This is a genomic window from Acinetobacter sp. (assembly GCF_050285345.1).
Classification (GTDB): Bacteria; Pseudomonadota; Gammaproteobacteria; order Pseudomonadales; family Moraxellaceae; genus Acinetobacter.
In genome coordinates, this window is record NZ_JBLZXR010000085.1 from 1 (window position 1) to 48,455 (window position 48,455).

Annotated in this window: 45 protein-coding genes and 4 tRNA genes; 21 read left to right on the forward strand and 28 right to left on the reverse strand. The window is 42.5% G+C overall.

What is annotated here, in order from left to right; translation table 11 throughout:
- Positions 1-118 precede the first annotated feature (118 nt).
- From ACN6OV_RS07495 to hcaE, 7 genes are all read right to left on the reverse strand, one after another.
- Complete coding sequence (locus ACN6OV_RS07495; protein ID WP_427951468.1) at positions 119-1,027, reverse strand: DMT family transporter; 909 nt, start codon at positions 1,025-1,027, stop codon at positions 119-121.
- 284 nt (positions 1,028-1,311) lie between these two features.
- Positions 1,312-2,547: a 3-phenylpropionate/cinnamic acid dioxygenase ferredoxin--NAD(+) reductase subunit gene (gene hcaD, locus ACN6OV_RS07500; RefSeq protein WP_427951471.1), complete on the reverse strand. Its 1,236-nt coding sequence runs from the start codon at positions 2,545-2,547 to the stop codon at positions 1,312-1,314.
- A gap of 11 nt (positions 2,548-2,558) precedes the next feature.
- Positions 2,559-3,521 carry a 3-carboxyethylcatechol 2,3-dioxygenase gene (locus ACN6OV_RS07505; RefSeq protein ID WP_427951474.1) on the reverse strand — a complete coding sequence of 321 codons (963 nt, stop codon included), beginning with the start codon at positions 3,519-3,521 and terminating at the stop codon, positions 2,559-2,561.
- A 65-nt stretch (positions 3,522-3,586) separates the two neighbouring features.
- Positions 3,587-4,405 carry a 3-phenylpropionate-dihydrodiol/cinnamic acid-dihydrodiol dehydrogenase gene (gene hcaB, locus ACN6OV_RS07510; protein WP_427951477.1) on the reverse strand — a complete coding sequence of 273 codons (819 nt, stop codon included), beginning with the start codon at positions 4,403-4,405 and terminating at the stop codon, positions 3,587-3,589.
- A 2-nt stretch (positions 4,406-4,407) separates the two neighbouring features.
- Positions 4,408-4,734, reverse strand: a complete 327-nt coding sequence (hcaC, locus tag ACN6OV_RS07515) for a 3-phenylpropionate/cinnamic acid dioxygenase ferredoxin subunit (RefSeq protein ID WP_078189742.1) — start codon at positions 4,732-4,734, stop codon at positions 4,408-4,410.
- Positions 4,734-5,252, reverse strand: a complete 519-nt coding sequence (gene hcaF, locus ACN6OV_RS07520) for a 3-phenylpropionate/cinnamic acid dioxygenase subunit beta (protein WP_427951482.1) — start codon at positions 5,250-5,252, stop codon at positions 4,734-4,736. Before hcaF ends, hcaC begins: the two co-directional genes overlap by 1 nt.
- Positions 5,249-6,616 (reverse strand): 3-phenylpropionate/cinnamic acid dioxygenase subunit alpha, encoded by a 1,368-nt coding sequence (hcaE, locus tag ACN6OV_RS07525; RefSeq protein WP_427951485.1) that lies wholly within the window; start codon positions 6,614-6,616, stop codon positions 5,249-5,251. The genes hcaF and hcaE overlap by 4 nt, the downstream gene beginning before the upstream one ends.
- 278 nt (positions 6,617-6,894) lie before the next feature.
- Between hcaE and hcaR the strand changes: the two genes are divergently transcribed.
- Both hcaR and ACN6OV_RS07535 read left to right on the forward strand, forming a co-directional pair.
- Positions 6,895-7,800 carry a DNA-binding transcriptional regulator HcaR gene (hcaR, locus tag ACN6OV_RS07530; protein WP_427951488.1) on the forward strand — a complete coding sequence of 302 codons (906 nt, stop codon included), beginning with the start codon at positions 6,895-6,897 and terminating at the stop codon, positions 7,798-7,800.
- A 304-nt stretch (positions 7,801-8,104) separates the two neighbouring features.
- Positions 8,105-8,782 carry a DUF1345 domain-containing protein gene (locus ACN6OV_RS07535; protein WP_427951491.1) on the forward strand — a complete coding sequence of 226 codons (678 nt, stop codon included), beginning with the start codon at positions 8,105-8,107 and terminating at the stop codon, positions 8,780-8,782.
- Positions 8,783-8,839: 57 nt separating this feature from the next.
- Here the strand turns inward: ACN6OV_RS07535 and ACN6OV_RS07540 are convergent, their stop codons facing one another.
- The 7 genes from ACN6OV_RS07540 to ACN6OV_RS07570 all read right to left on the reverse strand — a co-directional run bounded on the left by ACN6OV_RS07540 (position 8,840) and on the right by ACN6OV_RS07570 (position 16,753).
- Positions 8,840-9,697, reverse strand: coding sequence for an alpha/beta fold hydrolase (locus ACN6OV_RS07540; RefSeq protein WP_427951494.1), 858 nt, complete (start codon positions 9,695-9,697; stop codon positions 8,840-8,842).
- A gap of 294 nt (positions 9,698-9,991) precedes the next feature.
- Complete coding sequence (locus tag ACN6OV_RS07545; RefSeq protein WP_427951496.1) at positions 9,992-11,245, reverse strand: OprD family outer membrane porin; 1,254 nt, start codon at positions 11,243-11,245, stop codon at positions 9,992-9,994.
- A gap of 416 nt (positions 11,246-11,661) precedes the next feature.
- Positions 11,662-12,681 carry a 4-hydroxy-2-oxovalerate aldolase gene (gene dmpG, locus ACN6OV_RS07550; RefSeq protein WP_427951499.1) on the reverse strand — a complete coding sequence of 340 codons (1,020 nt, stop codon included), beginning with the start codon at positions 12,679-12,681 and terminating at the stop codon, positions 11,662-11,664.
- A gap of 11 nt (positions 12,682-12,692) precedes the next feature.
- Entirely contained in the window at positions 12,693-13,589 is an 897-nt protein-coding gene (locus tag ACN6OV_RS07555) for an acetaldehyde dehydrogenase (acetylating) (RefSeq protein ID WP_427951502.1), read from the reverse strand.
- Positions 13,590-13,625: 36 nt separating this feature from the next.
- A complete protein-coding gene (gene mhpD, locus ACN6OV_RS07560) occupies positions 13,626-14,423 on the reverse strand; it encodes a 2-keto-4-pentenoate hydratase (protein WP_427951505.1) in 798 nt (265 codons plus the stop codon).
- Between the two features lie 413 nt (positions 14,424-14,836).
- Positions 14,837-15,505: an HAD-IA family hydrolase gene (locus ACN6OV_RS07565; RefSeq protein WP_427951508.1), complete on the reverse strand. Its 669-nt coding sequence runs from the start codon at positions 15,503-15,505 to the stop codon at positions 14,837-14,839.
- Between the two features lie 294 nt (positions 15,506-15,799).
- Positions 15,800-16,753, reverse strand: a complete 954-nt coding sequence (locus ACN6OV_RS07570; RefSeq protein WP_427951511.1) for an RluA family pseudouridine synthase — start codon at positions 16,751-16,753, stop codon at positions 15,800-15,802.
- 756 nt (positions 16,754-17,509) lie between these two features.
- On the opposite strand from ACN6OV_RS07570, the gene ACN6OV_RS07575 reads away from it, so the two are divergent.
- From ACN6OV_RS07575 to ACN6OV_RS07600, 6 genes are all read left to right on the forward strand, one after another.
- A complete protein-coding gene (locus tag ACN6OV_RS07575; protein ID WP_427951513.1) occupies positions 17,510-20,935 on the forward strand; it encodes an Rne/Rng family ribonuclease in 3,426 nt (1,141 codons plus the stop codon).
- A gap of 186 nt (positions 20,936-21,121) precedes the next feature.
- Entirely contained in the window at positions 21,122-22,963 is a 1,842-nt protein-coding gene (locus ACN6OV_RS07580; protein ID WP_427951515.1) for a long-chain-acyl-CoA synthetase, read from the forward strand.
- A 149-nt stretch (positions 22,964-23,112) separates the two neighbouring features.
- A tRNA-Lys gene (locus ACN6OV_RS07585) sits at positions 23,113-23,188 on the forward strand.
- A 21-nt stretch (positions 23,189-23,209) separates the two neighbouring features.
- Positions 23,210-23,285, forward strand: a tRNA-Lys gene (locus tag ACN6OV_RS07590).
- A 48-nt stretch (positions 23,286-23,333) separates the two neighbouring features.
- Positions 23,334-23,409, forward strand: a tRNA-Lys gene (locus ACN6OV_RS07595).
- Between the two features lie 223 nt (positions 23,410-23,632).
- Positions 23,633-23,708, forward strand: a tRNA-Lys gene (locus ACN6OV_RS07600).
- Between the two features lie 85 nt (positions 23,709-23,793).
- Here the strand turns inward: ACN6OV_RS07600 and ACN6OV_RS07605 are convergent.
- Complete coding sequence (locus ACN6OV_RS07605) at positions 23,794-24,465, reverse strand: hypothetical protein (protein ID WP_427951518.1); 672 nt, start codon at positions 24,463-24,465, stop codon at positions 23,794-23,796.
- Between the two features lie 285 nt (positions 24,466-24,750).
- Between ACN6OV_RS07605 and ACN6OV_RS07610 the strand changes: the two genes are divergently transcribed.
- The gene (locus ACN6OV_RS07610) at positions 24,751-25,008 is read left to right on the forward strand and encodes a PspC domain-containing protein (RefSeq protein ID WP_427951520.1); all 258 of its coding nucleotides are present in this window, start codon (positions 24,751-24,753) and stop codon (positions 25,006-25,008) included.
- 95 nt (positions 25,009-25,103) lie between these two features.
- Here ACN6OV_RS07610 and ACN6OV_RS07615 read toward each other — a convergent pair whose 3' ends face one another.
- Positions 25,104-26,222 carry an HPP family protein gene (locus ACN6OV_RS07615; RefSeq protein ID WP_427951522.1) on the reverse strand — a complete coding sequence of 373 codons (1,119 nt, stop codon included), beginning with the start codon at positions 26,220-26,222 and terminating at the stop codon, positions 25,104-25,106.
- Between the two features lie 273 nt (positions 26,223-26,495).
- On the opposite strand from ACN6OV_RS07615, the gene ACN6OV_RS07620 reads away from it, so the two are divergent.
- Together ACN6OV_RS07620 and ACN6OV_RS07625 are read left to right on the forward strand one after the other, a co-directional pair.
- Entirely contained in the window at positions 26,496-27,077 is a 582-nt protein-coding gene (locus tag ACN6OV_RS07620; RefSeq protein ID WP_427951525.1) for a hypothetical protein, read from the forward strand.
- Complete coding sequence (locus ACN6OV_RS07625; RefSeq protein WP_427951528.1) at positions 27,077-27,685, forward strand: OmpA family protein; 609 nt, start codon at positions 27,077-27,079, stop codon at positions 27,683-27,685. Before ACN6OV_RS07620 ends, ACN6OV_RS07625 begins: the two co-directional genes overlap by 1 nt.
- A gap of 287 nt (positions 27,686-27,972) precedes the next feature.
- Here the strand turns inward: ACN6OV_RS07625 and ACN6OV_RS07630 are convergent, their stop codons facing one another.
- Positions 27,973-28,266 (reverse strand): 2OG-Fe(II) oxygenase, encoded by a 294-nt coding sequence (locus ACN6OV_RS07630; protein WP_427951531.1) that lies wholly within the window; start codon positions 28,264-28,266, stop codon positions 27,973-27,975.
- Positions 28,267-28,577: 311 nt separating this feature from the next.
- Here ACN6OV_RS07630 and glyQ point away from each other — a divergent pair, with 311 nt between their 5' ends.
- The 6 genes from glyQ to ACN6OV_RS07660 all read left to right on the forward strand — a co-directional run bounded on the left by glyQ (position 28,578) and on the right by ACN6OV_RS07660 (position 34,753).
- On the forward strand, positions 28,578-29,561 hold the full coding sequence (glyQ, locus tag ACN6OV_RS07635) for a glycine--tRNA ligase subunit alpha (protein ID WP_427951534.1): 984 nt from the start codon (positions 28,578-28,580) through the stop codon (positions 29,559-29,561).
- Positions 29,561-31,630 (forward strand): glycine--tRNA ligase subunit beta, encoded by a 2,070-nt coding sequence (gene glyS / locus ACN6OV_RS07640; RefSeq protein WP_427951536.1) that lies wholly within the window; start codon positions 29,561-29,563, stop codon positions 31,628-31,630. Before glyQ ends, glyS begins: the two co-directional genes overlap by 1 nt.
- 77 nt (positions 31,631-31,707) lie before the next feature.
- Positions 31,708-32,814, forward strand: coding sequence for an HNH endonuclease (locus tag ACN6OV_RS07645; protein ID WP_427951539.1), 1,107 nt, complete (start codon positions 31,708-31,710; stop codon positions 32,812-32,814).
- Between the two features lie 120 nt (positions 32,815-32,934).
- Positions 32,935-33,324 carry a hypothetical protein gene (locus ACN6OV_RS07650; protein WP_427951540.1) on the forward strand — a complete coding sequence of 130 codons (390 nt, stop codon included), beginning with the start codon at positions 32,935-32,937 and terminating at the stop codon, positions 33,322-33,324.
- A gap of 653 nt (positions 33,325-33,977) precedes the next feature.
- Positions 33,978-34,517 carry a hypothetical protein gene (locus ACN6OV_RS07655; RefSeq protein ID WP_427951543.1) on the forward strand — a complete coding sequence of 180 codons (540 nt, stop codon included), beginning with the start codon at positions 33,978-33,980 and terminating at the stop codon, positions 34,515-34,517.
- A 113-nt stretch (positions 34,518-34,630) separates the two neighbouring features.
- Positions 34,631-34,753 carry a hypothetical protein gene (locus tag ACN6OV_RS07660; protein WP_427951546.1) on the forward strand — a complete coding sequence of 41 codons (123 nt, stop codon included), beginning with the start codon at positions 34,631-34,633 and terminating at the stop codon, positions 34,751-34,753.
- 224 nt (positions 34,754-34,977) lie between these two features.
- Here the strand turns inward: ACN6OV_RS07660 and ACN6OV_RS07665 are convergent, their stop codons facing one another.
- The 3 genes from ACN6OV_RS07665 to ACN6OV_RS07675 form a co-directional block, all read right to left on the reverse strand.
- Positions 34,978-35,931: a 2-hydroxyacid dehydrogenase gene (locus ACN6OV_RS07665; RefSeq protein WP_427951549.1), complete on the reverse strand. Its 954-nt coding sequence runs from the start codon at positions 35,929-35,931 to the stop codon at positions 34,978-34,980.
- A 94-nt stretch (positions 35,932-36,025) separates the two neighbouring features.
- Positions 36,026-36,217: a hypothetical protein gene (locus ACN6OV_RS07670; protein WP_427951552.1), complete on the reverse strand. Its 192-nt coding sequence runs from the start codon at positions 36,215-36,217 to the stop codon at positions 36,026-36,028.
- 122 nt (positions 36,218-36,339) lie between these two features.
- Positions 36,340-37,611 (reverse strand): alpha/beta fold hydrolase, encoded by a 1,272-nt coding sequence (locus tag ACN6OV_RS07675; RefSeq protein ID WP_427951573.1) that lies wholly within the window; start codon positions 37,609-37,611, stop codon positions 36,340-36,342.
- Between the two features lie 112 nt (positions 37,612-37,723).
- Between ACN6OV_RS07675 and ACN6OV_RS07680 the strand changes: the two genes are divergently transcribed.
- Both ACN6OV_RS07680 and ACN6OV_RS07685 read left to right on the forward strand, forming a co-directional pair.
- Positions 37,724-38,500 carry a class I SAM-dependent methyltransferase gene (locus ACN6OV_RS07680; protein WP_427951554.1) on the forward strand — a complete coding sequence of 259 codons (777 nt, stop codon included), beginning with the start codon at positions 37,724-37,726 and terminating at the stop codon, positions 38,498-38,500.
- 13 nt (positions 38,501-38,513) lie between these two features.
- On the forward strand, positions 38,514-39,083 hold the full coding sequence (locus ACN6OV_RS07685) for a hypothetical protein (RefSeq protein ID WP_427951575.1): 570 nt from the start codon (positions 38,514-38,516) through the stop codon (positions 39,081-39,083).
- 101 nt (positions 39,084-39,184) lie between these two features.
- Here ACN6OV_RS07685 and ACN6OV_RS07690 read toward each other — a convergent pair whose 3' ends face one another.
- From ACN6OV_RS07690 to ACN6OV_RS07700, 3 genes are all read right to left on the reverse strand, one after another.
- Entirely contained in the window at positions 39,185-39,595 is a 411-nt protein-coding gene (locus ACN6OV_RS07690; RefSeq protein WP_427951578.1) for a GFA family protein, read from the reverse strand.
- 77 nt (positions 39,596-39,672) lie between these two features.
- The gene (locus tag ACN6OV_RS07695) at positions 39,673-40,881 is read right to left on the reverse strand and encodes a TIGR03862 family flavoprotein (protein WP_427951557.1); all 1,209 of its coding nucleotides are present in this window, start codon (positions 40,879-40,881) and stop codon (positions 39,673-39,675) included.
- A gap of 6 nt (positions 40,882-40,887) precedes the next feature.
- Positions 40,888-41,538 (reverse strand): SAM-dependent methyltransferase, encoded by a 651-nt coding sequence (locus ACN6OV_RS07700; protein ID WP_427951581.1) that lies wholly within the window; start codon positions 41,536-41,538, stop codon positions 40,888-40,890.
- An 83-nt stretch (positions 41,539-41,621) separates the two neighbouring features.
- Between ACN6OV_RS07700 and ACN6OV_RS07705 the strand changes: the two genes are divergently transcribed.
- On the forward strand, positions 41,622-41,807 hold the full coding sequence (locus tag ACN6OV_RS07705; RefSeq protein WP_427951560.1) for a DNA gyrase inhibitor YacG: 186 nt from the start codon (positions 41,622-41,624) through the stop codon (positions 41,805-41,807).
- Between the two features lie 77 nt (positions 41,808-41,884).
- On the opposite strand, the gene ACN6OV_RS07710 is transcribed toward ACN6OV_RS07705, so the two are convergent.
- The 5 genes from ACN6OV_RS07710 to ACN6OV_RS07730 form a co-directional block, all read right to left on the reverse strand.
- Complete coding sequence (locus tag ACN6OV_RS07710) at positions 41,885-42,529, reverse strand: MBL fold metallo-hydrolase (protein ID WP_427951562.1); 645 nt, start codon at positions 42,527-42,529, stop codon at positions 41,885-41,887.
- A 22-nt stretch (positions 42,530-42,551) separates the two neighbouring features.
- A complete protein-coding gene (gene hemH / locus ACN6OV_RS07715; RefSeq protein ID WP_427951565.1) occupies positions 42,552-43,565 on the reverse strand; it encodes a ferrochelatase in 1,014 nt (337 codons plus the stop codon).
- 65 nt (positions 43,566-43,630) lie between these two features.
- Entirely contained in the window at positions 43,631-44,659 is a 1,029-nt protein-coding gene (locus tag ACN6OV_RS07720) for a DUF4062 domain-containing protein (RefSeq protein WP_427951567.1), read from the reverse strand.
- 126 nt (positions 44,660-44,785) lie between these two features.
- Positions 44,786-45,664, reverse strand: a complete 879-nt coding sequence (murI, locus tag ACN6OV_RS07725) for a glutamate racemase (protein ID WP_427951570.1) — start codon at positions 45,662-45,664, stop codon at positions 44,786-44,788.
- Between the two features lie 48 nt (positions 45,665-45,712).
- On the reverse strand, positions 45,713-46,321 hold the full coding sequence (locus tag ACN6OV_RS07730; RefSeq protein WP_067764044.1) for a DUF1285 domain-containing protein: 609 nt from the start codon (positions 46,319-46,321) through the stop codon (positions 45,713-45,715).
- A 194-nt stretch (positions 46,322-46,515) separates the two neighbouring features.
- Between ACN6OV_RS07730 and ACN6OV_RS07735 the strand changes: the two genes are divergently transcribed.
- Complete coding sequence (locus ACN6OV_RS07735) at positions 46,516-48,228, forward strand: electron transfer flavoprotein-ubiquinone oxidoreductase (RefSeq protein WP_180026642.1); 1,713 nt, start codon at positions 46,516-46,518, stop codon at positions 48,226-48,228.
- The last annotated feature ends 227 nt before the right edge of the window (positions 48,229-48,455 follow it).

Sequence of the window (48,455 nt, forward strand, 5' to 3'; positions counted from 1 at the left end):
AGTGTTGGTTCGCACTTATATTTTAACGATTTGGGCTCAGGTTTTTTTATTTAAATTAAACTATGGGACAGCAGTGAGACGATGCTTCCTTATTTACTGATTGTTTGTTGCAACTGATTTAAATCCGATTGAAATATTGGCTGCGCCATTCTTTCCAGAAATACATCACGATCCCCAACATCACTACAACAATACCAATAAAGGCATTGGGACTGATATGTTCATGATTTAAGGTCGCGCCCAGCACCAAAGCAATCACGGGAGTCATTACATTACTTAAAGACACCGTGGATGCAGCCAAACGTTTGATCAGCCAGAAATAGCACAGCATCGCCACAATCGACGACAGAATCATGGTAAAGATAAAACCTATCATTGCACGACCGCTTGGTATTGCTGTGGGAAAATGTTGCCAAATGAAGGGAATAATCAAAAGCGAACCCAGTGCAGATACAATTAGAGACCCTGTGGCTTGCGACATCGGTTTTAGCGGTGCATTGATCTGCTTGACCCAGAAAATAGAGCTGATATAGGAGACCATACTGATCAGCATCAGAACGATGCCAATCGGATTGACTTTGCTGTCAGCGGAATCGGCAAAGACAAAGGTCAGGCCGCCCACTGCAATCGCCATGCCCAGCCATTGCAACCAGATCAGTTTATTCGTTTTTAAAATCACATGACCGATCAAACCAGCAATCAGCGGTGAAAAACCAAAAATCAGCGCCATCAAGCCTGAAGTCAGATAGTTCGCAGCCAGATAAATAAACAACTGCGCACCGATCAGATTTAAACTGCCCGCCACATAGCTTTTGAACGATACTGCATCAAAAGGCAAAGGATCATGCATAAGTTTCAAGAGGAATAGCGCAATGATCGATGCACCAAAGTAACGGATAATCAGTACCCACATCGGATGCACTTCCGCCACACTCCACACAATCGCCAGCGGCGTGGCCGCCCAAATTAGCACCAAAAGCGCATAGATACTTGCCGTGACCATCATGGAAGATGAATTTGAGTTCATAAACTGCTCAATAAAAATGTATTAAAAAGAATCGAACCAAATTTATGTTCAAATCCACAATCAACAATACTGATGGCAGCATGGATGCCGCCTGGTCGTTTGGGGTATATGGACGTACCCTCAAACAATCAAAAAAATTTTGTTACTTTTAATCTTTTAAAAGTAACAACTACCTACGCGAAAACTTTCTAAAGCTTCGAGTAAAATGTGGTCATGACAATAAACCATATGCATAAAAAAGCAGACCCACGTTACCATAGGTCTGCTCTTTTTAGGCATTCAGCTTATTTTACAAGTTTACGTAAATCTTGGCTTAAATCTAAATATTTATCTGCTTCAAACGGTGCATGCTTGCTAATCAATTTTTTCAAATGACGCATCTCTTTGGCTGCATTCACAGTAATACCGCCCACGATGACGCCATCAGTCACACCAAATAAAACAAATGATGATTCAGCACGCTGTTCAGCATTCATCTCACCGCGCGCAATCCATTCCGCTGCGCCCATATCACCGACAAATTGATAGTTGATGCTTAACTGATCGGTCCAGAACCATGCTGGATTTGGGGTTGGATGCTCAACACCCATCACATGACGCGCAAAGATGCCCGCTTGTAAGTTGGCATTTTCCCACGTTTCGACACGGCGATGGTTGCCGCAGTCACGAAGCTGAGTTGCTACATCACCTGCTGCATAGATGTCAGGATGTGAAGTTTGGCAGTCTTCGTTGACCTTAATGGCACAGTCCACCGCTAGCCCAGCATCCGCAGCAAGCTGCATATTCGGCACAATACCAATACCGTAAATCACCGCATCGGCACGAAGTTCTTCACCACCTTCCAGCGTGATCACGACTTCTTCGCCATCTAGCTTGCAATCTGTAATCGCGGTAGAAAGACGGACATCAACACCCGCAAGGCGTTGCTGCGCCAATAAGAATTCGCTTAATACACGTGGAGATGAACGGCCCATCACCATAGGACCCATTTCGATCACCGTCACTTCGCAGTCTTTAGCACGTGCCGAAGATGCAAGCTCAAGACCGATCACGCCACCGCCAATCAACACCAAACGACGACCCGGCTGTAATACCGGAACTAAGGCTTGAGAATCTTCAAGGTTGCGCAGGGTATACACGTGTTTGCCTAGCGCATCGAAGTTCGGTAAACGGCGCGCTGCGCCACCAGTTGCCAGTAGCAATTTGTCAAATGCAACCATTTCGCCATTTTTCAGTTCAACGGTTTTCGCGTCTGCGTTAATTTTCACCACGCCATTGCCACGAATATGCTCAACCCCTAAATCTGCCAGTTTTTCTTCCGACAGAATTTCGATCTTGGTTTCTTCAGGCTTTAAAATCACGTCTTTAGACAAAGGCGGACGTTCATAAGGAAGATGTGTTTCATCACCCACCAAAATGATTTTGCCTTCATACTTGTTCGCACGGAGTTCTAAAATGGCGCTAGCACCAGCTTGACCAGCTCCAACAATAACGATGGTTTCGATACCATTTTGGCTCATGGGTTTGTTCCTTATTTCAATTCTGCAGATACGATGCCGAAGCCCGCAATCCACTCACTAATATCTTCGTAGCAATGTGTTGTCATTGCATATTCACCGACTTCATGCAAGGCAGCAAAGGCAGCCATCCACGAACGCACTTCTTGACCGCCACGGCCGCCCTCGACACGAATTTCGGCTTCAGTCATTGCTTCAATCGCAGCAAAATCAGCTTGGGCAAATGTTTCGAGGAGTGCACGATCCCATTCTGGGTTTAATGGCACAGCCACAGACGTATCACCTGCAGCGAGTTTTTGACCGACAGCAATGATTTTACCCTGACGTGTGTTACGCGCTTCTGCAGTCGGGTTACGACCACAGATCAGGAATTCTTCCACTTCTGGTGGCACTGAACCCATTTGCGGTGTCGGTGGATCATGAGAAAGACCACCTGTACCCAAGATCAATACACGTTCATTTTCCAAGTTCAATGATTGAATAAACTGACCCACTGCACGACCCAAAGCCACTGTACGCTTAGTGGTTGGCATCGGTGCAGCTGCACCATTGATAAAAATTGGAATCGTTGGGTAACGATCAAGCTGACCGCCACACAAGAAATGTAATGGTTGAGTCACGCCATGGTCGGCTTGCATACGGTATGAGTACGCTACATCGACACCTTCATCCAACACACGGCGCACTAAATTCACAGCTGTTTCTTCAGGTACGTTGATGTGGTCATTGTCTTTACCATAATCCCAGTCGCCTGCGGCTTTGGCACGAATACCCACGCAGAAACTCGGCATCAAGTCATAGAAGAAACCATTAAAATGGTCTGGACCAAAAGTAATGATTAAGGTTGGATTATAATCTGCAACTTCTTTGGCAAGTTTGGCAAAAGTTTCACGAACTTTTTCCTCTTTATATTTCTCTTGCGGAGAAGCAAATTCCATTAAGGGGCTGTGCGATGCACAAATAAGTTTAACGGCCATGGGTGACTCCTAAACGGAAGGCAGCCAAAATGGCTGCCGAGTAAGTTCTTTACGTTTTGGCGAATTTAGATCTCGTCAAAGAAGCCAGCACGTGGTTGACGTAAACCACGGATACCTAGACCACATTCCGCATTAATTAAAACGCCTGTCAGTGGACGGTTGTTCTGACGAGAAGCCAAGAGTACGTAAGAACCAGTCATATCTTCAGGTTCTGGCAAGAAGCCAAGCGGCATACCACGTCCAATTTTTTCAGGATCACGGGCATCTAATAGACCCAGATTTTCCTGACCTAAAGATGCAGCGCCTTTGATGTTGACATTCATACCTGACGGTGCAACCGCATTCACTCGTACTTTAGGCGCAAGCTCATAGGCCAATTCTTTCATCACGCCGACCCCTGCATGCTTAGATGCAGTATATACAGGGCCTCCGCCTGCGGAATACAGTGCAGAATTAGACAAAGTAAATATGATGGAACCTTCAGAAGCGATCAATGCATCGAGTGCCGCTTTGGCACCTAGGATCAGCGACTTGGTGTTAATACCCATGATTTCATCAAAGGCTTTTTCCAGCTGCTCACCCGAAGTATTGACGATATCGGCATAATGATCCCAGATACCAGCGTTTCCGACGAAACAGTCAAGCTTACCAAAGCGTTCCACCGTCGCATTAACAGCACGGACGTTGTCTTCATAGCTGGCTACATCCCCTTCGATCGCAAGCACTTTGCCACCGAAATGTTCATTTAAGGCATCCACTTTTTCTTTTGAACGCTGAAGAACTGCAACTTGTGCACCCTCTTCTAGGAAACGTTCAACCAGTGCCCAGCCTAAGCCTGAACCACCGCCAGTAATAAGTGCAACTTCGCCTTGTAGCCAACCCATGATTACTCTCCTGCCATTTCTACGTATAAAGCACCATCTTCAACAATCACTGGGAATGTTTTGATTGGATCTGTTGCTGGTAAGCATAATGCTTGCCCAGTTTTTAAACAGAAACGTGCTGAATGAAGTGGGCATTCCACTGTGCCGTCATCTTCAAGGTAACCTTCAGACATTGAAGCATTACCGTGTGAACAACGGTCGTTCATGGCGAAAAATTCTCCGCCATTGTTGAATACCGCAAGCGCTTCAATACCATTCACGCCACAATCTACTTTCAATGCATCGCCTTCGTCTAAATCATCGACTTGGCAAACAAAAATCTTATTCATTAGAAGAACACACTCAGGTTATGTGAGTTGTAAGTCACCTGATCAAGGATAATCTTACGGTTGAAGATTTGGAAACCTTGCTCAGTATCGACTTTGCGGATCTTGTCGTGACGCTTACCACAGTAGATGGTGACATCTTTTTCTTTCTGGGTACGGTACAACAAGTAGGTCACGTAAACGTCGTATTCACCTGCAACTTCAGTCGCTTCAACAATCACATTTGAAACCATATGTGTTGTACGTGAAGGAGGTTCTTCAGCCCAAGCCATACCTGTCTCTAAACGAGCTACACGGCGTTCCAGCAAATCTTTGGTATCGTTAAATACCCAAGTCGTTGGTGGCTCAACCGAACGACGACGGTCACGTGTTTGAGCGTTTGGTGTGGTGCGTAAGGTATAAGAAATATCTTCCCCTAACACATCTAACCATTCGCGGAATTTCCAATCGTCCAGCAATTTTGCTTCACGATAAAGAAACTGACTAATTTGGTGATGGAGTTCTAAACTAATTTGACTCATTTCATAAGCTCCTTCTCATATTCGTCAGCCGCAGCTTCAACGTCTTCCCATTTTTCATGAATCAATAGGTCAGCCCAACGACGGTACATACCACGTGCAGCTGTTTCTGAGAAAATGTAGTTGGTGATACCAGGGATACCATCTTCACGTACTTTCTCGTTACCTTTACCCATTTCCATAATCAATTTGTTTTGACGGGCTTTATAACCACGTAAAACTTTTTGAATTTCAATCCAGTTTTCCGAGTCATCTTGCTCAAGAAAACCAGCAGGACCGAATGCACGTGTTGCAGAACGTTCAAAAGCTTCTTTCACTTCTTGCGATGCTTCAGCGTCTGCAATACAGAATGCCCACACTTCAGTTTTGTTTGGACCACGTGGGTGCCATACGCGAAGTGTTGCTGTACCGTTCAACCAAGACAAAGTTGGGAACATGGTGTTGTGACCTGCAAGACGTAAAGCACGAACTTCGCCTAAACGCTCTTTTACTTCTTCATAAGTTTCACGGAAGTAATTGGCAACTTCACCATCAACCCAAACGTTTGCATCGGGTTTTTCGGTGAAGAAGAAACCTGAACCGTGACCACGTGAACCGTATTGGATTGCGTCTTTTGCAGTTTCCCACACTGGACGTGCTGTTTGTGCTGCACCTAATTTCTTAGATGATTCGTCATCAGGTTTCGCGCCCAAAACTTGGATCGCAGAAGCGTGAGAGAACAATGCGTGGTATTGGTCAGAAGCAAACTGTTCAGCTGCAAATTTCCAGTTACAGTCAATTTCCCACTTGTGTACACCACCAATAATTTCTGTACCACCCGGACGACGGTCAAGCACACCATCTAAGTACCAAGCGATATCGCCCATGTATTCTTCAAGATCAGGCGTGGTTTCATCCCAACAAGCGAATACTAAGCCTTTGTATGATTTAACACGGTTCACTTCAACCAGACCCCATTGCTCTTTGCACGCACCATGAGGGAATGCACGATCTTCAAGCGGGATATCTTTAAGTGAACCATCAATACCGTATGACCAACCGTGGTACGGGCAAGTGAAAGCACGGGTATTACCACAGTCAGCGAAACTTACACGCATAGAACGGTGACGGCATTGGTTTAAGAATGCTTTGATTGAGCCATCTTTTTGACGCGCAACGATGATTGGATCTTCACCCATATAGGTATTGAAGAAATCGCCAGCCTTAGGAATTTGGCTTTCATGGCATAGGAATAACCATGTACGACCGAACACACGTTCCAATTCAAGTTCGTAAATGTCTGGATCCGTATAGATCGACGGTGTGATACGTCCATTTTGTGCATCGACTAAAGCATCGATTTCGCGCACATCAATTTTTCCACTCATGAAAAGCTCTCCTGTGACCATAAGGCACAAAGTAATAGACTCAACTTTTCAACGATGATGGATTTTAGAGCGATTTTCGGGAAATATTTATTTTGTTTTAATTAAGAGATTTTATGAATAATTACGGTAGATTTTTTTTATATTAAAATTTTTCTAGAAACCGCAAGACCATTTATTTCCTGAATGGCAAAATAATCTACACGTAATAGTTGTTTATAGATTATACTAATCTTACTACTTAGTAAGACATTTTTTGGATTACTCCAGGGGTTGATCATATGGAATTACGACACTTACGCTACTTTATTACTGTGGCTGAAGAACTGAACTTCAGTAAAGCAGCGTTAAAACTTTATACTGCCCAACCCTCTTTAAGCCAACAAATTAAAGACCTTGAAGAAGATGTGGGCGTTAAACTTCTTAACCGGACCAAACGTAAAGTCGAGTTAACGGAAGAAGGTGCCGTATTCCTTGAACAAGCCCGCTTAACCCTCGCACAAGCAGACAAGGCTGTCGCGATGGCACGTCAAGTATCACAAGCCAAACAGCAGATGTTACGCATTGGTTTCGTCCCTGTGGCAGAGATGAAAATTTTCCCTTATGTCCTGCCTAACCTACGGGTACAAAGCCCTGAGCTCAAAATTGAACTCCTCAGCTTAAACAACCTCGAACAGATGAAATTATTGCAAAAAGGTGAGCTGGATATCACTTTTACTCGCCATAATTTCCATAATGATGAGATTGAAAGCCAGTTTGTGCTACGTGAACCTTTAATCTTTATTTTGCCCAAAGATCACCCTCTGGCAAAATATGAACGAATCCCTGTTAAAGCATTGAATGGTATAGATTTTATTATTCCTGCACGAGAACAATCCGGTACATTACACGAAGCGATTTTAAACTTTGCTGCAACCAATGGCATTCAATTTAACATTGTGCAAAAAGCAGATAATATTCTGTTTAATATCAACTCGATTGGTATGGGTTTAGGCTGCACTATTTTGCCGGGCTATATTGCACCGCTGACCATGAACAATACCGTGATTCGCCCACTGGATATTGAATTACCGTATTTAGACCTGTATGTCAGCTACCGTAAAAACGCCAGCTCTGTCGCGGTCGATAAATTCTTAGAATTGTTAACCAAAGTTTTCTATTTGAATATTAATCGCGAACAGCAGTAATTTTCGCGCACCATTCAAATGTAGATCTGGCACCATTATTTTTAAAATGAATAATGGTGCTTTTTTAAGCCCGGATTTGCCTAAAAATCGATCAATTTAACTTTTCCGCTCACACATTTTATCTATCAGCTCATCGATCTTCATGGGAAATAACTTATAAATTTTAGTTTATGAATTTATAAACCATACTTAAAACCACCAATTTACAACTTAAGTCTAATGAAATTTTCAGCACTGAATTAGACAATTCAACGCTAAATAGCGTAATTTTTTGCCATACAACAAGAATAATGCGAGAGCTACGATGAAAGTCAGTCCATTTTTTCGCCTCAAAACCGGGCTTCAAAGCCGTCCATATTTCTTTGTCAGCTTTATGATCACCATTTTGATCTACGTTTTACTGCAAATGTTGACCTCGTGGCGTTGGTCGAGCTGCTTATTGCTGAGTTGGAATTTGGCGATTTCAGGTTATTTATTTACCACCATGACCAAACTGTGGCAAGCAGATCATTGGCATATTTTGCAGCGCGCGCAGCAGCAAGATGCCAGTAAATGGCTTATTTTATTCTTGGTTTTACTGACCTTGGTGATGTGCTTTATTGCGATTGTGATTGAAGTCAATCAGCTGCCCAAAGATCCGATTATTCGCACCAGCCATTTAGCTCTCTCCATCATTACCATCATCTCGGCATGGTTTTTCGTGCATACCATTTTCGCCATTCATTATGCGCATGACTTTTATTTGGCGGTTGAACGCGCTTTGGACGGCGGTTTAGATTTTCCCAAAACTGAATATCCCACCTATCCCGACTTTATTTATTTTAGTTATGTGATCGGCACATCTGCACAAACAGCAGATGTTTCTATTACCTCGCGTAGCATGCGTGAATTAAATACCATACACATTTTACTGGCTTATGGCTTTAACACTTCGATCTTGGCCATCATTATTAATGTTGTCGCCAGCTTCTTACAAAGCTAAAAAAAGGATGACCATTGTCATCCTTTTTTTATTTCAAAACTCAAGCAACAAAATGGCTTAAACACCACGTGCTGTTAAGTAGTCTTTAATCACGGTGTTGAATTCTGCTGATTTTTCAACTTGTGACCAGTGACCACATTGACTGAAAATATGCGCATCCGCATTTGGCACAGTATTTAAAATGTCCCATGTACGTGACACTGGAATCACCACGTCTTGCACACCATGAATCAATAAGACTGGCACAGTAATGTCTTTCATTTTTTCAAAGTCGAGTGGGAATTCGAAACGGTCACGGTCTCGTGCGCCTACAACATCCATCAAACGATCAGACGCATAGTCATTTTTCGCTGCTTCATAACGGACTTTAACCAGTTCATCTGTGATCAAGTCTTTATTGACCACAAACATGGATAAAGTTTTCTTGATGCCTTCTTCCGTTAGAACTGGGTTCGCATGCGCTTTTAGTGCTGCTGTTTGTTTTGCACCACCAGTACCCATCGACACAATACCCAACACACGTTCAGGGTAGTCCAGCGCCATTTGGAACGCCAACCAACCACCTAAAGAGTTACCAACTAACCACGTTTTTTCAATACCAAGTGCATCTAAAGTACGCACAGCATGATCTACCCAAGCACGGATACCATACGCAGTGTTTGGTGCAACCACTGTTTGACCATAACCGATGGTGTCGATGGCGATACAACGCGCTTGTTCACCAATTTGCGGTAAGTTCAACCACCAGTTTGCAGCAGCAGATACACCTGTACCTGAACCATGTAAAAATAGAATTGGTGTACCCTCACCCACTTCGTGGTAATGAGTCAATTCGCCTTCAGCAGTTTCAATCCATTTATCTTCTAAACCAAAGAATGAATCAGTTGTATAGTCAGGAATCTGAACAGTGCTCATACATGCTCCTCGTATTGCATTGAGCTTGAATTTCAATCCATAACGGATTTAAACCCAAGGGGGAACTCTTTCGAATTTTATGGTTTTACCTTCTCATATTACCTGTTCGACAGGCCTCAACTGATACAAATTTACGATCACACACAACAAAATGACTATAAATTAACTCATTGTTTTTATTTAGATTTAATTCCTAAATAACCTTAAAATTATTATGGTATTTGTTTTTTTAATACTCTTAGACCAGAAAGGGAAGTTGCATCACAACTTCCCTTTCTTTCGCCCCTAAGCTTGTTAAAACTTATAGGTATAGGTGGTAGCTACACGGTATTCTTCCAAATCAGACTTGTAATCGAAGTTAGCATCGATATACATCGCTTGGAAACCTAAACCTTTGAGCTTACCTTCAGGAACCGTATAGTTCACAATCAAGTTCAGCTCGTCTGAATTTTGATTGGTTTTTCCAGCATATTTTGCATCTGAACCAGTAAAGTAAACAGCAGTCGTATTTAAACCTTTCGCACCCAACTCCGAGAAATCATAGCCATAAGTAAAGCCCCATGATTTTTCATCTGGATTGGTAAATGTCGCTACGCCCCAGTTTACAAGGTACGGCTGTGGCACCCAGCCGCCCAAAGTTGGAAAGGCATTGTCACCAAACATTTGTTGATAACCTAAACCAAATGTATGTGAGCCATAATTGACTTTCGCCCCCACCGACAACGCTTGGTTATCAATTTCACCATAGAGCTTGTCACCCGAATCCGAGTTATCAAAATAGCGAATATGACTGTCTAACTTGGCTTTTTCACCCAGTTTAGTTTTGTAGTTCGCACCTATATAGTGCTGTTGGTAGATATCCTGTACATCGGCATACCAGTAGCTACCACTAATTTCAGGCGTAAATTGGTGATCAATCCCCGCAATATACATCCCGTCAGATGCTGGGCCATTATCGTAATAGCTTGCGCCTTTTGCTGGAGCGAACATCGTCAAATCACGGAACTGGTTATCATAACGATTATTAATACCGTCAATATAAGCCAAGGTTAATTTGGTATTTTTCAGATCTTTGGATTCCAGCCATGCACCGCTGTAAGTAGTCAGCAACTGACGCGACGGATCAAATACCAAAACTGGCGATACCGGTAAAATTTCACCGACTTTTAATTCAGTCTGTGCCACTTTGGCTTTTAAGGTCACACCTACTTTGCCAAAGTTATCTTTTGATTCTTTACCATCGTGCGGCAAAATAAAGTCTGCATTGGTATCACGGCCATTGAGTTTAAAGGCATGCTGTACCAGCAGGTCCGCGCCGACTTGAATGCCCGCGCCAATATCCTGATAACCTGACTTCGCATCCAGCGTAATGCCTTGCGACCATGAACCCCAATTTTTATTTGGAGTATCTTCAATTTGACGATCCAAATAAAAGTTTTTAAATTTCAATTGTACTTGGCTGTCGTCAACAAAGTCCGCATAAGTTGCAGATGTTCCTAATGTTGCTGTCGCAGCAAGAATTGCTATCCATAAATTTTGACGACGCATGGCTTATTTCCCAGTAATCAAATTAAGCTATGAGGTCATCATGCAGAACTCTATCTGTTAAAAAAATCCGACCACAGTATTAAACTTTCTTCCCGCAAAGATGGCTTGTTCTTTACCGATGAAAAATTCATTTTTTTGTAATACTTTTCAACAATAAGCCATTTTAAATGCACAATCAGTCAGATGATTTTAATCCTATGTATTTTATAGTTTTTTTTATTTTACTGAGATAAGTCTGCCTGACATTGTCTCCATTAAGCACTTTTATGTTTAACTCTTTTGTTAACACTTTATTTTTTAAAGAAAATTTTATATTTAAAAGCTATTAAGCCATCATTTTTAAATATTAAATTAAATTTACGGAATAAAAAAAGCACTTCGCTTGAAGTGCTTTTTTAAGATAATTTTTGGAAAGATTAAGCCGTTGCTTCTTTGGCTTTCGACATGGTCAAGGCCAAGTCTTCAATCATATCTTCCTGACCACCAACGGTGCCGCGACGGCCCAATTCAAGCAGAATTTCACGCGCCGATACGCCATATTTTGCTTCAGCACGTTTAGCGAACAAGAGGAATGAAGAATACACGCCTGCATAACCTAAAGTTGCCGCATCACGATCGGCACGGATTGGTTGCTGCATCATCGGTACAATCAGCTCTTCAGCAATATCTTGCACTTTAAACAAGTCCACACCAGTTTCGATTTGCATGCGGTTGGCAACCGCAACAAACAATTCAAGTGGTGTATTACCGGCACCAGCACCCAAACCCGCAGAGGCTAAATCGACACGTTTTGCACCCGCATCAACGGCTGCAATCGAGTTTGCCACACCCATACCTAGGTTATGGTGACCATGGAAACCGATTTCGATGTCTGAAGCTAAGTTGGCACGTAAAATACCCACGCGGTCAGTCACGTCTTGTGGCAGCATATAACCTGCGGAGTCAGTGACATAAATACAGTTCGCACCGTAAGACACCATTTTTTGCGCTTCTTCCAGTAGTTTTTCTGGAGATGCCATGTGCGCCATCATCAAGAAGCCCACAGTGTCCATACCCAGTTTACGCGCAGCGGTAATGTGCTGTTCAGACACATCTGCTTCTGTTGAATGAGTGGCTACACGAATAGTGGCTACACCAACGTCATGTGCCATATGCAAATGATCAACCGTACCAATACCCGGTAACAGCAATGCTGAAACTTTGGCTTGTTTAAGGTTCGGAATTACCGCTTTTAAATATTCTTCATCTGTCGCCGCGGCAAAACCGTAGTTGACAGAGTTACCACCTAAGCCGTCACCGTGGGTCACTTCAATCAGCGGCACACCTGCGTCATCCAAAGCTGTGGCAATGGCAACCATTTGCTCAGGTGTCGTTTGATGGCGCATCGGGTGCATACCATCACGTAAAGTCATATCATTAATAATAATCTTAGACATTTTGGTATTCCTTAAGCTTCGACAGGGTTTAAGACGCGTTCTGCAAACATTTCGGCAGTACGTGCAGCAGCAGCAGTCATAATGTCGAGGTTACCGGCATATTTAGGTAAATAATCCCCTAAACCTTCCACTTCCAAGAACATAGAAACACGGTTGCCATCAAATACTGGACCATTGACCAGTTTGTAACCTGGTACATATTTTTGAACTTCAGCAATCATTGCATGTACAGATTCAGTGATCGCTGCTTGATCTGGCTCACCTTCAACCAAGCAGTGAACCGTATCACGCATCATCAGTGGTGGCTCAGCCGGGTTAATGATAATGATCGCTTTACCCGCTTTTGCACCACCGACTTTTTCAATCGCACCGGCAGTGGTACGAGTAAATTCATCAATGTTTTTACGTGTACCCGGACCAACAGATTTCGTTGAAACTGTGGCAATGATCTCGCCATATTCAACCGGTTGAACACGTGAAATTGCTGCAACCATTGGAATGGTAGCCTGACCGCCACATGTCACCATGTTGACGTTCGGCACTTCACCTGCATCCAATAACGCTTCGAGGTTCACGGGTGGCACACAGAATGGACCGATCGCAGCAGGTGTTAAGTCAATCATTAACACGCCAAGTTCATTCAACTTACGGCTGTTTTCAGCATGGACATAAGCCGAAGTCGCATCGAATGCAATTTTGATATCATCTGCAATCACATGTGGTAATAAGCCATCCACACCGTCAGCAGTGGTTTTCAAGCCCATTTTTGCCGCACGCGCCAAACCTTCAGAAGTTGGGTCAATCCCCACCATCCATACAGGTTCTAAAAATTCGCTACGTTGAAGTTTATAAAGCAAGTCAGTACCAATGTTCCCTGGACCGATCAATGCACATTTAATCTTTTTCATGAATGTGTACTCTTAAAAATTCCGTGAAACCCAAACTTATTTTGCTGCAAATGCCGCAGTCACTGAGCCAAAGCCTTCAATTTCAACATTGAATACGTCGCCTGGGTTGGCCACAACCATTGGGCCTAAAGCACCAGTCAAGATGATATCCCCGGCAAGCAATGGACGACCACGACGAACCATTTCGTCCGCAAGCCATACTGCTGCATTTAACGGGTTGGCAAGACAGGCTTTACCCACACCTTGTGATACCACTTCTTCACCACGAGTCATGACCATTTTGCAATTTACAAGGTCAAGATTTTTAAGTTTTACAGGCTGAGAACCCAATACAAAACCAGCTGAAGATGCGTTATCTGCAACTGTATCAATCAAGCTAATTTTCCAGTTTTCGATACGGCTATCAACCACTTCAATCGCAGGCAGTGCATATTCAGTTGCACTGATAATATCTGCATAAGTGTGTTTTTCTTGGGTTAAATCTTTATTGATGACGAGCGCAATTTCAGCTTCAACTTTCGGTTGAATCAGTAGACCCGCTGGGATTTCTTCGCCATCACCATATGCCATGTCAGCAAACAACATACCGAAGTCAGGTTGATCCACACCAAGTTGTGCTTGTACAACTTTTGAAGTTAAACCAATTTTACGACCGACAAGTCGACGACCTTCAGACAACGCACGTTGGGTATTTACTTCTTGAACTGCATAAGCAATATCAACATCTGCACTTTCGCCACCTAATTGTGGACGGATCGGCGCAATTGCGACTTGATTAATTTCCGCATCGCGTAACGCTTGCGCAACTGATTCAACAACAGCAGAATTCGACATCAATGTTTCCTTAAACTGCAAAAATTGGACACATAACGTATTCATTTCTCAAAATGGGCATGCACCTCAGCATTCGAATCATCCAAGATGACCGACACATGCCATCACACGTTATCTTTAGATGCATTTAGCATCTAGATTTTGAAAAATGAATACCAATACTTATTTTATTTATGACTATAGCTATTAGCTATAAACACACTTATATTTATTATTTAAAATCAATTATTTAATCAATTTAGATCGAGATATTTTTTTACATTGATTTGATCTTTATTTACAAATCTCGACTAAATTACTTGGCTTATACGACTAAAAGATAAGAACATCACCGTGGAAACAGCATATAACAAGAAGCAAATAAAAAGGCGAGCATTGCTCACCTTTAATATATAACATATTTTGAGCAATAATCAGACCGCTTCACGGAGTGCCGCATGATTCAGCAAAAACTTACTTAAGTTTTCAACATTCGGGGCTATATGCAGTGGATTAAAACGATTTAAAGTTTCAATGCTATGCACCCCATAACTGACCCCGACGCGCGGCATGGCGATATTCAATGCCATTTCCAAATCATAAGAAGTATCACCGACCATAATCGCTTGTTCAGCCGTAACCCCTGTTTCTACTAGAATTTCAGACAACATCAGCGGATCAGGTTTGGACTTGGTTTCACTGGCAGCACGCGTCACTGTAAACAATTCGCGGCTCTGAGTTTGATTCAACACGCGGTCCAAACCTTTACGGCTTTTTCCTGTTGCAACCGCAAGTTGTAGGCCTGCGTCTTTGAGTTCGTGCAGCATTTCAGCAACACCATCAAACCAACGATCTCCTGTTGAGTTCGCCACATAATGGTCGGCATAGCTCTTAAGAATCTCGCTGTGCAGCTCAGGCACTTGAGGAAATAGGCGCTGTGCAACTTCAGGCAACCCCAATCCAATAATGCTTTTTGCATCGGCATCAGTGAGTGGTTGGGCAAACTGCTGTGCAGCGAATTGCAGACTCGCCACAATTTGTCCAACCGAATCAAATAAAGTGCCATCCCAGTCAAAAATGATGAGTTCAACTGGTTTTTTCATATATATTTTCCAATATTTTATTCAGTTTTAAAGCCCTCTCATCTCTCCTTGACTAAAGAAAGATAAGCACCCAAACAATGCTGGCGCATATATCACAACAAGGATTTGATACACGAGGGCGACATAGATGTCGCTGTTCGTCTGTGGCACATGGACGTACCATCAGATGAACAAAAGATTTTTGTTACTTTTCATCTCTGAAAAGTAAGACATCGCCGACACGAAAACACTTTATTCAAAATGCAATGTGAGACTTTGCCCCATCTTTATTAATAAATAAAGAGAAGACAATTATTATGGAGCCGCAGGCTTATCTGCTTTCTGTGCTCTAAGCTGTGCAATCACACTTTGCATATCTTCAGGCAAAGGCGCTTCAATCAAAGCATAACCCGGAATTTCCAAACGCATCGCATGTAAACATAAACGACGTGGTTTTGGACCGCGATACTCCGTCTCATGACCATATTTTTCATCGCCTAAGAGTGGATGACCAATGCTCAGACCATGTACACGAATTTGATGAGTGCGACCTGACAACGGTGATGCGTACACCAGCGTGGCATGCATAAAACGCTCTTGCACATTCCACTGGGTTCTCGACTCTTTGCCTTCTTTCGATACACGCACACGACGCTCGCCATTGGCAAGCTCATAGCGGTGCAAAGGCTGGTCAATCAACTGTTTATCCAGACTCACCACACCTTTGACTACAGCGGCATAGGTTTTTTGGATTTTGTGTTCGCGCAGCATGTCTTGCAAGGTTTTCAGCACACTACGTTTCTTGGAAATCATCACCAAGCCCGAGGTATCACGGTCAATACGGTGAATCAATTCAAGATATTTTTTGCCTGTTGCTGCACGCAGGCCTTCAATTAGGCCATAAGCCACACCACTACCACCATGGACGGCAATCCCCGCTGGCTTATTCACCACCATCAGGCCTTCATCTTCATACACCACACGGCTGAGCAGACTTTGCGCCACTTTGTCTGAAATTGGAGCAGCAGATTCGTCTTTTTGTTCATAACGAATCGGTGCGACACGAACTTGATCGCCAATATTCAGTTTGGTTTCGGCTTTGACCCGTTTTTTATTGACTCGGACTTGGCTTTCACGAATCAAGCGGTAAATGCGACTTTTAGGCACACCTTTAAGACGACTAAACAGGAAATTATCAATACGTTGACCCGCCTGATGCTCGTCCACTTCAAACCAGGTGACGCTTTGCCATTCTTGCGTAGAATTCATACAGTTACTGTGACCTAAAAAAATACTAAAATTGAATAAAAAATGATCATTTAAGCTATACTTTTCGCAAGAAACATAAGCTTAGCCCATAGGCAGATGATGCAAGGTTTGATATAGTCAGCGCACGGAAACCACCGTAACTGAGTAAAAGTTGATTCATTTTCAGTATTCACTGCATTTGAACTTTCAACACATTACTCATTTTAGCTCGGAAAGGTCCCAAAAGAATTATGCCGACGCCGAAGGCTTATTATATCGGCAAAACAGCAAACTGTTGCGTTTAATTGTACCGTAGGTACATAAAACAGTTTGCCGCAAAAAAATATGCGCCAACCAAGGTTGGTTTTTAAACGTAAACTGATACACATCAGACCAGTCGCTCCCTGAAATATCTTCAGGCCACAACGTTTGATGCATTGGATCTGCACAGTTTGTAAAGGTACGACGATAATTCCGTATCAAGACGCTCTATCAGATATGAATGGATGCTCTTCGAGCAATGTGACAGTGAAAGTTACTCACATCCAATGCACCGTTTGTCCGCCAGTGAAATGCGCTCAGGTGACTTTAATCGTTTAAAGATTGAAGCCGTATTGCCATCATCAATACGTGAATCAAAAACCGCTGCCCATCCAAAGAAGGCCGGTACACATGCACAGATTATTTTTTGCGATCTGCGCACTTGATCCATGCTATCTGATGCTCGCTACGAATTAAGCGATGTTCTCCTGTGTATCACTACTAGGTGTTACACCCATGAAACGTATGTTGATTAATGCAACACATGCCGAAGAAATTCGCGTTGCACTTGTCACTGGTCAGCGTCTTTACGATTTTGACTTAGAGAATCGTACCCGTGAACAAAAAAAATCCAATATCTATAAAGGTCATGTGACTCGCGTAGAGCCTTCTTTAGAAGCAGTTTTTGTTGAATATGGTGCAGGTCGTCAGGGCTTCCTGTCGATGCGCGAAATCGCAAATTCATATTACAAAGCAGACCCTCGTCATACTTCAAATATCCGTGAATTGATCACTGAAGGCACTGAGCTTTTGGTTCAAGTGGAAAAAGAAGAGCGTGGCAATAAAGGCGCTGCCCTTTCTACATTTATCTCACTTGCTGGTCGTTATTTAGTATTGATGCCAAATAACCCGAAAGGTGGCGGTATCAGTCGTCAAATTTCAGGTTCAGTTCGTGAAGAATTGAAAGAAATGTTGGCGTCATTAAACGTCCCTCGTGGCATGAGTGTGATTGTTCGTACTGCGGGTATCGGTCGTTCTCAAGAAGAATTGCAACTTGATCTTCAACATTTGCTTGATCTTTGGGCACAAATCCAAAGTACATCAAGTTCAGGTCCATCGCCAATGTTGGTGCACCAAGAAGCAGGTGTAGTAACTCGTGCGATTCGTGACTATTTACGTGATGATGTTGCTGAAATTCTGATTGACTCAGAACAAGCGTATAACGAAGCCTATAACTTCGTAAAAGCGGTAATGCCACGTCAAATCGACAAACTGAAAACCTATACTTTAAATGAGCCTTTATTTGCTCACTTTGGTATTGAAAGCCAAATTCAAACCGCTTATGAACGTGAAGTCAAACTTCCTTCTGGTGGTTCTATTGTGATTGACCAAACTGAAGCTTTGGTTTCAATCGACATTAACTCAGCAAAATCAACTCGTGGTAGTGATGTAGAAGATACTGCACTCAATACCAACCTTGAAGCGGCTGAAGAAATTGCACGCCAATTGCGTTTACGTGATATTGGTGGTTTGGTGGTGATCGACTTTATCGACATGACCAAAGACCGCAACCAACGTATGGTTGAAGCAAAACTTCGTGAAGCAACGCAAAGCGACCGTGCGCGTATTCAATTCGGTCAATTGTCTCGCTTTGGTTTAATGGAAATGAGCCGCCAGCGCTTACGTCCATCGCTCGAAGAAGCAACGGGTTATGTTTGCCCACGCTGTCATGGCACAGGTATGGTGCGTGACTTACGCTCTCTATCGCTTTCCATTATGCGTAAAGTGGAAGAAATTGCGCTACGTGAACGCCATGGCGAAGTTCAAGTTGAAGTACCTGTTGAAATCGCTGCCTTCTTATTGAATGAAAAGCGTCACAGTCTTGTTTACTTAGAACAAACTTCGAATGTACGCGTGACTGTACTGCCTCACCCTCATTTAGAAACGCCACATTACGAAATTTCGTATAACCCAGAAGGCTTTGCGCCAACAAGCTATGAACGTACTGAAGCAACCCGTTCAAGCGAAAAAGAATTGGGTTACGAATCTTCCGAATGGCATTTAAGTGAAGAACAGGCCGCTGCTGCTCAACAACAAGCACCTGTACAACAAGAAAAAGGCCATAAAAAGAACAATAGGCAACAACAACCCGTTGCTGCTCAGCAAGCACCAGCTCAAGTTGCTGCGCCTGTAGCGTCATCAAGTCCATGTGCATGGCTTGAAAACTTATTTGTTCAAAAACAAGCTGCAACGGTTGATCAGTCACGTACTGCCAACAACGCTGCTGCTGCAATCGAACAAATGGTGAATAATGGTGCATCAAGCCGTGGGCAATTTGGTCAAATCAGCGCAGCTGCAGTACCAGTCGTAACCCCAGACAGCAATGCTTACCTTGCACCTTCAACAGTGGCGCATAAACAAGAACGTGACGGCTACGCAGAAAAAGCGGAACGTGACGAAAAACGCCATAGCAACAAGAAGCGCAGCAATAATAAGCAGCACAAAGAGACGCGTGAACAAGAGGCTCAACCGCATCAAGTTCATGAAGAAGTGTTACAACCTTCACGCCAAGACCGTCAAGAACAGCGTCATGAAGCACGCCAAGACAACCGCCAAGAGCAACGTTCTGAACGTCAGGAACAGCGCCAAGACAACCGTCAAGATCAACGTGAAAACCGTCGTAACTCTCGTCGTCAACACAACAACGAACAAGTACAGCAAGATGTTCAAAACAATGAACAAGTGCAGTCTGTTCCACGTCGTGACCGCAATAACCAACAACGTCCAAACCGCCCAAATCGCCACCGTGATCAAAGCGTATTGAACGAACAAGCGATTGCTCAAGACGTTGCAGTTGAACAACAGCAACAGCCTGAAACGCAAAACCCACGCCAACCTAAAGTTGAAGTGGTAGATGCACCTCGTCAAGACGTGATGTCAACGGCGCTTGTGGTCAATGTGGATCAAGCTCAAAGCGAAATCGTAGCATTAAACCCTGCAACCACAGCACCAGCTCCAGTCGCTGCTGAAAAACCAGTGGCTGAAAAGGCACCTGTTGTAGAAAAAGCTGTGGTTGAAGCAAAAGCTGAAGTTCAACAACCTAAACCACACGTTCAGCAAAAACCAAGTCGTGCCAGCAATGACCCACGTCAACGCCGCCGCGAACAACGTGCTGCTCGTACTCAACAAGCTCAAGCACCGAAAATTGCACCTTCTCAAATTCCTGAGTTGGCACAATACAGTGTTGGTAGCTTAATTCGCCATGTTTATGGTGAAGATTGTTCAGTCTTAATCGAGCAATTTGGTTTACTTCCAACCTTCAATCGTGCTTTGCAAAAATTTGCAGATGAATATGCTGCAAAACATGTTGCCCAAGCAGATGTTGCGGTTGAGAAAAAGCCGGTTACTCGCGACGTACAAATTGCGAAAGCTACGCCTGAAGCTGAACCTGCGCCAATGTTGGATTTAACCCCACCGAAGCCAGTGTCAGATAAGCGTGTTGCAAACGATCCACGTGAACGTCGTCGTTTAGCGAAACAAGCGGCTGAACAAGCGAAGCAGGATCACGCAAAAGCGATTGAAGCTGCCGCTGCAGAACCAGCTCCTGCCGTTGAAGTTCCGGTAGAAGCGACTGAAGTTGCTGTTGTCACTGAAGTGCCTGCTGAAGTAACAAAAAAGGCCGCTGAAGCTCCTGCACCAGCTGAAGTCGTAGCTGAACCTGTTCAAGCTGAGCTTGATGTGGCTCCAACAGCGACAGAAACGCCAGTACCAGCTACAGAACCTGCTGTTCAAAAAGTAGAAAAAGCTGTTCAAGCGACTGACACTGAAAAGAAAGCAGATACAGCTGTAGAGGAAAATTCGGCAGCTGAAGATGAAAAACCAGCTCGTCCTCGTCGTCCTCGTGGTCGTCCACCAAAGAAAGCCAACACCGCTTCTGAGTAAAATTTGCTTTTTTGCAGGTGATTAAAAAATTCCAGTCATTTCGGTGACTGGTTTTTTTTTGATACTTTTGTCAAATTAGGTTGATTGCACTAGACCGAAACGATTAAAAAACAATTGTAAAAATTGCTGTAAATTATTTGCAAGAAAACAGACCGTACCGGATTACGAAAAATAAATAGGATTCACATGAGCCAAACTACACAACACGACCTTATTGGGATAGCTGATGTTGCAGCAAAAATTCCCGCATTCATGAGCAAAGTACCCAATTTGTTGAGTGGTCTAAAGCAAGCCTATTTACGTACCCCCAACACCTCCGCTGGTTTAGGCATTGCTTTTGAAAAGGCTGTGAAACGCAACCCTGAAGGTTTTGCCCTTTATTTTGAAGAACAAAAATATACTTACAACCAATTAAACGAATGGGCCAACCAAATTGGTCACTATTATCTGTCGCTTGGCGCTCAAAAAGGCGATGTCATTGCGGTCATGATTGAAAACCGTGCTGAGTTAGTTGCAACTATTGTAGCCTTAGCCAAAATTGGCGTAACAGCAGCCTTAGTCAATACCTCACAAGTGGGTAAAGTCCTGACCCACAGCATTAACTTGGTCAATCCTATTGCCGTGATTGTCGGTGAAGAATGCCGCCAAGCAGTCGATGATATTCGCAATGATTTGACCGTTGCACCAGACCGTTTACATTGGTTTGCCGACCAAGCCACACGTGTCAATGCAGGCAAAGCACCGAAAGGCTTTTTAAATCTCGCCGAAAAAATAGATCAATTTCCGAAATTCAATACTCCGACCACGGCCAGTGTTAAAGGCAAAGATGGTCTGTTTTATATTTACACTTCAGGCACTACAGGCTTACCCAAAGCCGTGATCTTTACCAACAGCCGTTGGACATTGGCATACGGAACTTATGGTCATGTTCTGAATCTAAATAAAGATGATGTGATGTATGTCACCCTACCGCTGTACCATGCCACAGGTACGGTGGTGTGTTGGTGCGGTGTGATTGCAGGCGCTGCAACATTGGCTCTGCGCCGTAAATTTTCCACCTCGTCTTTTTGGAAAGATGTACAAAAATTTGATGCATCTGCAATCGGCTATGTCGGTGAATTGTGCCGTTACTTGATGGATGCTCCGTCTTCTGAGCTTGAAAAAGGTCACCGTGTAAAGAAAATGATTGGTAACGGGATGCGACCAAATATTTGGGATAAATTCAAAACCCGTTTTGGCGTTGAAGAAGTCCTTGAACTTTATGCCTCAAGTGAAGGTAACGTTGGCTTCAGCAACGTATTTAACTTTGATAATACTGTCGGCTTCTCACCAACGCCATATGCCATCATTCAATTCGATAAAGAAAAAAATGAACCTGTACGTGATGCCAAAGGCTGGTGCAAAAAAGTCAAAAAAGGTGAAGTCGGACTCTTGATCGGGAAAATCACTCGTCGTTCCCCTTTCGATGGCTATACCGACGCTGAAAAGAACAAATCGGTGGTGATGAAAGATATCTTCAAACATGGAGACTCGTTCTTTAATACTGGTGATTTAGTCCGTGATATCGGCTTCCGCCATGCCCAGTTTGTTGACCGTTTGGGGGATACCTTCCGCTGGAAAGGTGAAAACGTATCCACTACCGAAGTGGAAAATATGCTGAGCGAATACGAAAAAATTGCCGAAGCAGTGGTTTATGGTGTGGAAATCCCAGAAACCAATGGTCGTGCTGGTATGGCGGCCATTACCTTGGTCGATGGCGCAGAACTGAATGCGCAAGACTGTTCAGCGATGGTCAAACAATTTAAAAAATGCCTTCCGGCCTATGCGGTTCCGGTATTTTTACGGGTACAGAAAAAGGTGGAAACAACAGGCACCTTTAAATATCAAAAAAACAAACTCAAAGAGCAAGCCTTTGACCCGAATCAAACCGATGACCGTTTATTGGTTTTATTGCCTAATGCGCAAGCTTATTGTGACTTAAGCGCTGAAATCTATCACAATATTCAGGCTTATAAATACCGTTTCTAAAATCGAGAGCTAAAAACTGCTCATTTTGGCTACAAATCCACATAAAAATGAGCAGTTTTGTTGTATTTATAATCAAACACAAATAAGTTTATGATTTTTTACTTGCGCTTGAATCAGATCTTGCTACAATACGCACCATCAAGCGAAATGGGTCGTTAGCTCAGTTGGTAGAGCAGTAGACTTTTAATCTATTGGTCCCGCGTTCGAATCGCGGACGACCCACCATTTCCTTTGATACCACAAGATGGGTCGTTAGCTCAGTCGGTAGAGCAGTAGACTTTTAATCTATTGGTCCCGCGTTCGAATCGCGGACGACCCACCATCTTTCTAAAATGCCAGTTTTAGATTAAAATCTTGTAAAAGCCCCTAAGGGTCGTTAGCTCAGTTGGTAGAGCAGTAGACTTTTAATCTATTGGTCCCGCGTTCGAATCGCGGACGACCCACCATTCTTTCTTAGGGCTTCTTTCTTCCGGCAGATGAAGAAAAAGAAACCTGCAAGTTCCGACCAAGACAAACCATTACCCTTTGGTTTTGATTCGCCATTCTCGAAATTTTGCTATACCGATGTTGCAACAGATCGTGCTTTATGCACCTTTAAAAATCATTGATTTTTTTTTTGCACTCGGGTGAACTCTTAAAGTAATGCTTTAGTTCACTAATCCTCGCTCAGGGTTGTTAGCTCAGTTGGTAGAGCAGTAGACTCTTAATCTATTGGTCGTGGGTTCGAACCCCACACAACCCACCAATTTTTTGATGTTTATCATAAAAAATAATTTTCAGATACCTAAATAGCGCCGGTCTTATGGCCATTTTCAAAGCAAGTTAGTGCATTAATACTTATTTTTCGTTAGCTTATAAGCTCGCTGCGGTTGCGGATAACCTTGAGAAAAGAGTTCCTGATTTCGGTCTGCTCCACCCTGACGAATCTTCTCAACATCCATCACCAGATGATCCACATCAATAATTTTATAATATAAATTGACGCCTTCCTTACGCTGCACAATCAGTTCTGTATGTGCCTTATTGACCGACCAAGTATCTTTTTGATATTTCAGCTTATATTTAGACGTTTGGTTTTTCTCCGCAAACACTTTGCCAAATTGAATAATGCTTCGATGTACCGTGCCATCGGGGAGTAAATTCAAGATAAATTCAGCCTCACCTTCTTTACATTGGATAAAACTATCATCACATGTTACCTGTGCGTGAAAGCGGCCAACAAAGACTTTTGCATGTTCAGGAACGGTAGCGACTTCGACACTCTTTTCATAAGGTAAAGTAGCCTGACCAGATAATTCTGTCAGCTTTTTCCCACCCTTCTGATCTGCCTTATGCTCTCCTGATGCCCCCTCTTTGAGGTCAATGATGGAGTCATCAGCTGACGTATTTTGCGTATCACTTAACGTAGGTTTAGGACTGCAAGCCACTAAAAATGGTCCCAACAATACAGCTGCAGGAATAACATAGAAACGAGCGAAAGACCGTGAAACCATCATGTTCATTATTTGCCAAAACTCATGAATCACCAGAAATATTAAAATTTCACTTGATTAATATTGTAATTAACAAGCCAAGTATACACCGACAAACCTATATCTAGGTTACATATATGTATTTGTTATTCTTAATTTTTAATAAAATTTCCACAGTCATCACCTGTATTTAAAAGATCGTTTACATTAATTTACTTTTTTCTATGCTTCTCCCATTTAAATCATTAATTGAGCCACCATTATCTAGATATAAATCGAATATTTTGATTGACCGATACTTTTGAGGAGACCTGAATGGCCAACATTGGTTTATATCGCTCAAACCGCTCGAATATGATTGCTGGGGTAATGGGTGGTATTGCTGAACGTTTTGGTTGGAACGCAAATTTACTGCGAATTATTTTCGTCTTTGTCTCATGCCTAAGCGCAGCATTTCCCGGCATCTTGGTGTATTTGGTGCTTTGGCTCGTGATGCCCAAAGCAAACAATTATCACAACCCTGCTACAGGTTATTCAGACTCCATTCGCACAGTCAACGATGATCGGCGTTAGAATCCCTTGACCACAGTTAGGTCGCTACGGTTTCTCCCCTAAGACTCCGTAGCTTTTTTTTTGCTTATTTTTTAGTAATTTTTAACTGATTCGTTTCAATCTGGCTCTTGTTTTGATTTTTCTTCATTCAACTGCTGGTTGAGCGCAGCAATCATATCGGCACGGCTAATAATCCCCACCAATTTTTTTTGCTCAACCACAGGAATGTAATTAAACGAGCGCTCAACAAAATATGGAATAAGATCTTGGATGAGCTGATTCGGCTGCACAGTGACCACTTTCGGATTCATAATTTGGTAAACATGATTCTCCCATGCCGCTCTAGGATCACCTCCTCGTTTAAACCATTCCACTACTTCATATAGCGCTAAGTTCCCAACCAAACGATCCAAATCACTCACTACAGGCAAACTCATTAAATTCACCTGTTTGAATTTATCCAGTGCGGACTGAATATCATCTTCGGCCCGTAATGCAATCACGTGCTGGGTCATAATGTCCTGACAAGTGAGTTGACTCACTGAGCGCGTATTTGCCAATTGCTGCGCTTCGAGAATAATCTTTTGTAAATCGTATTCACTAATATCCAGCAGTTCACTTTGCTGCTCCAACACTTGTTGAATATCGACCGGTTGAATGGTGACTTTCTGTGTCGGTGTTGGGTCTGCTGAGCGGGTATTGACCTGTAATTTTTGTGGATATTGTTTGCCGAGTAAACGGTTATAGACAATTGCCACAACCATCAGCAACACTGAATTTAACAAAACAGGATAAAACCAAAAATAGTAACCCAACTCATGTACCGCTTCTCCTCCAAGCACTGCGGTAATCGCCACAGCGCCACTTGGGGGATGCAAAGAATCTGTGGTCATCATCAGGATAATCGCCAAAGCAACTGCCACACTAAAGGCTTGTGTTAAATTTGGAATATACATGGCACAGGTTACGCCAATCAGCGCGGCGATACTGTTACCGATCACCATATTCCACGGCTGTGCCAACGGACTGGCAGGTACAGCAAACAATAAAACCGAAGAGGCTCCCATCGGAGCGATATACCATGCATTGAGATCACCCAACGCTAACCAACTGATATATGAGGATAGTCCCAGACCAATAAGCGCCCCAATCCCACAGAGTAAGCGGTCTTTGAGCGGTAACACTTTAAAGTTCGGTTTGAGCGTATTAAGCCAGTCAGCTTTAGAATGAAACACGGTTTGCCTGATTGATTATTCGAACAGATGGGCGATTATAAAACGAAGTCTCTTATAAGATGTATTTGTTTTACACCTTTGTCTTATAAAACTTTCTGCTGAACAATGCTCAATCCTACATATAACCCAATGGACGGAATAATGCTCTCGCATGAACTATCCACTCATCTCTTTTATTTCATTAACGTTTTACAACAAAATCTAGACAGGCTGGCTGTTTAAAATTTTCTATAGTCAAAAGACCTATAAAAATATTTGAAAGGAATGGCCAGAATGAATAAAAAGATCTTCGCAATGTGTACCGTCTGTGTGCTTGGCTTGGGTTTATCAGCCTGCTCCAAAGAGCCTCAACAAGCCAATCCACCCGTAAATGATAATACGCCTCAAGAAACTGCCCCCGCTGAAGCTGCAAAAAATGGGGATGATCTTATTCGTGAACCCGTGCCACAAGTTGCAGCACCTGAACCTCAGCCAGCTTTAGCTGAAATTCCAATGAGTAAAGGCACTTTAGCTTTACAAAGCGTCAAAGTGATTGGGAAAATTTTAACCGTAAAGGTTATGGCTCAACCCAACCCTGCACCGAATGGCAAAACTGAATTTATGAGCACATCTATTAATTTGGAACAAACCAATTATATTGACGATGACAGCGCCAAAAAAGTCGGACTGCTGCAAGATGATGCTGGCGTTTGGATGGCTGCGCCGTTAAATGCAACAGACAAAGCCATCAACAAAGCCAGTTATGACCCTATTTTATTGACCTTTAAATTCCCTGCGCCGCCTGAAAGCACCAAAACTATCAGCATTAATTTAGGCAATGCAGGTTCTTTTGACGGTATAGCAGTTGAACGCTAATGAATAAATTATTCTATAGCACAGCGCTAAGTCTCTTGATTGCAGGATGCGCGGATTCCCAAACCGATCCACTGCCTGCTCCGGCTGAACAGAGCACCGCGAAAATAGACAAAACTCAGACTGTGCCAGAGCCGCAGCCCAAGCCGCCTGAACTGAGTCAAGCTCAGGCAGAAGCCAGTAATTTATCGGCTGCTGGTTCCGACCTCAGTGCAAATAATAATGAATTTAATATTCAGGTGAATTTAAGTTCGGATGTACTATTTGATTTTGGCAAGGCCAGTTTAAAACCCGAAGCTGAACCTGAATTACAGCAAGCAGCCGAGACCTTAAAAAGTAAAGGCAAAGGCATCATTGCCATTGTCGGTCATACCGATAATATTGGTTCAGATGCGGCCAATCAAAAGCTGTCTTTACAACGTGCGGAAGCGGTGCGCGATTATTTTAAAGCCCAAGGTATTGATTTAAATTATCAAGTCAGTGGTATGGGAGAAAGTCAGCCGCTTGAAGCGAATACCTTGTCCAATGGTGAGGACAATCCTGACGGCCGTCAGAAGAATCGCAGGGTTGAAATTGTGATTAACAAAACCAAAAGCTTGTCTGCGTCATAAGGCCTTAATAAAAATGAGTCTAAATGGCTCATTTTTATTTTCTCCTGTAGAACTATAAATATAGGATTTAGATTCTTTTATTTAAAAAATTTCTCTAAGCGATCAACCGGCTAAAGCCGTACTGCAAATGGTCATTTAGTGGCGATATTTTATCATTCGATTTGCGTATGCTGCACCAAGTCACTTGAGTTGTAAAAGACGTTATAAAAGACAGATTACCCTATTGGTTATTTGGGGTTTTTGAAAAATCGTAGGCTAAATTTTCTTAAAGAGCGTGATTTTATCTATCAGATTGAATCGATTACACATCCTATACTCAATACATAGCGCGGGCTGCCCTGCACCTCAGTCACTTCATGTCGATATAAATCCGGTCTAAATAATTTAACTCTTGGTAAATCAATGATGCTTCGCTCAGATATAAATTCACCACCTGCTTTCGATTTTTTAATAATGATATTTAACCTAAAATGCTGCCCCTGCTGTACCTGATCTTGATGCGGTGGAATCATTGAACCCACAGGAAAACGAAGAAAATAGGCATCACATTTAAGTCCTAAATGGTTTTGCAATAACAACATTTTGTCATAACCCGAATGCTGTCTTCCTTTTTGCCACCGTAACCACTTCGAATCTATAAGCCTTTGAATCATTTTATTATTCCTAAAATTTATTGTATTTTTATAGCATGATAATCGTTGATAACGGTATCACTGATTAAGTTTTCTCGTCGCAGCTATGTCTCATCAATTGCATTCAGCCCCATTTAAAACCTGCAGTGCCTTTATTCTATCCCGTATTAAAAGCCACTTGTTCACGCGAAACCTTTGCCACACCCCCCGAAAGTCCCTATAATTGAGCACAATTTTTATCTAATTTTAAGTGGATGACCATGAGTCGCGCCATATCGCATATTGATACCTTCCAAGGCTTAATTCTTGCCTTACAAAACTACTGGGCTGAACAAGGCTGCGTCATTCTACAACCTTACGATATGGAAATGGGTGCCGGGACATTCCACACTGCAACCTTCCTACGCGCTTTAGGGCCCGAAACTTGGAACGCAGCATACGTTCAGCCGTCTCGCCGTCCGAAAGATGGCCGTTATGGTGAAAACCCGAACCGTTTGCAGCACTACTACCAATTCCAAGTGGTATTGAAGCCAAACCCAGACAACATCCAACAGCTTTACCTCGACTCTCTTGAAGCAATTGGGATTGATACCCTCACTCACGACATTCGTTTCGTGGAAGATAACTGGGAATCACCAACACTCGGTGCTTGGGGCTTAGGTTGGGAAGTTTGGCTCAACGGTATGGAAGTAACTCAGTTCACTTACTTCCAGCAAGTCGGCGGTGTTGAATGCTACCCCGTGACAGGCGAAATCACGTACGGTCTTGAACGTCTTGCGATGTACTTGCAAGGTGTAGATTCTGTTTACGATTTGGTTTGGACCAAAGGTCAATTCGGTACAGTAACTTATGGCGATGTGTTCCATCAAAACGAAGTGGAACAATCAACTTATAACTTTGAATATGCCAATGTTGAAAAAATGTTTGAGCTGTTCGACTTCTACGAAGCTGAAGCAACCCGCTTAATGGAAGCTGAACTTCCATTGCCTGCTTATGAACAAGTAATTAAAGCATCACATAGCTTTAACTTGCTCGATGCACGCGGCGCAATCTCTGTGACTGAACGTCAGCGTTATATTTTACGTGTTCGTACTTTAGCGCGTGCAATTGCGCAAAGTTATGTGGCGGCGCGTGCCAAACTTGGTTTCCCAATGGCAGAACCACATCTACGTGATGAAGTTCTGGCACAGTTAAAAGCGCAAGTTGAAAGCGACGCAAAAGTTGAATCTAAGGAGAGCAAATAATGTCTAAACATACAGTATTGTTCGAATTAGGCTGTGAAGAGCTTCCACCAAAAAGCTTAAAAAAATTACGTGATGCACTGCAAGCTGAAACAGTAAAAGGCTTAAAAGATGCAGGTCTTGCATTTGACGCAATCGAAGCCTATGCAGCACCGCGCCGTTTGGCATTGAAAATTGTCAATGTCGATACTGCGCAAGCGGACACGCAAAAACGTTTTGATGGCCCTGCCAAACAAGCCGCATTTGACGCTGAAGGCAAGCCAACCAAAGCACTTGAAGGCTTTATGCGCGGTCAAGGCATCACCGTGGATCAAGTTTCAACTTTCCAAGCAGGTAAAGTTGAAAAAGTATGCTACCTAAAAGATGTGAAAGGTCAAAGCCTTGACGTTTTATTGCCACAAATTTTACAAACAGCGTTGGACAACCTGCCAATTGCAAAACGCATGCGTTCCGCAGCCAGCCGTACTGAGTTTGTACGTCCTGTAAAATGGGTGGTGCTGCTTAAAGACAGCGATGTGATTGATGCAACGATTCAAGATCACAAAGCAGGTAACATGACTTATGGTCACCGTTTCCATGCGCCTGAAGCGATTACGTTGGCCAATGCTGATGAGTATTTAGCAAAATTAAAAGCAGCGCATGTGGTTGCTTCTTTTGAAGAACGTCAAGCGATCATCGACCAGCAAGTAAAAGCGCTTGCTGATGAAGTAAATGCGATTGCGATTGTCCCAAGCGACCTTCGTGACGAAGTGACCTCATTGGTTGAATGGCCTGTTGCGCTTCGTGCCAGCTTTGAAGAACGTTTCCTGGCTGTTCCGCAAGAAGCGTTAATCACCACGATGCAGGACAACCAGAAGTATTTCTGCTTAGTCAATAGCGATAATAAACTGCAACCTTACTTCATTACCGTTTCAAATATTGAGTCTAAAGATCCGGCTCAAATTATTGAAGGGAATGAAAAAGTGGTTCGTCCACGTTTGTCAGATGCTGAATTCTTCTTCTTGCAAGACCAAAAGCAACCACTTGCGTCACGTAAAGAAAAACTCGCAAACATGGTGTTCCAAGCTGAATTGGGTACGCTGTGGAACAAATCTGAACGTATTGCGAAATTGGCGATGGCTTTATCTGCAATCACAGGTGCAAATCCTACGGATGCTGAAAAAGCGGCATTACTTGCAAAATGCGACTTAACCTCTGAGCTTGTGGGCGAATTCCCAGAACTTCAAGGGATTGCGGGTACTTACTACGCACGCATTGAAGGCGAAAATGATGAAGTGGCGGAAGCTTTAGGTGAGCAATATTTACCTAAATTTGCCGGTGACGTTTTACCAAAAACCAAGACAGGGACAACACTTGCACTTGCCGATCGTTTAGATACGTTGACTGGTATTTTCGGTATTGGTCAAGCGCCGACTGGTTCGAAAGATCCGTTTGCGCTGCGCCGTTCTGCGATTGGTATTTTACGTTTAGTGACTGAAAATGAACTAGATGTATCGATTGAAGAATTGATTAAACTTGCTTTGGCTGCGTATGGCGATGTAATTAAAGATCACGTTAAGACTTTGGCGGATGCGGTGGCATTCCTTGAAGGCCGTTACCGTGCGAAATACGAAGATCAAGGCGTTGAAGTGGATGTGATTCAAGCGGTTCAAGCTTTATCACCAAAATCACCGCTTGATTTTGATAAACGTGTTAATGCAGTGAATCATTTCCGTAACTTGCCTGAAGCTGCGGCTTTGGCTGCTGCGAATAAACGCGTTGCCAACATTCTTGCTAAAGAAGCTGCGCCTGAAGGAAGCGTCGTTGAAGCGAATTTGGTGGAAGATGCTGAAAAAGCATTGTTCGCAGAACTTGCAAAAGTAACACCCGTGGTTGAGCCATTGTTTGCTGTGAAGGATTACACTGCTGCGTTGTCTGCACTTGCTACACTTCGTGCACCAGTCGATGCGTTCTTTGACAGTGTAATGGTGATGGCTGATGATGCGAACTTAAAAGCAAACCGTTTGCGCATGCTTGCTCAGCTTCGCGATTTGTTTACCAAAGTGGCTGATATTTCAGTGTTACAGCACTAAAGCCTTAATTGATTGAAATTTAAGGAAAACCCCGCTATAAATTAGCGGGGTTTTCCTTAAATTTAAAGATGAATAAAATGAGTACATATTTATTTACATGGAAGCAAGAAAAATGGAAATGGACAAATCTAAATAAAATGATCGCTGAACTACCAAATAAAAAACCAATTCATCAATGGAAAACTAATCGTAAAAATAATATAGGACCTAACGATAACTTTTTACTTATGAAATTAGGAAGTATTCCTAAATCTGAAAAAGGTATTATTGGTATTGGCAAAATTACATCTAATCCTTACAAGGACAAAGATGTTATTCAAAATGTAGATAACACTAATTTTGTAGATTTAGAATTTTCAAAACTTTCAAGAAAAGCTTTTATTTCTTTAATTGAATTAGAAAAAATTGATCCAAGTATGCATTGGACTCCCGAGGGCAATGGTAACTCTGTTTCTGAATCTACATTTGAGAAAATTTTAAATTTAATAAATAAAGAACACAATTCAATTTTATTTGAAAAAAAAATATATTTCCCAATTATTGCTGAAACAATAGATATCGCTCTAACACAAAAAACCTCTATTCATAGAGATGAGATTGTCCAAATTCTTTTAGAAAAATATGACAAAACTTTAGACAAGATAGCAAAAAACTCAAATAAATCTATTTTATTCATAGCACAAAATATGGTGGATTGGTTTTCTGCTGAGTTAACAAAACAATCAAATATTGTTGAGGAATGGAAAGACAAATACACAAAAACTAGAATTAAAATTAATAATCGTGAAATTACAAACTATTCCCTAGCTCTAAATACATTACAAGATGAAAAAATTGAAGAAAACAATATTTCCTATACTGAGGGTGCAATTAAAAAAATTACTGTAAATGCCTATGAACGAAATGAAAAAGCACGTAAAGTCTGTTTAAAACATCATGGCTATACATGCCAATGTTGCTTTTTCAATTTTGAAAAAATATATGGTGCAATTGGTAAAGACTTTATTCATGTTCATCACATCAAACCTCTTTCAGAGATTAAAAAAGAATATGTACTAAACCCAGTTACAGACTTGATACCAGTTTGTGCAAATTGTCACGCGATGCTTCATCGTAAAATTCCTGCCTATGAAATTGAAGAAATCAGAATACTTTTGTGCCGAAATAAATCTCAAGAATTATAGTAAAATGCTTTAGAAAGTATAAAAATACGTCCGTCTTCATGTACAGTAGACAAAATATATAGGCAATTATTCACCATTTCCCTATACTCAAACCAACAACACTCAACAAGAAAGAAACTTATGAAATTGAAAGCATTCATTTTGACTGGTCTTGCGGGTATCGCGCTTTCTGCATGTACATCTGCACCAAAAATTCCACAGCTTGAAACTGGTGTATTACAAGAAGTTCAAAACATCGATGTCTATCCAGACACCACAGACAACAAAGCCAAACTGACTAAATTTGTTGATAAATGCGTCATTGAATTTACCGGCAACCTGCCAGAAGCAAAAGCTATAGAACAATGGTCATTTAAAGGCTTAACTCTGATTTCAGCTGGCACAGCAACATTTGCTAAAGACGGTACAAGTTCTGCACATCACTTTGACTTAAACGCCGCTGATGTACAGAAAAACTTCCTCAGCCTACGTGGTCATTTCGCAAAAGATGCACTTGCCCAATGTGAATAACACTTACAAACCATACCTAAAATTTTAGGTATGGTTTTACTTTATAAAAATATCTCGCTGATTTCCTGCACACATCTCTGCATCGTATTTATTCAATTTGTAAATAATACAACTGCCCTACTACTCAGCAACGACATTTGGCTGACTGTTTTTTCACAAACTTACATATCTGCGCCAAATTAACTGACGCTCTACATTTCAACCAGCCGCGTAATTCAGCTGTTAGTACATTGTGTAACTTCAGGCACAAAAACACATTTATACAAAAAATCCTCCCACCATGACCGCTGTTCAATCTCCTACCGACTAAGTGCAACAGCCGAGTTTAAGCAAAGAGGATTAATTTTAAGATGACACTTTTATTTAAGATGATACAGATGACCGTAGTCACACAGGCAAACATCCATCGCTCACATGATGCTTCGGTCGCTTCACACTTATAACCTACATTAACCGCTTTCTAATCCTCTCCCTCCAGAGAGCAGGCTCACTACGGTGAGCTTTTTTATGAGCTCAAATCAAGACTCAAACGTGGAGAAAGCTGTCAGTTGCTGTATTGATTTTGCTACGCTGACTTTTTTCTGTTCCGTTTTTTCCTATAATGCGTTAAAACCAAGATCAGATCCAAAATCGATAAAATATGAGGTAAAGCTGTGAAGAATTCATTAAAAGCAACTTTATGTTTAAGCCTTGCTTTAGCTGCGCCATCACTTTGGGCACAAACCAACACCACGCAGCCGACTACCAATAATCAACAAAAATTGGTTACACCTTATGGTGACAACCCAAATTTATTGCACGTTTGGGCTTATAAAGCACAAGAAGGTGTGGTCGGTGCTGCCAAAAATGTCGGTGAAATGGCTGAACGTGGTATTTCTAAAATTAAGCCTTCTGTCGATCAGGCATGGGACAATACCAAAACTGTCACCAATCAAACGGTACAGCAAGTCGATCAAGGTGCGCAGCAAGCCACACAACATGTGAATGAAAAATTAAAAGATACTCGTGAAAGAGTAACTGGTAAAACCAGCCAACCTGCGCCTATTACCCAACAGTCTTTGAGCCAACCATCTTCAGGTAGCCAAATGAATACTGCGCCAAGTCAAAACTCGGGACAAAGTAGCAACCAATATCCACAAAGCACGTATCCATCGAGTTCAACCTCAACGACTTATCCAGTAACTGATTTATAAGACATTTTTAAAATTGTAGATAGCTCAACTCTGGTTGGGCTATTTTTCATGCATTAAAAATAAAATTTTTCGCATTTTAAATCACTAATATAAAACCCGATAAGAAGAAAATCATGAGAATTATTTTTGGTTTAATGTTAGAAATTTACCTGAATTTTGCAGCTTTAATGAGCTTGCAAGGTTTTCCACAATTACGGGAAACTTATCCACAGTTGGTACAACTTTTTCCACAATAGTGCAATTCGTCTAAACATCAACATAATGTCAAATGGATAAAAGACTGTTAAAGCGAAGTTTTAAAAGCACAAATTGGTCTTTGTGCTGCCTACAACAAAGCTAACTCAGGAATGCAGAATGACGCTATAAGGATTGAAGGCGATTTAAAAACCTTCAACCCAAGCAGTTTTTAGCTGAGATCATGGAGAAACAATTGAAGTAAATGGCTCGCTCCAACACTATTTCAATTCACCTGACGAATCACCAAACCCACTTTAAATGCTTCCACATTTTCCACCACTTGCTGCACAATGCGTTGTCGTGCATCGACACTGCCCCATGCACTGTGTGGGGTAATAATCAAATTTGGAATTGAACTGTCTAACAGCACATTGCCGTCTTTTGGAGGCTCAACTGTGAGGACGTCGGTTGCCGCACCGGCAATTTGACCTGAGCGCAAAGCATTTGCCAAAGCTGGCTCATTTACGATTCCACCGCGTGCACAGTTAATCACAAAAGCAGAAGGCTTCATTTGAGCCAATGCAGCACCATCGAGTAAATCACGAGTATCTTCCGTTAACGGGCAATGCAAACTCAAGAAATCGACTTGCGGTAACATTTCAGCAAAAGCCACACGCTCTGCGGCCATCGGGCGATTTGGCAATGCACCAATCATGATCTTCATGCCAAAAGCTTGCGCCAAATGTGCCACCGCTTTGCCTAATTCACCGTATCCTACGATCCCCAAAGTTTTGCCTGAAAGTTCAACAATCGGAAAATCCATCAGGCAGAACTGATTCGATTTATTCCACTCCCCTTGTTGTACCGCGCGGTCGTATTGACGAAAAGAGGTCGCCAAATTCAACATGAGCATCAAGGTATGCTGCGCCACGGCGGCAGTGCCATAACCCTGACAATTACACACCACAATGCCCTGTTCACGTGCTTGTACAAGGTCCACATTATTTGTGCCTGTCGCTGAAATTAAAATCAGTTTCAGCTGTGGGTTATTACGCATGTGATCGGCTTGAATTTGTACTTTATTGCTAATAATCACATCCACATTTTGAATGCGTGCATCCACTTCAGCAGCAGTCGTCGCAGGATAAAGAATCAATTCATCAAACTGTGCATGCAACGCACTAAAATCTAAATCTTTTTTATCGAGTGATTCATAATCTAGAAAAACCGCTTTCATGTTTATTTCCCTTTTCACACTTTTCTACTTTATATTAAAAATGATTAAAACCTTAAAGCATATAATTTTCAATGCCTTAAAATTTAAAAACCCGCTATTTCGCGGGTCTATCAAGATGGTTTCTAAGTGAACTTCGAATCTTTAAAATCACGTATATGGTCAGTCCAGCCAACAGCATCATTCCACTACTCAATACAAGAACTGTTGAACTGACACCCTGTGCATAGGCTTGAGAGCTGCCTAGCATGAACAACAATAATACAGCAAGCATCCGCGTAGATTGCATACTGAAACCCCTCTTATTCTTTCTGATGATTCAACAGCATGTATAATTTTTATACTGCTTCATACCATCATAAGCCCTTATAAAGAATAAGCAATAGGCTGAACTAGATGCTGAAAACTGAGTTAATTCTGTTCAGGTTGAAGCACAAATTGAGTATTTTCACCCGAACTTTCAACAAAAAAGACTTGTCCAAATTCATCGCTGCTTAACAACTGTTGTTTATAGTTTAACGTGTAGTAATGGGCATATTTCTGGAGGTAAATTGGGTGCATCCCAGTCGCCAACTCGTCTTGTGGTAAAACCAGTTTCATCACTTGGCGATCATTCATCACCACCATATAGCGTTCATCTTGAATCTGCACCAAAACCGGCCCAGTACCTTTGGCTTGCAACGGAATCAAAAACTTATGATTTAAGGCAATGACCCCAGCCGCATAGCACTCAATTTTCTGGCTAATTACATTAAATACCAGGCCATGTTCATATTGGTCGAGCAATAAATTGCGATTGTCCTGCGGTGTAAAGGTGGTGATGCCCAATTTATTTAAATCTTGTTCACTCACTTGCTTATTATTAAATAAGGCGCGCAGCAAAGTCTGTTTTTGCTTGGCATCAAAAAACTGTGAATCGAGCTGGAAATGGTTATTTTTTAAAATTTGTCCCAAGGCCAAACGATGGCGCGACAACAAGTTTTCAATCACTTTACGGTAATAAAACTTACTGTTTTTCTTCACCTGACGCATTTTTTGATAAAAATACGGGGCATCGAAAGGATGGCGTAAAAAATCATTCAGCAGTTCTGAACTGGCCAAGACTGCAATGGCATCGTGCCCAGTAAACGGTAAATGCAGTACATGTACATGAGGAATGAGCGCATGTAACTTTTCAAAATGAGCCCGATCCTCAGGACAGTAAGGGTCATACACCACGATGTATTCACGTGTGGCTGATACATCCTCAGCTTGAATGCGCATATTGGCATTTAAGCTCGGCTGAAAGAACATGCCATAACGGGTATCGGTGATATCGGCAGGGTCAATCGAATATTGTGGCACCATGCTGACCACACGCTGAAAATCAAAGAGGTTGGCATATTTAATTGCTGCGTAGCCGCCCATCGAACCACCGTAGGCAATCCGAATTGGAAACTGTGCCAGTATCGCCTGCAGTGCGTCAAACATTTGTTGCATCGAGGCTGCAGGAAACCACGACTTCTGCTTCGGCATGACCCCAATGACATTAAAATCATACTTTTGTAATGACTTCTCCGCATTGATCGCTAATCCTTTCGCACGCGTAATCAAATCACCAAATGAAAAGATCAGCTCACTGGAACTTCCCGGTTGGTAAATCACCCGAATCTGATCATCTTCAAAAATAATCTGCTTATCCATTACAGTTTGCTCCAGTCCTTGCGTCACGCCATCCCTTCCTTGTGGTTTCAAAGTTGTTATTACTACAAATATGCTATTTTATAGAGGCCATACAGATTAAAAAGTGCAGAATATGACACAATCAATACATCCTGCCGCACAAAAAGGCTTTAGTTCAGCTGCTGAACTGTATCAACAGGTGCGCCCTGATTACCCTGAAGCGATTACGCCATGGTTAGAACAACTCTTACATTTACCTGCGCATAGCCATGTGCTCGACTTAGGTTCAGGCACCGGTAAATTTCTAAATTACCTCAAACCCTTGAGCGAAAAAATCACGGCCGTTGAACCTGTGGCTGAAATGTTACAACAACTGCGAAAAAAACATCCAGATATTGAAACTTTAGCAGCACGTAGCGATCACATTCCACTGCCCGATCACTGTGTCGATGCGATTTTTTGCGCACAGTCCTTTCATTGGTTTGCCAATACCGAAACCTTAAATGAAATTCATCGCCTATTACAACCCGAAGGTACCTTAGTTTTGGTCTGGAACCAACGCGATATTCGTGTTGATTGGGTCGCGGCGCTGGCCAATGTATTAAATCAACTCGAAGGTAACACCCCTCGTTACCACACAGGACAATGGCAAAAAGTATTTGAACAGCAGCACGATTTTAAATTATGTGCAGAAACGACATTTGCACAATTGCATCATGGTACAGTGGAGCAGGTTGTTTCAAATCGCTTTCTTTCGACCAGTTTTATTGCTGCGCTGTCTGAGCCTGAACAACAGGTACTCAAACAACAATTTGAAAAAATTGTGGCCGACTACACCCAAAAGCAAGCTCAAGATCTAATCGATTTTCCTTATGTCACTCACGTTTACGTGTATAAAAAATTAAATTAGGAAGCAAAAAATGATGCTATTTTCCTTCAAAAAAATAAGTGTAGTGTTGCTGCTTGGGATGGCACTCGGTTTAAGCGCCTGTCAAAAATCTTCTGAAACGATGGATCAAAATGCGGATAACTCCACGGATGATCAAATCATGAAAGAGCTGGATGCAGATCCGGTCAAAAGCTTTGCAAAAACCCCAGACGATCTACACGACCTTACGCAATTGACGCAGTATGATGAAAGCTTCAGCCAAATCAGTGATGAGATGGAAGATGAGTTAATGAAGCTGCGCGATGAAGACAAACTCACTGATGAGTTTGCCACACAGCGCAAACGCGACAATATCCAGTCTGCGCTCGATATGCTCAAAGAACTGGAAATGAAAACCGAACAAGGGCGTTATATTCAAACCTTGATGTATCAATATTGGGACAATCAAGCCAAAATTTATGACGAGAAAAAACAAGCCGTAGATGGTGAGCTAAAAAATCCAAGTGATAGCGTGAAAGGCTTAGGTCAATTTATCCATGCACAAGAACAATTGGAACATTGGCAGGAACAATACCCTGAATTGAAAAAGCCGAACCAATCTTAATGTAGCCATTCACTAAAGATTTGAACTGATATTTGTTCAATACGTTAAACATTAAAAAAGGGTTCACTACATAAACCCTTTTTTATTCATCAATATACGATTTAAGGCCGTTCTGCATGCTGCGGCAGATCATCACAAATTTCATCCCACTCCGCCTTGGACGCCACAAAAATATGACGCATAGGTGCTTGGGTTAAAGGTGTATCCAAAGTCCCGATACGCAGGCGATAAAAATCTGGAGTGTCAGCTTTAATACTAATAATTGGTGAACCACATTCGCTACAAAAACAGCGCTGTGTGGTCGCAGTCGAGGCATATTTTTTGAAATATTGCTCACCGACCACAATTTTAAAATCTGCTTTGGCAATTGGTGCATTGGTGGCAAATGCCGTACCATTGGCTTTGCGACAGCGTGAACAATGGCATTTCACAATGTCGCCAATCGGACCATTGATTTCATAGCACACTGCCCCACACAAACAGCTGCCGGTATATTGTTGTTGCGCACGCATCATTATTTTTCATTCTTGGCCAGAGGTGGAAAATAACATAGCACAACATTTCAAAAGCAGTGTGACAATTTGCAGCCTTACGCGCTTTTTGCCTTTAACGTCTGATGCACACCTTCACCTGCCGCACGTCCTGTCGCCAAACAAGCGGTCAGTAAATAGCCACCTGTTGGCGCATCCCAGTCCAACATTTCCCCACAGAGAAAGACCGATGGATTGTCTTTCAGTTGTAACTGGGTATTCAGCGCTTCGCGTTTCACACCACCAGCACAGCTAATGGCTTCTTCAATTGGCCTAAATCCATGGATGGTAATTTTTAATTGTTTAATTTGCTCTGCTAAAGCCGCAGCATCGTGCCACAGAGCTTTATCCACCGACTCACGTACCAAGGCAGATTTTGCGCTATCCAAGCCCGCTTTACGCCAAACATTGCTTAAAGACTGCTTCTTCGAGGGTTGTAACTTTTGGGTGAGTTGCTCAAGGGTTTGATCGGGCAATAAGTCGAGATATAATTGCATTGGTTGACCGTCACGGACTTGCTGCCGCAATGCGCGTCCCTGTTTATAGATCAAGCCACTTTCCAGTCCATAATGTGAAATCACAATATCGCCTTGAGTCCGCGCTGACTCCGCGACCCATGCATCAACCCGCTTTAAAGGCTGACCCAAAACAGGCTGCATAAACTTCGACCATGTCAGTTCAACACCGGCATTACTGGCTTGGAATGGTTCAATACTTTCAACATTTAACCATTTTTGCCATGCGCCATCACTGCCAAGTTTAGGCCAAGACACAGCACCACAAGCCATCACAATCGCATCAAAATATTCGCTATACGGCTGCTGTCCTTCAAGCAGACTCTGAATCCGTAATTCATTCTGCTGCAAATCTACAACTTGATGACGATAATGAAATTGGATGCCATGTTCCGTGAGTCGCTTAAGCCATACGCGTAACAGAGGGGCTGCTTTCATCTCTATCGGAAATACACGACCAGATGAACCGATATAGGTCTCTATCCCAAGATCTTTCATCCAGTGCTGAATCCATTTAGCATCCCACTGCTTGATCCAAGGAGACAACCATTCAGCTTGATCATAGCGCTGCACAAACTGTTCAAACGGTTCCGCATGAGAAATATTCAGCCCAGTTTTCCCGGCCATGAGAAATTTACGCGCCGCCGAGGGCTTTTGCTCATACACATGGACGTCATAGTCATATTGGCTCAACAGCTCTGCCGCCATTAAACCCGCAGGGCCTGCACCTATAATCGCAACTCGCTGTGTCATGCTGACTTATTCCGCATTTTTGGGTGCTAGATTCTGCCCCTGCAAAGGCTGAAAATCATCAAACCGTGTGCTGTAATCCGCAGGCTTAGTGATGATCAGTTGCTGACACAATTCACCGCGTTCTAAATATTTAATTTCAAAATGGGTGCGTGCCGATGTTGCTGCAATTTTTTCTTTAACGAAAGGTAATTGCCACACGTCAATCAACTGTTGCTGTGCTTCTTTAATATATTCAGGAATATTACTCGCCAAAGTAATGCACCCACCCGGTTGCAAACGCGACAATAAAAACTCAAAAAACGGCATATTCAACCAGCGCTGTGCCGGGTTATGTGGCTCAGGATTTGGGTACAAAATAAAAAACTGTTGAACTTGTGCTGGATATAAAGCATGTACCACCCAGGGTAATGCATCCGCATGTACCGTGCTTAAGTTCGGCTGCCCTTCAATTGTATGTTGCTTTTGCATGGCCAAAAACTTTTCACGGGTCCGTTCCACTGCAATCAACTGCAACTCAGGATGCATGCCTGAAAACAATAAGGCATGTTTACCTTTACCTGCGCCAATCTCGACACACACAGGCATTGGCTGGATCGGTTGAAAATCACGGGGAGCATGCATACGCTGCGCTTGAAATTGACGAATAGGCATAAACAGATCAAACTAAACAGAACGGCATAAGTCTAACAACTACGACTGTTTTTGCCTAATTGAATCCTCTGTTTTTGCTGGAGTTGACCATGCCCACCACCATGAACTGCCCACGCTGCGGCAAACTAACCACTTGGGAAAATAATGAATATCGCCCTTTTTGTTCGGAGCGTTGCAAACTCATCGATTTAGGCGCGTGGGCCAATGACGAATATCGTTTGCCGACACAAGACGCCCCACAAGCTGATGGTGGTCGTGAAGAAGATCAATATTAAAAAATCTTCAGTGCAATAAAAAAGGTCTACATCGTGATTGGTAGACCTTTTTTCAGACTAAAACTTGGTATTAAAAGTTAACCCGCTTTACTGGCCACGAAAGGATTATGCTGCTTTTCATAACCAATGGTGCTCATTGGGCCATGACCAGAGATAAATTGCGTCTCGTCTGGCAAGCTAAAGCATTCACGTTGAATGGAATCGAGTAATTGTTGATGATTGCCACGCGGGAAATCGGTACGGCCTATCGAGCCTTTAAACAACACATCCCCCGTCCATAACACCCCATATTTGGCGTTATAGAACATCACATGACCCGGTGTATGGCCAGGCGCAAAGCGAACTTCAAACTCTTCTTCGCCCAGTTTTAATGTTTCACCACCTTCAAGCCACTGTGTCACATGGACATTTTCTGGAATTGGAAAACCATATTTTGCAGAGACGTCTTGGATCATATCGAGCCAAAATGCATCGTCTTTGTGTGGACCGACCACAGGCACATTCCAAATTTTAGTTAATGCACCCACTGCCCCCGCATGATCGAGATGACCATGCGTCAGCCACAATGCTTTTACCGTTAAACCGAGTGCTTCAACTTCTGCTTTTAATTTTTCAGGTTCACCACCTGCGTCAATCAAAATAGCCTCTTTGGTTTCAGAATCCCACACAATTGAACAATTTTGCTGAAATGCCGTGACCGGTACGATTTTAACTTGCAACATATGGCGAAAAACCTCAATGCGTTTAATGGGCTAATGTCTGCTTTAAGGCATCGAGATTAGCTTGAAGTAATAAATTCAGCAATGCGACATGATCTTCACGTGCATTTAGGGCAGGAATATAACCATAATCAGTTCCCCCTGCCGATTGAAAAATTTCGGCATTTTGGAGTGCCAATTCTTCTAAAGTCTCTAAACAATCGGCAGAAAAGGCAGGGCTCATCACCTGCACCGATTTCACGCCTTGCTTGCCCCAAGCGCCTAATGTGGCATCGGTATAGGGTTTCACCCACTCTTGCTTACCAAAACGGGACTGGAAACTAATTTCATACTGATCTTCGGTTAAGCCCAAAGCTTGTGCCACCAAATGCCCAGTGATACGGCAGCGGTCAGCATAAGGGTCGCCCTTATCAGCATACGGCTGCGGAATACCATGAAACGACATCAGCAATTTATCTGGTACACCATGTTCAGCTTGATAGTCGCGCACACTTTGAGCCAAAGCCTGAATAAATAACGGGTGCTGATAATAGTCGCGAATAATGCTCAATCCCGGCAAGTTACGTTGCTGTGGAATCCATTTCGCTATCGCATCGTATAAAGGCGCAGTTGAGGTCGCTGAATATTGTGGAAATAGCGGAAATAATAAAATATGATCTTGTGGATCAGCCGCCAATTCATTTAATGCTGTGGAAATCCCCGGATTGCCATAAGTCATGGCAGGAATCACATTCAATTCAAATTCAGGATATTGCGCAACCAAATGCGCTTTGACCGCCGCGACTTGCTCCAGCAAAATTTCGCGCATCGGTGAATCATTGCCCCATACCATTTCATAGGCATGTGCAACCCGCTTTGGACGAAACGGCAAAACAAACAAACGGAGAATAAGCTGCCAAATCGGTTTTGGAATTTCGATCACTCGTTGATCTGACAAAAACTGTTGCAGAAAACGACGTACAGACGGCGCAGTCGGCGCATCAGGTGTACCCAAGTTTGCCAAAATAATGGTGATCTTGGCTTTTTCGGCAGACAACATTATGCTTTTTCCATCAATTTGAATAACGCTAATGTAGCAGTTTTTTCTCTATTTAATAAAACAGATTAATACACAGTTTTAAATTGAAAAACTCGATTATTATCCAGCAAATTGCTTTCCAGTAATTTCTGCCCTTTCGAAGTCACTTGCCACAGCATACGCTGACGGTCATCACGGCCACTCGGAATAATCCAATCATTCTGACGCATCTGACTTTTAATACTGTGCAGGGCACGAATATTCACTTGCGCTCGCGCAACTGCATGTGCACGTGGCATTTCAACCCGTGCATCCTCTAAACCAGTTTCATTCAGAAACTCATTCATACGCTTAGAGAAAAATTCTTCAGGTGTCGGATTCACAAAGGTCGAACCCAAAATCGACAGCAACTGCGCCCACGTCATCTTTTTACTAACTTTCAGTTCTTTAAAATTACCATCCTGATAGGCATGCATACGGTATTCAAAGGCAAACACCTCATGCATCGAAACTTTAGGTAAAGACAAGAACGGATCAACTTCGCGTTTGCCTGACTCAGTTTCAAGCTGCACCAATTTTGCTTTTAAACGATCAATTTCATCATGCAAAGCTTGAGTGTTTTGCGGACGTACCCAACCTGTAACCGGATAACGCTCCAACATTTGTGGCATATTCAAACGAACCGCCATTTCAAGGTCACGTAAAGTCCGATAGCTAAACACCTGATCGACTTCGTTCTGTAGTAATCTACGAAATTCTTTAAATTTTTCTTTCAGTTCTGGTTTGGTGTCGTGTAAAGCAGGATCACGTGAATCTGGATCTTCATGCATAAAAACAACGATCGGCTTTTGTTTGGTCACCGCATAAATATATTCCAGATGCATATAGCCCACACCTGAAACAGACTGCTCACCATACTGACTGCCCAACAAGATCACCACATAATCACAATCATCGATCTGACGACGTGCAAAAGCAGTGCTTAACGGTGTGCGTTGCTCAAGGCCCCACGAAAAAAAACCCATCCCCACCAAAGTCTGAGCCAATATCATCCGTTCTGGCTGCATTTCACTGCCAGATGTGGAAATGAATACTTGATAACGCTTATCGAGCATTAGTGATCCTCTTCCCGTTACATGCCGCACTCAGTCCTAAAATAGATCCTGAAATGTACGGCATGACTCCCCCAATAAATTTAAATTCTTTTCTTTAAAACCGTGCAAATGACTGATTTAAATTATTCAACTCGCATCCTGAATATTGACAATATTCCAAGTGATTTCTTCAGCTTGAATTAATCGCGCCACCACGGGTTTTAACTGTTCCGCATTATGACCACTGACATAACATTCAATACGCAGACAATTTTTGCGTTGATGCTCAAATAATAACTCATTTTTAATCAAAATTCGGGCAGTTTGCCGTGCAACTGCAAATCCAGAGTCAATTAATGTCAGCTTCTGACCAAAAATATACTGAATTGCCGATTTTAGGAAGGGGTAATGTGTACATCCAAGCACTAAAAAATCTGCACCTTGATTTACAACTGGCTGTAAAACCTCAGTTAATGTGTTAAGACAAGCCTCACTCATCTGCGCGCCTGCTTCTACAAAGGGTACTAATTCCAAACTGGTCACAGTCAGAACATTGACCCCTGCCGGCTCAGCAAAACGATGCATCACATCTTTAATCAACTTTCCACGAAATGTCGCAGGTGTTGCAAGAACAGCCACTGTTTTACTTTTTGTTTGCAGAACGGCAGGCTTTAACGCAGGAACTAAACCAATAATGGGGAAGTTCTCCCCATAATGTTCACGCAAATAATCCAAACTAAAAGCAGATGCCGTGTTACATGCCACGACAGCGACTTTACAGCCTTGGCGGTATAACCACTCTATGGCATGTGCAGTCAACTCACGTATATTTTGATCATCACGTGGCCCATAGGGTACATGTGCAGTATCGGCATAATACACAATACGTTCATTCGGCAAATAACGCGCAATTTCCAAGGCCACAGATAAGCCACCAATCCCCGAATCAAATAAACCGATCGGTGCATCTGCGCCAGCTTTCGGCATGGGTACATCCAGTGGGTAAATGGGGTGAATGGCGGTCATAGGATCACTTATATGTTGTTCAGAATGACAAGGTGGAAAGCTTAAACCTCAGGTGCCTAATTGCAAGCTCAAATCACCACTTTGTAACACTAAAATGGATTCACCTTTTTCATTTTCAAGCAGTTCACCCATCTCAACCAAATGAAAGAATGCGGCACGCTGGATCAGTGCATTAATTCCAAAACGCACATGTACATAAGGGCGCAATTCACCTTGATATTCACGCATAAAAATAGGATGTTCATCATCCACAACAACCACATCTTGTGTCGTGGTCGTAAACTGGATATAGCGCTTATTTTCTAGCTCAAGCATATCGACTTGATTAACAAATAAAGGCTCATCTTCTACCTGTATTTCAATCTGCTCGACTGGGGTCTTTAAATAGAACTTGCTGTCTTCTTTCCATAGTACTGTCGAAAACAAGTCAATAAGCGCTTGGCGTTTGATCAATTGACCATCGTGCCACCATTCTCCATTGGCTAAAACCTTCAAATCCATTGCACCACAATGCTTTGGATGCCATTGATCTAATGGTGGGATTGACCTTTTGTGACCGGACTGTCCATCTTTTAAGTATTGTGCAATGTTCATTAAATTTCTATCATCCCTATTAATGACTTTTTTCGTCGGGTTTCCGATCAATTGCTGCTTCATCCGCCTAATAAATACCTTAGTGACGGAAAAATAATATGATTCAGCCAATTGGCTAGAACTCGGTTTAAAACTATACTAGCCCACAATATTCAAGACACGATAGAAAAATTGTGTCTGGGCATTAAGAACACTCATGGCAGCACCATTTAAATGAGTTAAATGGATGCCACCTTCCGAAATATGAGGAGTCCTACATGGAACACATCGAACGTGAATCGATGGAGTTTGACGTAGTTATCGTCGGTGCAGGTCCTGCCGGCCTATCTGCTGCGATTAAAATTCGTCAACTTGCAATTGAAAATAACCTAAACGATCTGTCCGTTTGTGTCGTGGAAAAGGGCTCCGAAGTTGGTGCGCACATTCTATCCGGTGCTGTGCTAGAACCTCGCGCAATGAATGAATTGTTCCCAGACTGGAAAGAACAAGGTGCGCCTTTAAATGTGCCTGTAACTGAAGATAAAACCTTCTTCTTATTGTCTGATGAAAAATCACAAGAAGCACCGCATTGGATGGTACCAAAAACCATGCATAACGATGGTAACTATGTTATTTCGTTAGGTAACGTGGTTCGCTGGTTAGGTGCTAAAGCTGAAGAATTAGAAGTGTCTATTTTCCCAGGCTTTGCAGCATCTGAAATTCTTTACCATGAAGACGGGACTGTGAAAGGTATTCAGACTGGCGACATGGGTATTGGTAAAGATGGCGAACCAACGCACAACTTTACCCCTGGCTATGAACTGCATGCGAAATACACATTATTTGCTGAAGGCTGTCGTGGTCACTTGGGTAAACGTCTGATTGCTCAGTTCAACTTAGATAAAGATGCTGATCCGCAACATTACGGTATTGGTATTAAAGAACTTTGGGAAATCGACCCTGCTAAACACAAGCCAGGTCTGGTGATGCACGGTGCAGGTTGGCCTTTAAGTGAAACAGGTTCTTCAGGCGGTTGGTGGTTATACCACGCTGAAAACAACCAAGTGACGTTGGGTATGATCGTTGACTTATCATATACCAATCCACACATGTATCCATTTATGGAAATGCAGCGTTGGAAAACACATCCACTAATCAAGCAATATCTTGAAGGTGGCAAACGTATTTCTTATGGTGCACGTGCAGTTGTAAAAGGTGGTTTCAACTCTTTACCTAAATTCACTTTCCCAGGCGGTAGCTTAATTGGTGATGACGCAGGCTTCCTAAACTTTGCGAAAATCAAAGGCTCTCATACAGCGATGAAATCAGGCATGCTCTGTGGTGAAGCTGTATTTGAAGCGATTGCTGCGGGTGTGGAAAAAGGCGGCGACCTTGCCATTGCACGTGTGACTGAAGGTGAAGACTTCTTCACTAAAGAGTTAACTGCTTATACTGACAAGTTTAACAACAGTTGGTTGAAAGAAGAGTTATATAACTCTCGTAACTTCGGCCCTGCTATGCATAAGTTTGGTCAATGGATGGGTGGTGCGTTCAACTTTGTTGATCAAAACATCTTTAAAGTGCCATTCACGCTGCATGACTTACAGCCCGACTTCAGCGCTTTAAAAACTGTCGATGCTGCGAACTTCAAACCGAATTATCCAAAACCAGATGGTAAAATTACATTTGACCGTCTGTCTTCAGTATTCGTATCGAATACCGTTCACGAAGAGAACCAGCCTGCTCACTTGAAACTGACAGATGCTTCTATTCCTGTAAATGTGAACTTACCAAAATGGGATGAGCCTGCTCAGCGCTACTGCCCTGCCGGTGTTTATGAAATTATGGAAGAGAACGATGGTTCTAAGCGTTTCCAAATTAATGCGGCAAACTGTGTGCACTGTAAGACGTGTGATATTAAAGATCCGTCTCAAAATATTACTTGGGTAACACCTGAGGGTGGTGGTGGTCCTAATTACCCTAACATGTAATTAGTACCTGTACATGTAATCTCTTTTGAGATAAAAAATAAACCCGCTTAATGCGGGTTTATTTTTTAATATACAATCACATTCTTTAAAAAAATATAATTAGAATAAACCTAATTACCATAAAACATTAACACAACAATTTTATATAAGTAACGCGAATCTCAACTTTCTAAACTCTTGAAATAAAAAGGACATAACACAATTTAGATTTCGACTAAGAAAACTAC

Bases quoted from the DNA above. Each gene is read 5' to 3' on its own strand.
- ACN6OV_RS07495 (WP_427951468.1), bottom strand. From the start codon at position 1,027: ATGAACTCAAATTCATCTTCCATGATGGTCACGGCAAGTATCTATGCG.
- hcaD (WP_427951471.1), bottom strand. From the start codon at position 2,547: ATGAGCCAAAATGGTATCGAAACCATCGTTATTGTTGGAGCTGGTCAA.
- ACN6OV_RS07505 (WP_427951474.1), bottom strand. From the start codon at position 3,521: ATGGCCGTTAAACTTATTTGTGCATCGCACAGCCCCTTAATGGAATTT.
- hcaB (WP_427951477.1), bottom strand. From the start codon at position 4,405: ATGGGTTGGCTACAAGGCGAAGTTGCACTTATTACTGGCGGTGGTTCA.
- hcaC (WP_078189742.1), bottom strand. From the start codon at position 4,734: ATGAATAAGATTTTTGTTTGCCAAGTCGATGATTTAGACGAAGGCGAT.
- hcaF (WP_427951482.1), bottom strand. From the start codon at position 5,252: ATGAGTCAAATTAGTTTAGAACTCCATCACCAAATTAGTCAGTTTCTT.
- hcaE (WP_427951485.1), bottom strand. From the start codon at position 6,616: ATGAGTGGAAAAATTGATGTGCGCGAAATCGATGCTTTAGTCGATGCA.
- hcaR (WP_427951488.1), top strand. From the start codon at position 6,895: ATGGAATTACGACACTTACGCTACTTTATTACTGTGGCTGAAGAACTG.
- ACN6OV_RS07535 (WP_427951491.1), top strand. From the start codon at position 8,105: ATGAAAGTCAGTCCATTTTTTCGCCTCAAAACCGGGCTTCAAAGCCGT.
- ACN6OV_RS07540 (WP_427951494.1), bottom strand. From the start codon at position 9,697: ATGAGCACTGTTCAGATTCCTGACTATACAACTGATTCATTCTTTGGT.
- ACN6OV_RS07545 (WP_427951496.1), bottom strand. From the start codon at position 11,245: ATGCGTCGTCAAAATTTATGGATAGCAATTCTTGCTGCGACAGCAACA.
- dmpG (WP_427951499.1), bottom strand. From the start codon at position 12,681: ATGTCTAAGATTATTATTAATGATATGACTTTACGTGATGGTATGCAC.
- ACN6OV_RS07555 (WP_427951502.1), bottom strand. From the start codon at position 13,589: ATGAAAAAGATTAAATGTGCATTGATCGGTCCAGGGAACATTGGTACT.
- mhpD (WP_427951505.1), bottom strand. From the start codon at position 14,423: ATGTCGAATTCTGCTGTTGTTGAATCAGTTGCGCAAGCGTTACGCGAT.
- ACN6OV_RS07565 (WP_427951508.1), bottom strand. From the start codon at position 15,505: ATGAAAAAACCAGTTGAACTCATCATTTTTGACTGGGATGGCACTTTA.
- ACN6OV_RS07570 (WP_427951511.1), bottom strand. From the start codon at position 16,753: ATGAATTCTACGCAAGAATGGCAAAGCGTCACCTGGTTTGAAGTGGAC.
- ACN6OV_RS07575 (WP_427951513.1), top strand. From the start codon at position 17,510: ATGAAACGTATGTTGATTAATGCAACACATGCCGAAGAAATTCGCGTT.
- ACN6OV_RS07580 (WP_427951515.1), top strand. From the start codon at position 21,122: ATGAGCCAAACTACACAACACGACCTTATTGGGATAGCTGATGTTGCA.
- ACN6OV_RS07605 (WP_427951518.1), bottom strand. From the start codon at position 24,465: ATGAACATGATGGTTTCACGGTCTTTCGCTCGTTTCTATGTTATTCCT.
- ACN6OV_RS07610 (WP_427951520.1), top strand. From the start codon at position 24,751: ATGGCCAACATTGGTTTATATCGCTCAAACCGCTCGAATATGATTGCT.
- ACN6OV_RS07620 (WP_427951525.1), top strand. From the start codon at position 26,496: ATGAATAAAAAGATCTTCGCAATGTGTACCGTCTGTGTGCTTGGCTTG.
- ACN6OV_RS07625 (WP_427951528.1), top strand. From the start codon at position 27,077: ATGAATAAATTATTCTATAGCACAGCGCTAAGTCTCTTGATTGCAGGA.
- ACN6OV_RS07630 (WP_427951531.1), bottom strand. From the start codon at position 28,266: ATGTTGTTATTGCAAAACCATTTAGGACTTAAATGTGATGCCTATTTT.
- glyQ (WP_427951534.1), top strand. From the start codon at position 28,578: ATGAGTCGCGCCATATCGCATATTGATACCTTCCAAGGCTTAATTCTT.
- glyS (WP_427951536.1), top strand. From the start codon at position 29,561: ATGTCTAAACATACAGTATTGTTCGAATTAGGCTGTGAAGAGCTTCCA.
- ACN6OV_RS07645 (WP_427951539.1), top strand. From the start codon at position 31,708: ATGAGTACATATTTATTTACATGGAAGCAAGAAAAATGGAAATGGACA.
- ACN6OV_RS07650 (WP_427951540.1), top strand. From the start codon at position 32,935: ATGAAATTGAAAGCATTCATTTTGACTGGTCTTGCGGGTATCGCGCTT.
- ACN6OV_RS07660 (WP_427951546.1), top strand. From the start codon at position 34,631: ATGAGAATTATTTTTGGTTTAATGTTAGAAATTTACCTGAATTTTGCA.
- ACN6OV_RS07665 (WP_427951549.1), bottom strand. From the start codon at position 35,931: ATGAAAGCGGTTTTTCTAGATTATGAATCACTCGATAAAAAAGATTTA.
- ACN6OV_RS07670 (WP_427951552.1), bottom strand. From the start codon at position 36,217: ATGCAATCTACGCGGATGCTTGCTGTATTATTGTTGTTCATGCTAGGC.
- ACN6OV_RS07675 (WP_427951573.1), bottom strand. From the start codon at position 37,611: ATGGATAAGCAGATTATTTTTGAAGATGATCAGATTCGGGTGATTTAC.
- ACN6OV_RS07680 (WP_427951554.1), top strand. From the start codon at position 37,724: ATGACACAATCAATACATCCTGCCGCACAAAAAGGCTTTAGTTCAGCT.
- ACN6OV_RS07685 (WP_427951575.1), top strand. From the start codon at position 38,514: ATGCTATTTTCCTTCAAAAAAATAAGTGTAGTGTTGCTGCTTGGGATG.
- ACN6OV_RS07690 (WP_427951578.1), bottom strand. From the start codon at position 39,595: ATGCGTGCGCAACAACAATATACCGGCAGCTGTTTGTGTGGGGCAGTG.
- ACN6OV_RS07695 (WP_427951557.1), bottom strand. From the start codon at position 40,881: ATGACACAGCGAGTTGCGATTATAGGTGCAGGCCCTGCGGGTTTAATG.
- ACN6OV_RS07705 (WP_427951560.1), top strand. From the start codon at position 41,622: ATGCCCACCACCATGAACTGCCCACGCTGCGGCAAACTAACCACTTGG.
- ACN6OV_RS07710 (WP_427951562.1), bottom strand. From the start codon at position 42,529: ATGTTGCAAGTTAAAATCGTACCGGTCACGGCATTTCAGCAAAATTGT.
- hemH (WP_427951565.1), bottom strand. From the start codon at position 43,565: ATGTTGTCTGCCGAAAAAGCCAAGATCACCATTATTTTGGCAAACTTG.
- ACN6OV_RS07720 (WP_427951567.1), bottom strand. From the start codon at position 44,659: ATGCTCGATAAGCGTTATCAAGTATTCATTTCCACATCTGGCAGTGAA.
- murI (WP_427951570.1), bottom strand. From the start codon at position 45,664: ATGACCGCCATTCACCCCATTTACCCACTGGATGTACCCATGCCGAAA.
- ACN6OV_RS07730 (WP_067764044.1), bottom strand. From the start codon at position 46,321: ATGAAGCAGCAATTGATCGGAAACCCGACGAAAAAAGTCATTAATAGG.
- ACN6OV_RS07735 (WP_180026642.1), top strand. From the start codon at position 46,516: ATGGAACACATCGAACGTGAATCGATGGAGTTTGACGTAGTTATCGTC.